The following is a 54,404-nucleotide window of genomic DNA, read 5'->3' on the forward strand; positions in this document are numbered from 1 at the left end:
GGTCCCGCGCGCAGCGGACTTTGGACCCGGCGCTGAAGTCCCCTAAGTCTATGGGATGTCGTGTTCTCTTGGTGACCGATGGACTACGCCCGGTGCGCATCCGGGGCAGTCAGTCGCCACACCACTGGCCACACGCAAGACCCCCGCAACCGCATGCACCGCGGCCCGGGGGCGTGGCCCTCAACCCACAGGAGGTTGATGAGCATGGCCCACGCTATCGCGTGGATCTTCGAAGGGCTGCTACGGCTGCTGTTGCCGCCGTCGGGCCGTCACCGCGCGGCGTCGCACCAGCACACGCCGACGATGCCGCGTCCGGCACGCCTGCCCCACGTACCCGCACAACCCACCCTCTCCGGGCCGCCGGACGGCTACAGCTCCACCATGATCCGGCCGTACCTCGTCACGCACGAGCAACGCGAGGCGCGCGCTGCGCGGCGGCTGCGGCGGCAGCGTCGGCGGACGTTGTGGCTGGCGGTGCACGGCATCGACATCGGCCCGCGCGTCATCCATGGCGTCAGGGTGGTGGCGTAGATGACCACTCCGGCAACGCCCGCGCCGCAGCAGGGGCAGGACGACGGACCGCAGGGCGGCGACGATCGCCCCACCCTTGAAGAACTGTGGCAGCAGTCCGCCGCCCTGAGCGAACAGATTGCCCAGCATCTGGGGCGGGGGCCGAAGTGACGAGAAGAACCGGCACCCCACCAAGCCTCGCGGTCGGCATGGTGGTCTACGACCGGCATTACGACATGCCCGGGACGATCAGCGACTTCGTAGGGCCGTTCGTCTGCCTCACCCGCCCGACCGGCCTCGCCTGGCGCGCGCCCCAGGCATCCGTACGCCCCGCCACCGCGTACGAGCGGCGGCAGCTACGCGCCATCGCCCGGCTGCACGCCCAGCGCCAACGAGGCCTCGCCCCCGCACAGATGCCGCCCGCTGCCGGGTGACCACCCTCTCCGTTCCCCACGACGCACCCGGGCACGGGCGCGGGTCCGGTGGCTGAGTTTGCGGTGAATATCGGACGGCGACACGCCGACGCCACGGCGTGTCTGTGTCTCATACTCACCGCAAACTCAGGGCCCCGCGCAGGCAGAACCCACCGAACACTTCGCCAGAGCGGACGATCACCGATGCCACATGGACCCTGGTACGCCGAATGGACGTTCATCAGCAAAACCGGGGTGGCCAAAGGGACCGCCCACACGCCACGGTACGTCGACCTGCGCACAGCCATACTCCAGGCCGCCGACGAATCGCTACGGGACCGGTCGCGCAAGGAAACCGCCGAGAGTGACGAGCCCTGGAAGCTTCTCGTCGGGGCCCTGTACTCCGAGGCCATGCTCTGTGCCGACGAACTCGGCACATGGCAATACCTGAGCCCGGACGGCTGGGCGAACGTAACCGTGCGCTTCACATGGTGATCCCGAACTCGCCGAGCAACGACTCGAACTCCCGCCCGCGAAGCCCTTGTCGCACATCAGCAGGGTGTAGAGATGTTCGTCGACGACGTCGGACTCCACCTCAGAACCGCGAGTGGCCGGCGCAGTAGCCGTACCCGCCCGGCCGGCCAGGCCGGAGCGCTTGACCGTGGTTCGGGTACCGGATCAGGTGATGCGGTGTCCTCCGTCGACGTGCAGCACGGTTCCGGTGATGAAGCCGTTGTGCATCACCGACGAGAATGCCTGGGCGATGTCGTCGGGGGTGCCGACACGGCGGGCTGGGAGTCGCTCGGCCAACTCGGCGAAGGCCGCCTGTTTGTCCATGCCGAGTTGGTTCCAGATGGGGGTGTCCACCCAGCCGGGGGAGATCACGTTTACTCGCACGGGCGCCAGTTCGATTGCCAGCCCGGAGGCCAGCGACGCGAGCGCGCCGTTGGCTGCGGCCATGATCGTGTTCGACCCGTTCGGCCGGTACGCGTTGATGCCCGAGGTGTACGTGATCGAGCCGGTGACTCGCCCGCCCGCGTACTTGCCGACCAACCAGGCACCGAGCAGCTTCGCATCCACGACGGACCGAGCGGTCGCGGTGGCGACGTCGGCGGTCCGGCCGTACACGCCGGTCGCATCCGCCGCGGTGACCGCCACGTGATCCACTCGCTCCACCTGGGCGAACAGTGCGGCCACGTCCTCCTCCCGCTCTATGTCGGCCGCGATGGTGCTGATCTTCCCGTGCTCGGAACGCTCCAGTTGCGCCCGGGCCGTCGCGAGCCGGTCGGCGGATCGGCCGACGATCGTCACATCCATGCCCTCGGCAAGCAGGGTCCGGGCCAGGGCAAGGCCCATACCAGAGCCGCCACCGATAATGATCGCGTCAGTCATGATTCGAGGCTGCACCGCCGGATCGGTTCCGGGGCAGGCCGCGTGATACCTAGGTGTGCCACGGCCACCCAGGAGCGGGTCGACCAGTGGGAGACTCGAGGCTGTGAACGCGATGGCAAAGTTCCTTCGGATCCGGCGCGGGCAGATCGGCCCGGCCGATGTCGGGCTGCCCACCGGACCGGGCGCCCGGCGCACACCCGGGCTGCGCCGCGAGGAGCTGGCCGCGCTGGCCGGCGTGAGTGTGGACTACTACATCCGGATCGAGCAGGGTCGGGAGACCGCGCCCAGCGACGCGGTACTGAGCGCATTGGCCCGGGCCCTGCACCTCACCGCTGACGAGCACGCCCACCTGCTTGGCCTTGCCGACCAGGTCGCCGGGCGGACACCGCGCCGCCGACCCGCCGACCCGCGGCCGACCAGCCCTGGCCTGCGGCTGCTGCTGGAGTCGGTCCGGCCCAGCCCGGCGTACGTACTCGACGAGGTCAACGACGTGCTGGCCGCCAATCCTGAGGGCCTTGCATTGATGCCCGGGCTCAGCGACTGGCCACCGGCACAGCGCAACACGATCCGGTACACCTTTTTGCACGTGGCCGCGCGGACCCTGTTCGCCGACTGGGACCGGGTGGCCCGCAACAGCGTCGCGCACCTGCACACCGCCGAGCTGAGCGCGCCAGAGCGCACCGCCGCGCTGGTCGACGAACTGTCCTCGGCCAACGGCGAGTTCGCCGCTCTGTGGCGCCGGCACGAGGTATGGGTCAAGCGCGCGGGCGAGACCGCGTTCCGGCACCCGGCAATCGGCCCGATCACCCTCGCCAACGAGGTGCTCACCCCCACTGGCGATGGTCAGCGCATGCTGATCTACCAGGCCCCGCCCGGAACGGCTGAGCATGATGCCCTGGTACTGCTGGCAATGACCACCGAGGACGTGCACATCCCGTGACCGGGTGATGTCGATCTGTCGAGACTGGTCGTGCCGTCAGCCCTTGTCGGCGGCGTGCTGGGGAAAGGCGGTCCGGCGGAAGGTCCACCAGATGATCGCGGCGCCGGCCACGGCCGCGGCGGTGCCGACGACGGCCGCGACATGCATGGCGTGGACGAAGCCCTGGTCCGCGAAGTCGGACAGCCGGGGCAGGGACAGCCGCTGGGCGAGCAGCCGGGTGGCCTCCGGGGACTCCGCGGCGGCGTCGGCCTGCTCCGGGGACAGGTCGCCCAGCTTCGGGGTGATCTCGTCCCGGTACACCCCGGCCAGGACGGAGCCGAGGACCGCGACTCCCAGGACGCCGCCGATCTGCCGCATCGAGTTGTTGACGGCGGAGCCCGCGCCGGTCCGGTCGGCGGGGAGGACGGACATGATGGCCTCGGTGGTGGGGGCGACCGCGGCGCCCATGCCCAGGCCCTGGAGGACGAGGAAGACCCAGAACAGCCCCAGGCCGCTGTGTTCGTCGAGGAAGACATAGCCGAAGAAGCCCACCGTGGCGATCAGCATGGCGCAGGTCACCACGGCCCGGACGCCGTGGAGCCGGACCAGCCGGGCCGACAGCGGGGCGCCCAGCAGCACGCCGAGGGCCACCGGGGCGATGGACAGGCCGCACTCCAGCGGCGTCTGGCCGTGCACGCCCTGTAGGTAGAAGCTGGTGTAGTACATCGAGCCGTTCACCCCGAAGAAGGTGAGCATGACCGCGACGCTCGCGCCGGTGAACCGCACGTTGCGGAACAGCCGGACGTCGAATCCGGGGCTCGACACGCGTAGTTCGACCAGGACGAAGACGGCGACCAGGACCGTGCCGCCGGCCAGCGAGCCGAGGACGGCCGGGCCGGTCCAGTCGTTGCGGTGGCCGCCTTCGATGACGCCCCAGACGATGGCGAACAGGCCGGCGGTGGAGAACAGCACGCCGAGCGGGTCGAACTTCTTGCGGACCTTCGCGACCGCGCCGGGGAGGTAGAGGAACGAGCCGATCCCGCACAGCACCACGATCGGCACATTGACCAGGAAGATCGCGCCCCACCAGAAGTGATCCAGGATCACGCCGCTGAGCATCGGGCCGGTGGCGATGGCGATGCCGCTGGAGCCGGACCAGATGGCGATGGCCATGGCGCGGTGGCGCTCGTCGAAGACCTGGGCGATGAGCGCGAGGGTCGCGGGCATGATCAGGGCGCTGCCCATGCCCATCGCGCCGCGGGCGACGATGAGTTCGTCGGCCGAGCCGGCGTAGGCGGCCCAGGTGGAGGCGGCGCCGAAGACGAGCATGCCGGTGAGCAGCAGCCGGCGGTGGCCGTACCGGTCGGCGAGGACCCCGCCGGTGAACAGCAGCACCGCGAACACCAGGGTGTACGAACTGATGCTCCACTGAAGCTCGTTGGGGCTGGCGCCGAGTCCCTCGTCCGGGTCGGCCAGGGTCTTCAGCGCGACGTTGAGCACGGTGTTGTCCAGCCACACCGCCAGTTGGGACAGGACGAGCACCGACAGAGCGAGCCATTGGCGGCCGGTCGGCGACCGGGGCGGGTCGGCCGACGCGGCGGCGGTCGTCGCGGTGTTCTGTGCAGCCATGTGTGCGGCGCCTTTCGGGACCCGGGGGTTGAGGGGTCCGCCGTCGGACGGCAAGGGACTCGTGCTGGCTCGAAGCGAAGTTATCAATGGGGGCCGTGGGCCGCAGCCTCTTGGGCACATGGACCAGGCTTATCTCGGCCTGAGTGAAGCCTGAGAATCGGCATATTCCTGCCGATGATAGGCCCTCTATACCCCGCCGGGTATGCCTTGCGGTGAGGTGCGCACCCTCGTTACTGTGCCGAAAAAGGAACCGGGGGGTGTCCTTTGAGCCAATTTCGAATTCAACCAGATGACGGTACGCCCATTGCTGGAATTGAGGGGGAAGTGGGCGTGAGGGGGGCGATTCGGGCGGAGTCGGAGACGGGGGTCGACCACCTCGAAGAGACTCTCGGGCAGGCGTTACACCTGCTCGAGTCCGCCGTACGCCACCACCGGCGCGCCACGCTCGCCTGTGTGGCGTCCGACCTGCCCGTGGAGGGCGAGGCGGTGGCCGGATGGGTGGCCCGGCTGGTGCTGCGGGCCGAACAGGACGTGATCTGGTCGCTGCCGGAGGTCGCGTCCGACGAGCACGCCAAGCTGACCGCCCAGACGCTCGCCCAGCTTCTGGACAAGAGCGTCAGGGTCAGGCTGTTGTGTCCGCAGGCGGTCATCCGGGGCGCGCGCTGGCAGCGGACCGTGGGTGAGCTGGGGCCGCGTGTGGAGGTCCGGGTGTCCGGCGCCGTGCGCCAGGAGCTGGTCGTGGTGGACGGCGCCGCGGTCATCGCCCCCGACGCGGCGCCGGGGGAGCCGGGCGGGTCCCGGGCCTCGATGATCCAGAACTCGACCGTGGCCGACATGCTGTACGGGCTGCTGAGCGGCATGTGGGACGCGGCGCAGCGCCCGACGCGGCCGCTGTCCTTCGAGGGCGGGGCGCGGGGCAGGGTGCTGCGCGAGGTCCTGATCCTGATGGCCGAGGGGTACAAGGACGACGCGGCGGCCCGGAAGCTGGGGCTTTCGGTGCGTACCTACCGGCGCTATGTGGCCGACATCATGCGGGATCTGAGGGTCGAATCGCGATTCCAGGCCGGAGTGCGGGCCGTGCGCGCGGGGCTCATGGAGCCATATCCCGACTGAGCTCCTTGACCTGCCCGACCCGATTGACCCGATTGACCCGGCTGACCCGACTGGCGGTCTGCCGGGCGGCGATTTGGCGCGATCTCGTGGGTTCCAGGGCTTCTGGTGGTCCCCCTAGAGATGCGCCGAGATGCGCCGCGGTCGTGCCCGGCCCGGCCGTCCGGCCTGGCCTGAAGCTGCCTGAGCCTGCCTGACGGCGTGTCGGGCGGGCCATCCGCGCGGCTTTGCGGGCGATACGGTGCTGTCCGTACCCCTTTTGTTGGCAACTTGCTGCAGATTAACTGCGTACAAGACCTGTGAACGGGCTATGGGCGGCAGGTATATGACAGCCGAGGTTACCAATCGGTCACCTGAGGCGAGGCGTATGACAGCTAGTGGACTCCGGGGTTGTCGCGATCTGGAACCGGCGCTTAGCGTCATGGGCACGTTCCTCGCTTTGCCCATGCCCAAAAATGGAGGTGCGCGGTAATGGCCGCCATCGTCGAAGAGCGCCAGGAAACAATCAAGGAAATCGTCACGGATATCCTTGAGATAGATCCGGACGAGGTCACCGAGACCAGCCTCTTCAAGGAAGAACACGACGCGGATTCGCTGCGGGCCATCGAGATTCTGGCGGCCCTGGAAAAGGAGTTCAACGTCGTCATCCCGCAGGCGCAGCTCAGCCGCATGATCAACCTCGAAGGTGTCTACGAGGTCGTCTCCGAAGCGGCCGGCTGGTAGCGGACACCGTGGCGGACTCAAGCGAAGGCAGGGCGATATGCAGGGTGAGCCGGCCCGCAGGGTCGTGATAACGGGTCTCGGAACGGTGTCCGGCATCGGTGTCGGCACCGCCGAGTTCCTCGCCGGACTGCGGTCCGGAAAGAGCGCCGCGAAGCCGATCACCGCTTTTGACACCGAGGGGTTCGACCACGCCACGGCGTGCGAGATCACCGACTTCGACCCCGGCGAGTGGATCCGGCACCTCGATGTCCGGACCCTCGGCCGGGCCAGCCAGTTCTCCGTATCGGCCGCGCGGATGGCGGTGGCCGACGCCGGACTGACCGAGCACGACCTGCGGGACGTCCCGACGCTGATCTCCGTCGGCACCACCGACGGGGAGTCCAGGGACCTGGATCACCTGGTCGAGGTGGAGGTCGACCAGGGGCCCGAGCAGATGGACGCCGTCGTCGCCCGCCGGGTGCCGGCCGGGCGGCTCTCCGCCGCGATAGCGCAGGAGTTCGGCCTCACCCGGGTGGAGGCGGTCACCCTCCCCACCGCCTGCGCGGCGGGGAACTACGCGATCGGCTACGGCTTCGACGCCATACGCGGCGGAGATGTGGACATCGCGCTGTGCGGTGGCGCCGACGCCCTGTGCCGCAAGACCTTCACCGGTTTCTACCGGCTGGGCACCATCGCCCCCGAGCGCTGTCAGCCATTCGACAAGGACCGCAAGGGAATCCTCACCGGCGAGGGCGCGGGCATATTGCTGCTGGAGAGCCTGGAATCGGCGCTCGCCCGTGGCGCCCGTATCTACGCGGAAGTCCTCGGATACGGCCTCAACTGCGATGCGCACCACCCCGTCGCGCCCCACCAGGACAGCGTGGCCCGCTGCATGCGGATCGCCCTGGAGAATGCCGAAGTCAAGCCGGAGGAAGTCGACTTCATCTCCGCGCACGGCACCGGCACCAAGGCCAACGACGTGACCGAGGCGCGCGCCATCCGCCAGGTCTTCGGGGAGGCGGACCCGCCCCGCACCGTGTCCGTCAAGTCGATGATCGGCCACACCATGGGGGCCGCCAGCGCGCTGGCCGCCATCGCCTGCTCCCTCGCCCTCACCGAGGGCTTCATCCCGCCGACCATCAACCACGTCGAGACCGACCCCGAGTGCGGTCTCGACGTCGTGCCGAACCGGGCCATCGACGCCGATGTGAAGATCGTGCAGAACAACGGCCTGGCCTTCGGCGGCAACAACGCCGTCGTGATCTTCGGCAAGCGCGACACGGACTGGTCATGAGTCAGCTGGTGACCGGCGCGGGCGCCGTGGCGAGCGTGGGCGAAGGCGTCGACGAGGTCTTCCGGGCGCTGTGCGCGGGCACCAGCGGACGTGGCGAACTGCGCGGCTTCGACCGGGACAGATACCGGGCGCGCCACGCGTACGAGATCGACGACCGCCCCGCCGAGGGCGGCGACATACCCGGCCGCGCCACCACGTGGCTGGTGCGCGCCGTCGCCGAGGCCGCCGCCCAGGCCGGCCTCGGCGACGATCTGAGCCGGGTGCCGGTCCTGGTCGGCACCGGCCTGCGGGAGCTGCGCTCGGCCGAGCTGGCGTGGCGTGACGGCACGCCCTTCGAACCCGACCGGCTGCACTTCGGCCCCGCGCTGCGCGGCCGCTTCGGCGCGGAGCGCAGCTACACCTTCTCGGGCGCCTGTTCGGCCTCCCTGTACGCGCTCGCCCTGGCCGCCGACCTGCTGGCCACCGGCGCCGAGGACACCGTGGTCGTGGCCGGGGTCGACACCCTCACCGAGTCCATGTTCGGGCTCCTGGACCGGGTCCACGCCGAGCCGCCCGAGCGCGTCCAGCCTTTCGACCGGGCGCGCCGCGGGGTGCTGATGGGCGACGGCGCGGCGGCGGTGGTGCTGCGGCGGGAGGAGCCACTGCGGGAGGGGGCACTGCGGGAGGAGCCGCGGCGGGAGGGGGCCGCGGGCGCTGGGGGCGAGTCGGCCGGTGCGCCGCTGGGGCGGCTGCGCGCCGTCAGCATGAACTGCGACGCGCGTCATGTCACCGCCCCCGACCCCAAGGGGATCACCGAGGCGGTGCACGAGGCGCAGTGGCGGGCCGGCGTCAAGCCGAGCGACATCGACCTGGTCCTGCTGCACGGCACCGGCACCCTGCTCAACGACGAGGCCGAGGCGACGGCCATCGCCGAGGTCTTCGGCCACGACGTCGGGGTGCCCCTGATGACCGCCATCAAGTCCATGACCGGCCACACCTCGGGCAGCTCGGGGCTGCTGAGCCTGATCGTCGCGCTCAAGGCGCTGTCCACGGGCCAGGTGCCGCCGACCCTGGGCCTGACCGACCCGGTCGCGGAGGCGGCGGACTTCCGCTTCGTACGGGAGCGGGTGGAGGGCGCCGAGCTGAACGTCGCGCAGATCGACGCCTTCGGGTTCGGGGGCGTCAACGCGGTGGCCATCGTGGAACGGGCGGGCGCGGCCGCCGGTGCGGGCGGGAGGGCCGGATCATGACCCTCCAGACCCCTCAGACCTCTCAGATCCCCCGGACCCCTCAGTCCCAGGAAATCGTTGTCACCGGCGTCGGGCTGGCCCTGCCGGGCGCCGACACGCCCCGGGAACTGCTGCGCGCCGCCGACGAGTTTGCCGCGGACCGGCCGTACGAACCGTTCGACACGGGCGCCCGCATCGGCCGCCGCGGCCACCGTTACAAGGACCGCGCGACCCAACTGGCCCTGTGCGCCGCGCTCGACGCGCTGCGCAACGCCGCCCTGATCCCCGGCGACAGCGAGGAGCTGACCGTGCCGGGCGGGACGGTGGGCGTCGTCGCCAGCTCCAACCTGGGCAACCTGGACACGGCATGCCTCACCGCCGCCGCGATCGCCGAGGACTCGGTCGCCGGCCTCAGCCCCATGGGCCTGCCGAACGCCTCCAGCAATGTGATCGCCTCCTGGGCGGCCATCCGCTTCGGTCTGCGCGGCCCCAACCTCATGCTGTGCAACGGCGCCACCTCCGGCCTGGACGCCGTCCACTGGGCCGCGACGCTGGTGGCCGCCGGGCGGGTGCGCCGCGCGCTGGTGATCGGCGTCGAGACGCGCAACGCGGTGGTGGAGGGGCTGTTGAGCGGCTCGGTCGGCGGCTCCGCCGAAGACCCGCTGCTCGACGGGGCCGCCGCCCTCGTCGTCGAGGGCGCCGCCTGGGCGCGCGACCGGGGCGCCGAGCCCGCGGCCGTCCTGGGCCGCTACGAGCGCCGGGCCGAACTCGCCGCGTGTGTACGGGCGCTGCTGCCCGAGGACGCCGCGCCCGGGGTCTGGTTCACCCCCCAGAGCTACGGCACGCCCCGCGACGCGAGCGCCGCGCCGGGCGCCACTGCTGCCTCCGCCCCCGCCCCCGTCCCCGACCGCATCCCGCGGCACGACCTCACTGCCGCCTTCGGCCGCGCCTCCGGCGCGCTGGGTGTGCTCCAGTGCGCCGCCGCCGTCGGCTGGCTGGGCGCGGCCGGGGGCGCGGCGGAGGCCGGGGACGCGCTGGTCACCAGCGGCGACGACACCACGGACGCCGTGGCCGCACTGCTGCTCAGCCCGCCCGGGCGGCTCGCCGCCACCCCCCGGCAGCAGGGCGGAGCCGCCGCGTGAACACCGCATACGCCCTGGAGGGGTTCGTGGCCGAAGGGGCGCGCCGCTGTCGAAAGGGAGAGCGCGCGGAGGCCCTGAGGAACGAAGGGCCGAGGCTGCGTTCAATATGCGGCTACCGCCGCGTGGTCGACCGTCGACAGGGGCTGAGGCGCCCCGGAGGCGAAAGGGGTCAAATGGTACGCCGGATCCGCCCGGCCCCCGCCGAGGGCGTCGCCCCCGCAGCGGCTGAGCCAAAGGGCGCGCCGCTGTCGGGAGAGGCAAGGAGAGGGGAGCGAGGGCCCGAGCGCCCGGAGGCGACGCCGCCACGAAGATTGCTGCTGCTGCACGGGCTGGCCGGCGGCGCCGCCGTATGGGACGCCTTCGGCGAACTCGCCGACCCGGCATGGGAGGTGTGGGCGGCCGACCTGCCCTGGAGCGGCTTCTCGCGGCCCGGCTGGCCGGACCGCCCGGTCGCCCACTGGGTGGCGGAGGCCGTGGCCCGGGTGCCCGGCGGCCCCGATGTGATCGCCGGTCACTCCTTCGGGGCCGCCGCGCTGCTCTCGTGGCTGGCCCGGACGAGCGACGAGGAGCCCGCGCCCGCGCAGGTCGCCGGGGTCGTTCTCGTCTCCCCGTTCTACCGGGCGCGCAAGCACGACTTCGACTGGGCGACGCTGTCGTTCTACGTCAACAACTTCGACCAGATCCTGGAAGACGGCCTGCGGGTCAGCACCGGAGACCGGCTGACCCCCGACGTACGGCACCAGATGGCGCTGAAGGTCCGCGAACAGGTCGGCCCGTACGGCTGGATGCGCTTCTTCGAGACGTATCTGGAGACCCCTCGGCTGCCGGTCGAGCGCCTGCGGACCCCGTTCCTGATCGTCAGCGGGGAGCGGGACAAGGCCGCCCCGGCCGCCGAGGCGGAGGCGCTCGGGCGGGCGCTGCCCCACGCCGACGTGCGCGTCCTCACCGACGTCGGCCACTTCCCGATGATCGAGCGCCCGGACGAGTTCTCGGAAGCGGTCAACGGCTTTCTACGCACTATCGACGCCCGGCTCCCCCGGCCGGGCGGCGAAGCCCTTTCTGTTGATGGTCCCCCTGATGGAGTACACCTGATGACAGCTGCGGTCGAGCCGACACTGACCAAGGCCCTGCTCGCCGATACCACCACCGTGCGGCTGCGCCCCCGGTACGAGGGCTCCAACATCTGCACCTGGATCGGCTTCAAGCACGTCAACTACCTCGTGGAAGAGGCCGTGCTGATCCACTTCGCGCACTGCGGGGTGCCGGCCCGGCTGCTGTACGAGGAGTACGGGCTCGGCCTGGACATCGTCGGCCTGGACAGCCGCATCCTGCACGCGTTCCATATGGACGACGAGGCAGCGGCGGAGGTGGTGCCGGACACCTCGGCCGACGACGGCACCCTCGGCTTCAGGGTGACCATCCGCGTCGACCGCGACGGCTCGACCCTCAAGGCCGTCACCTCCAAGGTGCGCGTCTCACTGCGTACGGACACCTATCTGGACCTGCCCATCGAGGCCCCCGCGGAGCTCACCCCCTTCACCGTCGGCCGGCTCGGTACGCACGAGGGGGCGGCGGAGGCTGCCGGGGACTGTGCGGCGGCGGACGCGGTGCTGGCGGCGGGCGGGGACGAGGCGGCGGTGCTGGCGGCCCTGACCGAGGGCCGCAACGCCTACGCCTGGAAGTGGAACATCACCTACCCTTACTGCCACTTCACCGAGCGCCTCCAGATGTCCGGCTATCTGCGGCTCATGGAGGAGGCCAAGGACCGCTTCGTGCTCGACCGCGGCATCTCCATCAAGTCCCTGCTGGACGACCGCAAGTGGATACCCGTCGTGCCGCACTCCGCGATCCGCGTCGTCGACGAGGCGCTGATGGAGGAGGACCTCTACACGGTCTACACCGTGGAGGAGATCTTCAAGGACTTCACCTACACCTCCCGCATGGACTGCTACGTCGTCCGCGACGGCAGGCTCACGCTCACCGCGACCGGCCGGATCGTGCACGGCTACGCGGTGATCGAGAACCGCCGCGACTGGCACCTGGTCCCCTTCGACCAGCGGGTGCTGAACGCGCTCGGCGGAAAGCCCGGAGCGCCCGCAGAGCCCGGCGGCAGCTGATGGCCGGGGACGCGGAGGACGTAGTGGTCACCGGCCTGGGCGCGCTGAGCTGTCTGGGCTCGGGCATCGACGCCCTGTGGCGGGGCATGCACACCGCGCGCAGCGCGCCGACGCGGGTGCCCGACCCGCTGGCGCACATGGACCACCCACATATGTATCTGGTGCCCGAGGCCGATCTGCCGGTCGGGCCCGAGGAGTTGGACGGGCTGCCGCTGGGGCGCGGATCCCAGTTCGCCATCGAGGCGGCGCGCGAGGCGGTCGAGAGCGCGGGGCTCACCGGACTGGCGGGGGTGGACCCGCGCCGCGTGGCCGTCGCGATCAGCAGCGGCATGGGCGACTCCGACCTGCACGAGCGGCGGCGCGCCGGGGAGCCCGCCGAGCACGACCGCTGGGCGCCCGTCTTCCCGGTCGCCTCGGCGGTCGGCGGGTGGCTCGGCGCGCAGGGTGCCAACACCAGCCTCAGCAACGCCTGCGCCGCCAGCGGCTACGCGCTGTCCGTCGCCGCCGACCTGATCCGCTCCGGCGAGGCGGACGTGGTCGTCGCCGGCGGCACCGAGGCGTACTCCCGCACCGCGCTGGCCTGCTTCAACCGGCTGGGCGCGATCGACCCGGAGCGGTGCCGCCCGTTCGCCGCCGACCGGCGCGGGACGATCTTCGGCGAGGGCGCCGCCGTGCTGGTCCTGGAGTCGGCGGCGCACGCACGCGCGCGGGGTGCGAAGACGGTCTACGCGCGCCTGGCGGGCACCGGCTGGAGCTGCGACGCCCACCACGCGACCGCGCCCGAGCCCGGCGGCGCGCAGATCGAGCGCGCGATGCGCGAGGCCCTGCGCGAGGCGGACCCGGCCCTCGGCCCAGGCCTTGACCCGGCCCTCGACCCGGTTCTTGATACGCACCCCGTTACCGCCCTCGACGCGGCTCCCGGGGCGGGGCCGGGCCGCCTCGGGTTCGTCGTGCCGCACGGCACCGGCACCGAGCTCAACGACGCCGTGGAGGCCCGGGCGCTGTCCACCGTGCTCGGCGAGGCCGCCCCGCTCACCCCGCTCTACAGCGTCAAGGCGCTCCTCGGCCACACCGGCGGCGCGGCGGGCGCCTTCGCGGCCCTGGCCGCCGTACTCGTGCTGCACCACAAGACCCTCCCGCCGAACGTGCCCGTCGGCCCGCTCGACCCCGAGTGCGAGGTGCCGCTGCCCGCCGACGCCACCCCCATGACCGCGCCCTACGGCCTGGTCAACGCCTATGCCTTCGGCGGCAACAACGTCTCGCTCGTGCTCCAGGAGGCGGGCTCATGACCGCTGACCTGATCGTGTCGGGCGTCGGGACGGTGCGCCCCGAGGGGTTCGACTTCAAGACCGCGCTCGGCCGCCGCGGCTACAAATATCTGCCCACCGCCTCGCAGTACTTCCTCGCCGCCGCCAAACGGGCCCTGGCCGACATCGGGCCGGACGACCCCCTGGAGGCGGTCGACGCCGAGCGCCGCGCCGCCGCCGTCGGCACCAACAGCGCCGCCGCCTCGCTGCACGACGCGATGGACCGTACGGTCATGGACACCGGCGCCGCCGACCTGAGCCCGGTCACCGCCCCGTACTTCTCCATCAACCTCTTCGGCAGCCGCCTGGCCATGGAGCACGGACTCAAGGGCTTCAACGTCACCTTCGTCAGCCCCCGGGTCGCCGGTCTCGAAGCCATCGAGACCGGGCAGCGCGCCCTCGCCGCCGGCCGGGCCCGCTGGCTGCTGGCCGGGGCCACCGAACAGGTGCTGGCCGAGGGCGAGCCGGGGGCGGACACCTCCGAGGCCGGGGCGGTCGCCCTGGTGCTGGAGCCGGCGGCCGCCGTCGCGGAACGCGGCGGGCGGGCGTACGGCCGGGTGGCGGTCCGCTCGTTCTTCCTGCCGCCCGCCGTGGCGGGCGCCGCGCACGGCGCGGAGCGCGCCCGGGCGCTGATCGACGGCGCGCTCGAAGCCCTCGGCCCTGTCCCTGACGGCCCGCTGCCCATCACGGCCGTACTCGACGGCTCCCCGGTGGGCGAGGCCTTCGCGGCGGCGCTGGGGGAGCGGGCCGAGTACGTGCCCGCGGGCGCCGGCTGCCTGGAGCCGGTGGCGCGGGTCGCCGCCGCCCTGGCGGGCGGGGCGGGTCCTGCGCGGCTGGTCCTCACCGCGGCGGCGGAGGGGAACGCCGCGGTGTGCCTGGTCACTCCCGGCGGACCCGAAACGCGAGCCGAACCAGTCGGAACACAAGCCGAATCGCGAGCCGAAGCACAAGCCGGAACACAAGCCGGAACACAAGCCGAAGCACGAGCGGAAGAAGGCGGAGGGTGAGCGGCTGATGATCACACCACTCGAGGGCTCCTGGTGCCTGATCCTGGGCGCATCCAGCGGCATGGGCCTGGCCACCGCCCAGGAGCTGGCGCGCGGGGGCGTCAACATCCTGGGCGTGCACTTCGACACCGCGGAGGGGCAGGAGAAGGCCTCCGTCGCGCGGGAGGAGCTGCGCGCGCACGGCGTCCAGGCGCACTTCTTCAACGCCAACGCCGCCTCCGCCAGAACCCGGGAGGAACTGCTGCCGCGGTTCGCCGAGCTGACCGGCGAGTCCGGCGTCAGGATCCTGGTGCACTCCCTCGCCTTCGGCACCCTGCTGCCCTTCGTCGCACCCGAGGGCGAGCCGGGCGTGACCTCCCGCCAGATGAACATGACGCTCGACGTCATGGCCCACTCCCTCGTCTACTGGACGCAGGACCTGTTCACCGCGGGCCTGCTGCGCGAGGGCGCGAAGGTGTACGCGATGACCAGCGCGGGCGGCGCCCGGGTCATGCCCAGCTACGGCGCCGTGTCCGCGGCCAAGTCGGCGCTGGAGTCGCATGTGCGCCAGCTCGCCATGGAGCTCGCCCCCTCCGGCATCGCCGTCAACGCGCTGCGCGCCGGGGTGACGGTGACCCCGTCCATGGAGCGCATCCCGGACAGCGACCGGCTCGCCGAGTACGCGCGCGGGCTCAATCCGCACCACAGGCTGACCCGGCCCGAGGACGTCGCCGAAGCCATCTCCCTGCTCTCCCGCACCGACTCCTCCTGGATCACCGGCAACGTGATCGGGGTCGACGGCGGCGAGCTCCTGACCTGACCTGATTCAACTCCGTAGGCCGAGGACCGACGATGACCAGTGCAGAGACCGGCGGCGCACCGCCGCGGCGGCTGGGCGGCGCCCTGCGCGCCCCCGCGGCGCCGCTGCTGGGCATCGTCGGCGCGGCCAAGCACGCGTATCAGCTCTACCACCCCCCCTCTGCCCCCGCCGGGCAGCGCACCCGCACCCCGGCGGACAAGGGGCTGCCCCTGCTCCACAAGACCGTGGTGGCCTCCTTCGACGGCGTCCCGCTGCGCGCCTGGGTGGTGCCGGGCGCCGGGCCGCACACCGTGATCGTGTGCCACGGCATGGGCCGCACCAGGTCCATGGCGCTCGGCCATATCGAGCTGCTCCACCGGGCGGGCCACCACGTCATCGCGTACGACATGCGCAACCACGGGGACAGCGGCGCGGACCGGGCGCTGGGCCGCATGGCCGAGCGGTACACCAGCGATCTGCGGGACGTGCTCCACGCCACCGCCGCCGACCCACGGCTGCGCGGCGGCGCCATCGCCCTGTACGGCTTCTCCTTCTCGACCTGGCCCGCGCTCCAGGTGGTGCGCCGCTCCCGGGTGCCGGTGGCCGCCGTGATCGCGGACAGCGGCCCGGCATTCGACGTCCCGGCCGGGCTGCGGAACTTCGCGGCGCTGCGCGGGCGGACCCTGCCGCGCCGGCTGCGCGGGCCGCTCACGCTGGCCGCCTACGAGCGCGCCTTCGAGTTCTTCGCGATGCGGATGCTGCGCCTGACCGGCTGGCCGCCGGACCTGTCGGCGTACGACACCCGGCTGATGTTCATCGGCAGCGCCGAGGACACCTTCGTCCGCCCCGACGCCGTCGAGCGGACCGCCCGCCACTACCCCCGCGCCGAGTACTGGACGGCGGCCGGGGCCCCGCATATGAGAGGGCTGCGGTTCGACGCGGCGGAGTACGAGAAGCGGGTCCTCGGCTTCCTGGCCGAGGCGTTCGACACGTCCGAGGGGGCCACGGGGGAGGGCGGCCATGACTGACCATCTGCTCGTCGAGAGCGGCGGGCCGGAGTCGGGGCCCTCCTGCGAGCGGTTCGTCGGCGACGCCGTACGGCTGCTCCAGGACGGCCACCGCGTGGTGCTGTTCCTCGTCGAGAACGGGGTCACCGCCGCGCTGCCCGGCGCCTCGCCCCGCGTCGCGACCTTCCTGGAAGGCGGCGGCGAGCTGTGGGTGGACGCCTTCTCGGCCGCCCAGCGCGCCCTCCCCGCCGAGGACCTGCTGCCCGGATCCCGCCTGGCGGACATGGACGACGTGGCGGACAAGCTGCTGGAACCCCGCTTACGGGCGGTGTGGCACTGATGGCCTGGTCGCCGCCCCCCACCGACGTACTGCTGCAGCTCCTCGGCGCCCCGCACCAGACCGAACTCGTCAGCTCCGCCCTGCGGCTGACGACCGCGCTGCTCGCCAAGGGCGCGCGGGTCCAGATCTGGGCCTGCGCCGACGCCACCCGGCTGACCTGGACGGGCCTCGGCGAGACCAAGCCGCGCAACTACGGCGACTGGGAGCGGGAGTACCCCTCCGCCCCCCGGCTCGTGCGCGAGCTGCTGACCGACCACCCGGACCGCCTCTACTGGTACATCTGCGCCTTCTGCGCCGAGGAGCGGGGCGCCGCCGACCAGATCCCGCAGGTGCGCAGGAGGCCCATGTTCAAGTACGCCGAGCACGTGGCCGTGGCCCGCACATGCCTGTCCCTGGGGGTGCACTGACCATGCCCGAGATGACGGCGCGCTGGCTGGTGATGATCGAACGGGCCTACCGGGGCGCGGTCGAGCGGCAGTTCGCCGACGTACTGTCCCTGATCACCGAGCTGCACCGGCAGAGCGGCGGTACCGATCTCGCGCTGCGCGGACTCGCCGTCGGCTACGCCCTGACCACCGACTACGAACCTGCGGTACGCATCGGCGGCCGCACCCTCGACACCCTTCCCGACCCGCGCGCCACGGTGCGGGACATCCTCGCCGCGGGGGTGGCCGTGCTGGTCGAGGAGCCCGATCTCACCGCGCTCGGCCGCACCGCCGCGGACCGGCTGCTGCCCGGCGTACGCGTCGTCGAAGGCGGCGGACTGGCGGCCCGCTGGCCCTCGTACGAACAGGTGTGGTTCCTGTGACCGGGCCCGAGAGCAAGCCTGCCGCCCACCCGCACACCTCCCCAGTCCTCTCCCGAAGGAGTGCACGGATCCATGGTCTTCGCCACCGCCACCAGCGGCCCGGTCATCTCCGCCTGGGCCGCCATATCTCCGCTGGGCCTGTACGGGGCGGACTTCGCCACCGGGCTGCGCTCCGGCCGCAGGGCCGGCAAGCCGCTGGACCCCGAGGAGTGGTCCGTGCCCTTCCACGAGGCCTGCCTCGTGCCCGACTTCCACATCAAGCAGATCCTCGGCCGCAAGGGCACCCGCTCCATGGACCGGACCACCGGCCTGGCCGTGACCGCCATCGGCCAGCTGCTCACCGACGAGCGGCCGGGGACGGCCGAGCGGCCGGGCGCGGCGGCCGCGGCCGGCGAGCGCGCGGCCGGTGAACGCCTCCCCGGCGTGGGCGAGGACACCGGCGTGGCGCTGGGCACCAGCACCGGAAGCGCCCAGTCCATCATGGACTTCACCCGCGACTCCCTGGTCGGCGAGCGCCCCTTCTTCGTGGACCCGGCCCGGTTCCCCAACACCGTCATGAACTGCGCGGCCGGGCAGACCGCCATCTGGCACGGTTTCAAAGGCCCCAACACCACCATCGCGGGCGGCCGCGCCACCGGGCTGCTCACCCTCCAGTACGCGCTGCGGCTACAGCGCGCCGGGCGGGCCACCACGGTGCTGTGCGGGGCCGTCGAGGAGTTCTCCTCCGCCCGCGCCTGGCTGGAGTGGCACTCCCGCGCCGACGGCGACACCGCGGCCGTGCTCGGCGAGGGCGCGGCGGTGTGGCTGCTGGAGCCGGACGCGACCGCGCGCGAGCACGGCCGCGGCGGCCTGGTCGAGGTCGCGGGGCTGGAGTTCGGCTTCGCCACCGACGCCGGGCGGGCCCGTACGGTGCTCGCCGACGTGGTACGGCGGCTGCTGGACCGTACGGACGCGGCGCCCGGGCAGATCTGGGCGGTCGCCGACTCGCAGGCGCCGGGCGCGGAGGGGGCGGCGGAGCGCGCCGCCCTCGCGGAGGTGCTCGACGGCCATGAGCCGCTGCGCGTATCGGCCGCCGACTCCATCGGGGACACCTACGCCGCCTCGGCGGCCTTCCAGATCACCGCCGTGCTGGCGCTCGCCGAGCGGGCGGACACCGCCCCCGGCAGCCTGGCCCTGGTCACCTCGGTCGACCGGGACGGCGTGGTCGGCGCGGCCCTGCTCGTTACCCGGCCGCAAGCGACCACGTAACACGCGGGACCACCGTGAGGAGCTGGTTGAGATGACGAACGACGACAGAGCGAGCACAGAGAACACACAGAGCACCAGCGGGGACGCGCGCACCGCCCTCGTCTTCCCGGGCCAGGGCGCCCAGAAGCAGGGCATGGGCGAGACCTGGCGGGAGTCCGAGTCCTGGCCGCTGGTCGCCGGCATCTCCGAGTACACCGGAGTGGACGTCGAGGACCTGCTGCTGAAGGCCGACGACGAGACGCTGCGCCGCACCGACCTGGCCCAGATCGCCGTGTTCACCACCGAGGTGCTCGCCCACCGCGAGGCCGCGGCGGCGGGCGTGCTGGGCGAGGTGGCCGCGTGCGCGGGGCACAGCCTGGGCGAGTACACCGCGCTGTACGCGGCGGGGGCGCTGCCGCTCGCCGACGCCGCGCGCCTGGTCGCCGCCCGCGGCCGCGCCATGCGCGTCTGCGCCGAACGGTCGCCGGGCACCATGGCCGCGGTGGTCCGCCTCGACGCGGAGACCGTGGAGGGGCTGGCCGTCCGGGTCCAGGAGTCGGGCGAGGAGCTGTGGGTCGCCAACGTCAACGCGCCCGGCGCCATCGTCGTCTCGGGCACCGCCGACGGCGTGGCGCTGCTCGGCGAGTCGGCCGTCGAGAGCGGCGGCAAGGTGATCCCGCTCAAGGTCGGCGGCGCCTTCCACAGCCCGCGCATGGCGGACGCGGCGGCCGAGCTGGAGGCGGCGCTGGCCGCCGCGGAGTTCGCCGCCGAGCACATGCCCGTCGTCGCCAACGTGGACGCCCGCGCGTACACCGGCGGCGGCCGGTGGCGGGACCTGGAGCTGCGTCAGCTCACCAGCCCGGTGCGCTGGGAGCAATGCGTCCGCACGCTCGCCGACGAGCTCGGCTGCGCCCGGTTCGTCGAGCTGGGCCCGGGCCGCCAGCTGACGGGGATGATCCGCCGCATCGCCAAGGACGCGGCGACCGTGCCGGTCGACTCGTCCGCCGCCCTCGCCAAGCTGACCGCCCCTTCCGACTGAGAAAGACCTGAGAAATAGGAGAACCCGCATGGCCGACACCGCCGCCGCCCTGGACCTGGAGGAGCTGCGCGCCTTCGTCGCCGACGTCCTCGACGTCGAGGAGGAGGACGTCACCGACGACGCCGACTTCGTGGAGGAGCTCGGCGTCGACTCCCTCATGGCCCTGGAGGTCATGGTCGTCCTGGAGAAGAAGTACTCGGTGAAGCTACAGGAGCAGGAGATGAAGGAGATCACCTGTCTGCGCAAGGTCTATGACCTGCTGGCCTCGAAGCTGGAGAAGTGAGGTGACGACGACAACCGCGTGCGGACCGGTCGACGGCACGGTCGAGGTCGTCGACCCCGGGGCCCCGGGCGGCCGCCCGGCCCGGACCAGGGTCCTCATCGACGCGACCGAGCGGGTGTTCGCCGGGCACTTCCCCGGCTTCCCCGTCTTCCCCGGCGTATGCGTGGTCGAGTACGCCCACCGCGGCGCGCTGGCCACCCTGCCCGAGCCCGGCGAGCGATGGACCCTGGTGGCCGTCGAGTCGTCCCGGTTCACCAGCCCGGTCTTCCCCGGCGACCTGCTGAGCTGCGACATCACCTGGGCACGGGACGCCGGGGCGCGGGACGCCGGGGCCTGGCGCTGCCGGGTGGCCGTGTCCACCGGGCGGGGGCCCGTCGCGCTCGTACGGCTGCGCTACGCCCGCGACGGCGGCCACCGGGAAGCCGTCGTGGCCGACCGCGCCGCCGCGGCGGCGCCCGCGGACCCGGCGCACCGGACGGTGATCACGACCAGCGAGATCAAGCGGGTGCTGCCGCACCGCTACCCCATGCTGCTGATCGACCGGGTCACCGAGCTGGTGCCGGGCGGGCGTGCGACCGGCCTCAAGGCGGTGACCTGCAACGAGCCCTGGTACGAGGGGATGCAGGACAAGGCCGCCGAGGAGGACTACCACTACCCGTGGACGGTCCTGATCGAGTCCTGGTGCCATGTCGCCGGGGTGCTGGTCGCCCACGACAAGCCGAACCCGGATGTGCTCAGCGGCCAGGTCATGCTGCTGGGCGGCATCACCGACGCCGTGCCGCTGCGCCCGGTCGTGCCCGGTGACCTCGTCGAGCACCGCGTACGGCTGACCCGCCAGGTCGGCGAGACCTTCGTGTTCGAGGGCGAGAGCCAGGTCGGGGACGAGACCGCGCTGACGGTCGGCCGGCTGGTGATGACCATGCGCCCCGCCGCGGACCTGACGGACGCGGCCCCCACGGGAGGTGAGTGACCGGATGCCCCGTACGAACGAGACGACGCCCGACACGACGACGCCCGATACGACGACGTCCGATACGGCGAGCGCGACTTCCGCGACTTCCGCGACGACCCGCGTCGCGCTGGTCTCCGGCGGCTCGCGCGGCATCGGCCGCGCCACGGTGCTGCGGCTGGCCCGGGACGGCTTCGACGTCGCGTTCTGCTACCGGTCCAGCCCGGACGCCGCCCGCACGCTGGAGAAGGAGGCCGAGCAGCTCGGCGGCGGACGGGTGATCGGCAAGCAGGCGGACGTCTCCGACGGGGACTCGGTGCGCGAGCTGGTCGCCTTCGCGCAGGAGCGGCTGGGCGCCATCGACGTCGCGGTGACCTCGGCGGGCATCACCCAGGACAATCCGCTGCTGCTGATGAAGGACGAGGAGTGGCGGCAGGTGCTGGGCGTCAACCTGGACGGCACGTACCACGTGTGCCGCTCGGTGGTCTTCGAGATGATGAAGCGCAAATCCGGCTGCATCGTCAACATCTCCTCGGTGGCCGGGGTCCACGGAAATGCCACCCAGAGCAATTACGCGGCGTCCAAGGCCGGGATCATCGGATTCACCAAGTCGCTCGCCAAAGAGGTCGGCCGCTACGGCATCCGGGCCAATGTGGTGGCGCCGGGCTTCATCGATACGGATATGACCTCCTCGCTGTCGGAAAGTACGCAGAAGGAGGCGCGCAAGAGCATCCCGCTCGGCCGCTTCGGCCGCCCGGAGGAGGTCGCCGACATGGTCGCGTACCTGATCGGGGCGGAGTATGTGACCGGCGCGGTCTTCGAGGTCGACGGCGGCATCGTCATCTGAGCCGCATGGAACGGAAAGGGGGGAACAGCGATGGCCGGAAGGCGCGGCAAGGTGCCACGCTTTTATTTCAATTTCCGCAGTCCGTACAGCTGGATCGCCTACCGTGATCTGATGGACCGCTATCCGGATGTCGCCCAGGCGGTGGAATGGCACCCGTGGTGGGAGCCGGACGCGGACAGCGAACGCCTCATGAACGAGCACGGCGAGACGTTCCCGTACACCCCGATGACCCGGGAGAAGCACCTCTACATCCTTCAGGACGTACGGCGGCTCACCCGCGCCCGCGGCCTCGACGTCAGCTGGCCGCTGGACGAGGACCCGGTGTGGGAGGTGCCGCACCTCGCGTACTTCCTGGCGCTGGAGGCCGGGCTCGGCCCGCGGTACATCGAGCGCGTCTACCGGGCGCGCTGGCAGGAGGGCCGGGACATCTGCGACCCGGCGACGGTCGCGGGTATCGCCGGGGAACTGGGGCTGCCGGCCGAGCGGCTGGCGGGGGCCGTCGAGGACCGGGCGCTGCGCGAGGGGCCGGGTCTCGCGGCGCTGCTCGCCCTGGGCCGGGACGGGGCGTTCGGCGTCCCGTTCTTCCTCCACGGCTACGACAAGTTCTGGGGGGTGGACCGGCTGCCCGCCTTCGTCGAGTCCGTCCGCGCCCGCGCCCGCCCCGGCACCGCGCCGCAGCCCGAGCCCGAGCCCGCCGAGCCTGGTGGGCCGCCGCCCGGCGCGGACTCCCCCAGCTACCGCTGGGCGGTGCCCCCTGCCGCCGCCCGGTCCGGCGACCAGGGCCACGCCGGGGGCTGCGGCTGACCGCACAGCCGACCCGCACCGCACAGCCGACCCATCCGCCCGAGACGACCGAGACGAGACCGCTCTGACTCCCGACGGACACCCCTTCCCCGCACGGAGGACGCAGATGCCCGAGCCACGGCAGAAGTCGGTACGGTATCCCGCGCTGAAGTCCCGCGTCCTGTCGGCCGCGGCGCTGCCGCTGGCCCCGCTGTACGGGGCCTCGCTGGCCTACCGGGCCTTCCATCCGCGCCGCCGGGCACAGGACGACGGGCATCCGCGGGACTACGGCCTGCCCGGCACGGAGCTGAAGATCCCCTTCGCCGCCCGGAAGTACGTCCACGCCTGGCTGTGCCCCGGATCCGAGCAGAAGGTGGTGGTCCTCGGGCACAGCATGGGGATGAGCAAGACGCGCAGCCTCGGCCACGCCAAGTTCCTGCACGACGCGGGCTACACCGTCTGTCTGTTCGACCATCGCAACCACGGGGCCAGCAGCGTCGACCGGGCGCTGCTCGGCCTCGGCGACCGGTTCGCCAGCGACGTCACCGCCGTCGTCTCCCATCTGCGCGGCAGCCAGGGCTACGGCCAGGCTCGGCTGGCCGTCTTCGGCTTCTCCTTCTCCTGCTTCTCGTCCATGTGGGCGCTGACGCACGAGGGGTTCGCCGTGGACGCGCTGGTGTGCGACAGCGGCCCCGGCCATGACGTACCGCCGCTGCTGCGCAAGTACCTGGAGGCCGGGATGTTGCCGGTGCCGGCGCTGCTGAGCGGGGAGCCGTCCCTGTCGGTGGTGACGGGGGTGCTGTGCTCGCTGGCGCCCGCCCTGGTCCGGGCGCAGTGGCCGCCGCCCGCGACGGGGAAGTTCGCCGAGATACCGCTGCTGTTCATGTCGGGGGAGCGGGACGCCATCGTGCCGCCTTCCTCAGTAGACGCGCTCGCCGAGCGTTATGCCCAGGCCGAGACGCACGTCCTGCCGAACGCCGAGCATCTGCTCGGTTTGGAGACCGATCCCGAGGCATACGCGAACGTTGTACTGGATTTCCTCAAGCGGGCCCTGGGGTAGCCACTGACCGTCCTGCACGGACGGTTCTTCTGACAGAGGGAAGAGAGAGCATGCAAAAGGTGCTCATCGCCAATCGTGGCGAAATCGCGGTCCGCGTTGCCCGTGCCTGTCGGGATGCCGGGATCGCGAGTGTTGCGGTCTACGCCGATCCGGACCGGGACGCGGTACACGTGCGCGCGGCCGACGAAGCGTACGCGCTGGGCGGTGACACCCCCGCCGCCAGCTATCTCGACCAGACCAAGGTCCTGGCCGCCGCCGCCGAGTCCGGCGCGGACGCCATCCACCCCGGCTACGGCTTCCTCTCCGAGAACGCCGAATTCGCCCAGGCCGTCCTCGACGCCGGCCTGACCTGGATCGGCCCCCCACCCGCGGCCATCCGCGACCTCGGCGACAAAGTCGCAGCCCGCCACATCGCCCAGCGAGCCGGAGCCCCCCTGGTCGCCGGCACCCCCGACCCCGTCTCCGGCGCCGACGAAGTCCTCGCCTTCGCCCAGGAACACGGCCTGCCCATCGCCATCAAAGCCGCCTTCGGCGGCGGCGGCCGCGGCCTGAAAGTCGCCCGCACCCTCGAAGAAGTCCCCGAACTCTACGACTCCGCCGTCCGCGAAGCCGTCGCCGCCTTCGGCCGCGGCGAATGCTTCGTCGAGCGCTACCTCGACAAACCCCGCCACGTCGAAACCCAGTGCCTCGCCGACACCCACGGCAACGTCGTCGTCGTCTCCACCCGCGACTGCTCCCTCCAGCGCCGCCACCAAAAACTCGTCGAAGAAGCCCCCGCCCCCTTCCTCACCGACACCCAGAACGCCGAGCTCTACCGCGCCTCCAAAGCCATCCTCAAAGAAGCCGGATACGTCGGCGCCGGCACCGTCGAATTCCTGGTCGGCACCGACGGCACCATCTCCTTCCTCGAGGTCAACACCCGCCTCCAGGTCGAACACCCGGTCACCGAAGAAGTCACCGGCATCGACCTGGTCCGCGAAATGTTCCGCATCGCCGACGGCGAACCCCTCGGCTACGACGACCCCCCACTCCGAGGCCACTCCTTCGAGTTCCGCATCAACGGCGAGGACCCCGGCCGAGGCTTCCTCCCCGCCCCCGGCACCGTCACCACCTTCACACCCCCCACCGGCCCCGGCGTCCGCCTGGACGCCGGAGTCGAATCCGGCAGCGTGATCGGCCCCGCCTGGGACTCCCTCCTCGCCAAACTCATCATCACCGGCGCCACCCGCACCCAAGCCCTCCAACGCGCCGCCCGCGCACTGGCGGAGTTCCAGGTCGAAGGCATGGCCACCGCCATCCCCTTCCACCAGGCCGTCGTCACCGACCCCGCCTTCACCGCGGATCCCTTCACCATCCACACCCGCTGGATCGAAACCGAATTCACCAACACCATCACCCCCTACACCCCCACCAGCACCAACGAAACAGAAGAAACCGCCCCCCGCGAAACCGTGGTCGTCGAGGTCGGCGGCAAACGCCTGGAAGTCTCCCTCCCCGCATCCCTGGGCCTGGCCGCCGCGACTGCCGCCGGGGAGGCGGGTGGTGCGAAGAAGCCCAAGCGCAAGGCGGTGAAGAAGTCCGGCTCGGCCGCCTCGGGTGACGCGCTGGCCTCGCCCATGCAGGGCACCATCGTCAAGGTCGCCGTCGCCGAAGGCGACACGGTCGCCGAAGGCGATCTGGTCGTGGTCCTGGAAGCGATGAAGATGGAACAGCCCCTCAACGCCCACCGCGCCGGCACCATCAAGGGCCTGTCCGCCGAAGTCGGCGCCTCCCTCACCGCCGGCGCCGTCATCTGCGAAATCAAGGACTGACAGGCGAGGCTGACAGCGGGCCACCTGCCCCCGCACGCCTGACCGTTTGGCAGCCCACCGGGCCCCCGTTTCACCGGTTACGCCGGATACGGGGGCCCGGCAATTCGTATGGCATCTTCGTGCCATGGGTCTGGGGCGCGAAGCCCACGTGACAGACCATGGAGCCGGTGATTCCGCACCATCGGCATCACCGGTGAACTTGGTCTCCCCCGCGTAACGGGGGCGGGGGAGGCCAATTTCCCGTGCCCGAATCGGCGCGGATTCGGCCTGCGGCCCGCCCGAACGGGCATCACCTCGTCACCCCTTCATCGCCCGCCCCAGGAACCCCAGGACCGTCTCGGCGTAGACCTCCGGATGCGTCTTGACGCCCTGTAGATGCTCGGTGTCCGGCAGCGTGTGCACCTCCGCCAGCGGATACCGCTCCGCCAGCGCCCGTACCCCGGCCGCCGGGATCATCGTGTCGCTCTCGCCGGTCAGAAAGAGCATCGGCGTGGATTCGTACGCCCCCTCGGCCGCGGGCGGCCACTGCACCCGCAGCATCGCCACCGCCGCCGTCGAGGCGACCTTCTCCAGGGCCTTCCGGGACGGCCCCTTCCGCAGCGGGCCGGGGATCGGCAGCCCGTCGGCCGCGAGGAAGTTACGGAACAGCGGGCGCAGCTCCAGCGCCGGGCCGCTGTCGAAGACGACCGCGTCGACCGGGCACTCCCCGTCCCTCCTGAGCATGTAGAAGGAGGGAAAGGCGGAGATGGAGAAGCCGTAGACCGCGATGCGCGCCGAGGCGTACTCCGCCATGCCGCGCAGATGCCTGACCACCGCGACCACATCGTCGGTGTGCCGCTCGCTCATGCCCCAGCAGGCCCGGTCCGCGCTGCTCTTGCCGTGGTTGCGGTGGTCGAACATCGCGACCGTATAGCCCGCCTCGTTGAGCAGCCGGGCGTGGGCCAGGCTCGCGGACTTGCTCAGGCCCAGGCCGTGCCCGAGCACCACCACCCGGTCCGGATCGCCCGGGCACAGCCACACATGCAGCCGACGCCCTCGGCCGCCCAGCGGCACCATGACGTCGGTGCTGGTCAGCCCCAGGTCCGCGGGTTTCCTGTGATACGGCCTGCGGGGCGGGTGGTAGATGAAGTACGAGAGGAAGGCGCCGTACAGCGGAGCCACCGGGAGGGCCAGCGCCGAGGCCGCCTTCGCCGAGAATCCCGTCGCCATGTCGCAAACCCCCATTACGGAAAGTGCACGGACTGTGCTTGATCGTAGTGGTGTGGGCGGGTGACCGTACCCGCCGGTAGGGGAACGTGTCCTAAGTCACCGGGTGTCGTCCGTGCGGCAACGCCACGTCGGGGCAAGGATGTTGAGTCAGTCGCAGCGTTGCGGGGAGAGAGCGGAATCGTGGCGTACACCAACCCGGGCGTCCAGCATCCCGCCGTCGACACGGCGGAGGGCACGGCGGATGATGCGGGGGACCGGGCCTGGGGCCCGGGCCGTGCCCTGCCCCGCCCCGAGGACCGGCCCTCCGGCGCCGAGGTGGCCGTATGGCTGCTGCGGATCCCGCCGTCCGCCGCTGCCGCCGCCGCGCGCGCCGGGATGCTGGACGCCCGCGAGAGCGAGCGGGCCGCCAGGTTCCGCGACGACATCCTGCGGGAGCGCTATGTCGCCTCCCATGTGGGCCTGCGCGTCCTCCTCGGCGCGTATCTCGGCATCGACCCCGCCGAGGTCGAGCTGATCCGCGAGCTGTGCGGCATGCCGGACTGCGACAAGCCGCACGGCCGCCCCGCCGTGGCGGGCGAGCCCGGGCTGCGGTTCTCCCTGTCGCACGCCGAGGACGCCGCGCTGTACGCCTTCGCCGACGCGCCCGTCGGCGCCGACATCGAGGCCAGGAACGCGCGGCGCGGCGGCAAGGTGCTGGCCGGCCTGATCCGGCAGCTCCACCCCGATGAGCGGACGGCGATCGAGGCGCTGCCCGAGGCGCTGCACGAGGAGGCGTTCCTCAGCTGCTGGGTGCGCAAGGAGGCCTACCTCAAGGGCATCGGCACCGGCCTGCCCGGCGGCCTCCGCACCCACCACGTCGGCCTCGCCGACCACCTCGCCCCGCCCGGCTCCGCCACCCCGCCCGGCTGGTCCCTCGCCGACGTACCGGCCCCGCCCGGCTACGCGGCAGCGGTCGCGCTGCGCACGGACGACACGCCGGCCGTCCGGCCGGTGGTGAGCGCCTTGCGTTTGCGGTGAGTTCCCGGCGCAGTGGCCGTCAGGCCCGCGGTCATACGTCGCGCCGCCGTACGACGAGCACGGTGATGACGACCGCGACGAGCGGCCAGAGAGCGAAGGCCAGCCATGAGCCGGCCGGCGAGGGCAGGGCCGCAAGGTCGCGGGGGTGCAGCTGGGACAGGCATTGGCGCCAGTCGTAGAGCGGGAACATGGCGTACAGGTCATTCGCCCACTGGTGGGTGCTCGGCTTGAAGAAGAGCGGCACGACGACCAGGACCGCACAGGCCGTGACGACCGCGGCCGCGGTGTGCCGCAGGACCGCGCCGATTCCCATGCCCACGAGCGCCGCCAAGGGCGCGAGCAGCGCGTTCGCCAGCAGGACGTGAGGCACGCCGGGATCGCCGAGCGACAGGCCGATGCCGCGGCCGGACAGGATGGCCTGGCTCACGGCGAACGTGCCGAGGGAGACGGCCGTACCGACGGCGAGCATGACGCCCCCGACCACGGCCGCCTTGGCCGTCATCACCCGGTGGCGGGCCGGTACCGCGGTCAGCGTGGTGCGGATCAGACCGCTGGCGTACTCACCGACGATCGCCAGGGCCCCCACACTGCCCGCACCAATCATCAGGAGGGCCACGGCGACACCGCTCAGCGCCTCGGTCATCGGATCGAAGTGGGCCCTCTCCATCGGGCCGTAGTCCGGCCAGCTGTGGTACGTGTCGAAGCTGCCCTGCGCCGCCATCGCGATGACGGCCAGGGCGCCGAGGCCGAGCACCCAGCGGGTCGAGCGCAGCGACCACAGCTTGATCCACTCGGCGGCCAGGAGATCGCGGAGCCGGACGCGCGGCTCGGCGTGTGGGACGGACGGGGCCGGGGCGGTCGGCAGGGCCGGGGCGGTCGCGGTCATCGGCGGTCCCCCGCGAGGTAGTCGGCGCGGTCGGCGGTGAGTTCCATGAACGCTTCCTCCAGCGACGCGGTGCGCGGGGCGAGTTCGCGCAGCAGGACCCGGTGCTCGAAGGCGAGCTCTCCGATGCGGGCCGCGGTCAGCCCCGTCACCGTGAGCCGCTCGCCTCCGTCGGGCCGTACGGACGCGCCCGCCCGGGTCAGTACGGCCGCGAGCGCGGTGGGGTCGGGGGTGCGCACCGCGACATCGGCGCGGGTGCCGCGCGCCGCGAACTCGGCGACGGTCTCGTCCGCGATCAGCTCGCCCCGGCCGATGACGACGAGGCGGTCCGCGGTGTGCTCCATCTCGCTCATCAGATGGCTGGAGACGAGCACCGTGCGGCCCTCGGCGGCCAGCCGCCGGAACAGGCCGCGCACCCACCGCACCCCCTCCGGGTCCAGGCCGTTGACCGGCTCGTCGAACAGCAGCACGGGAGGGTCGCCCAGCAAGGTCGTGGCGATGCCCAGCCGCTGCCGCATGCCGAGGGAGAACCCCCCGACGCGGCGGCGCGCCACCCCGGCCAGCCCCACCTCCTCCAGGACCTCCCGCACCCGGCGGCGGGGCAGGCCGTTCCCGCGGGCCAGCGCGGACAGATGCGCCGCGGCGCTGTGCCCGGGGTGGACATCGCCCGCGTCGAGCAGCGCGCCGACGTGGTGCAGCCCGGCCTCCCGGCGGGTGAACGGGCGCCCGTCGACGGTGGCGGTTCCGGCGGTGGGCCGGTTCAGGCCGAGGACCATCCGCAGGGTGGTGCTCTTGCCGGCGCCGTTCGGGCCGAGGAATCCGGTGACATGCCCGGGCCGCACCGTGAACGTGAGGTCGTTGACGGCGAGGACGTCGCCGTAACGCTTGGTCAATCCGTTGACTTCGATCACCCGGCCCACGGTGCCGCGGGCCGGGGCCGTGCGGCATCGGCCCGTCGGCAGGAATCCGCGCCGCGGCATCTGCCTTTGGGTATACGCCCGCAGGCCGATGCCCGGCAGACCCGCGCCCGCCTACGATCCGACCCGTGTCCGAGACCACGTCCCGCCTGCCCGTGCCGTCCCTGCCGCCGCCCTTGTCGAGGTGGGGGCCGGTGGCCGGGCTGAGCCTGGTGCTGTACGCGACGGCAGCGAGCGGTACGGGGCCGGGGGCCGGGGAGGGCGTGCCGGGCGCGGCCCTCGCGGGGGTGACGGTCGCGATGGCGCTGCCGCTGGGGTGGGCGCGGGCTCGGCCGTGGCCGGTCCTCGCGGCGCTGCTGGCCGAATCGGCCGGGGTGGTGGCGCTGGGGGCGCGGGCCGAGCAGATCTGGCCGCTGTTCCTGGCCGCGGACCTCCTGGTCGGCGCTCTCACGGCCACAGTCGCCCGCCGGGTCGGACCCGCCGCCGCGGCCGTCACGCTGGCCGTTCAGGAGACGGCCCTGCAGGCGGACCTCTTCCGGGACGGTGGCTGGGGCCGCGTGTTCGCCCCGGGCTTCCTGGCCCTGACCACGCTCCTCGCCGTGCTCGTCCTGTGCGCCTGGCTGGCGGGGATGTCGGTGCGTCAGCGGCGCGAGTACGGCGAGGAGTTGCGCGCGCGGACCGCGGCCGAGGCGGTGACGGCCGAGCGGCTGCGCATCGCCCGCGAACTGCACGACATGGTCGCCCACAGCATCGGCGTCATCGCGATCCAGGCCGGTGCGGGCAGCCGGGTGCTCGACAGCAGGCCGGAGCAGGCCCGCTCCACGCTGGACGCCATCGAGACCACCAGCCGGGAGACCCTCCAAGGGCTGCGGAGCATGCTCGACGTGCTCCGCCGGACGGAGCCGGAGACCGTGGAGTCCATGGCGGCGACCCCGTTCGCGGGGCTGGCCGACCTCGACCGGCTGACCGCGACGACGGCGCACACCGGTGTCCGCGTCGAGGTGCGGTGGCGGGGCGAACGGCGCCCGCTGCCCAGCGCTGTCGACCAGTCCGCCTTCCGTATCGTCCAGGAATCGGTGACCAACGTGGTACGTCACGCGGGGACCCGCCACTGCCGGGTCTCGATCGACTACCGGCATGACGAACTGCGTGTGGAGATCGTCGATGAGGGGCACGGTGGCCACGGCGGCGCGGGCGCTTCGGGCTCCGGCTATGGCATCACCGGCATGCGGGAGCGGGTCGCGCTCCTCGACGGCCGGTTCAGCGCCGGGCCGCGGCCCGAGGGCGGCTTCCGGGTCGCCGCGCGGCTGCCCCTTTCTGCCGCCCCGGCCCTCGCCGCCCCGGCCCGTCCCGCCGAGGAACGATGACCATCCGCGTCGCACTCGCCGACGACCAGCCTCTGGTCCGCGCCGGGCTGCGCATGGTCATCGACTCCACTCCGGGCATCGATGTCGTCGGCGAGGCCGGAACCGGAACCCATGTGGTGCGGCTGGTCAGAGAACTGAGGCCCGATGTGGTCGTCATGGACATCCGCATGCCCGGCATGGACGGTATCGAGGCCACCCAGATGATCACGGCCGAGTCCCCGGCGGCCCGCGTCCTCATGCTCACCACCTTCGACGACGACAGCAACGTCTACGCGTCGCTGCGCGCCGGCGCGAGCGGCTTCCTCGTCAAGGACATGGCACTCGACGACATCCTCTCGGCCATCCGGGTGGTCGCCTCCGGTGATGCGCTGATCGCCCCGAGCGTCACCCGCCGCCTCATCGAGGAATTCGCCGGCCGCCCCGAACCGGCCCCGGCGCCACCGCCCCGCGAGCTCGCCGCCATCACGGGCCGGGAGCGCGAGGTGCTCACCCTCGTCGGGCGCGGCCTGTCCAACGCGGAGCTCGCGGCCCGGCTCCACATCAGCCCGGGCACCGCCAAGGCGCACGTCGCGAGCCTGCGCTCCAAGCTCGGCGCCCGGGACCGGATCCAGCTCGTCATCATCGCGTACGAGGCGGGGCTGGTGTCACCGTGACCCACGCGGTGTCACTTCAGATACGCCAGAACGGCGAGGACCCGCCGGTTGTCGTCGTCCGAGACCGGCAGGTCCAGTTTGGCGAAGATATTGGACGTGTGTTTGATGACGGCCCGTTCGGTGATGACCAGCCGCTCGGCGATCGCGGCGTTGGAGCGGCCCTCGGCCATGATGCCGAGGACTTCGCGCTCCCGGGCGGTCAGCCGGGCCAGGGGGTCGGCGGCGGAGGACGTGGTGCTGGCGAAGAGGCGGGCGATGACGTCGGGGTCCATGGCGGTGCCCCCGGCGGCCACCCGGCGGACCGCGTCGACGAACTCGTCCGGGTCGAACACGCGGTCCTTGAGCAGATAGCCGATGCCGCCGGTGCCGTCGGCCAGCAGCTCCTTGGCGTACAGCTGCTCCACGTACTGGGACAGGACCAGCACCGGAAGGCCGGGGATCTGGCGGCGGGCCTCCAAAGCCGCCTGCAGGCCCTCATCGGTGAACGTCGGGGGGAGTCGCACATCGACGACTGCCACGTCCGGACGTTTCTCGATGAGGGCCTGCAGGAGGTCGGGGCCGGTGTCCACAGCGGCGACGATCTCGAAGTCGTATGCCTCCAGAAGCCTGACTAACCCGTCCCTCAGGAGGAAGAGGTCTTCGGCGAGGACAGCACGCACGGCAGCTCCATGGTCAGTGTCGTCGGACCGCCCTGGGGGCTGGTCACGGCAAGGACACCGTCGAAAGTAGCAAGCCGGCGCTCCATTCCGCGCAGTCCCGTGCCCCGGGAGGGGTCCGCGCCGCCCATCCCGTCGTCGGTGACCTGGCCGCGCAGCCGGCCCGTCTCGTACCAGAGGTCGACCGTGACCCGCTGGGCCTCGCCGTGCTTGGCCGCGTTGGTGAGGGCCTCGGAGATCGCGAAGTACATGGCGGACTCGACCGGGGCCTCGGGACGGCCGGGCAGCTCGGCGTTGACGTCGACCTCCAGGGGGCTGTCCATGCCCAGGGCGCGGACGGCGTCGGCCAGGCCGCGGTCGGCGAGCACCGGCGGGTGGATGCCGCGGACCAGGTCGCGCAGCTCGTTGAGGGCGTTGGCGGAGGCCTGGCGGGTGTCGGCGAGGATGGCGCGGGCCGCCTCGGGGTCCTTGGCGAGCAGCCGCTCGGCCACGCCCAGGTTCATGCCCATCGCGACCAGCCGGGCCTGGGCGCCGTCGTGCAGGTCGCGCTCGATACGGCGCAGCTCGGCGGCCGAGGTGTTGACGGCGTCGCTGCGGGTCTCGGTGAGGTGGCGCACCTGGCGGGACATCTCGGTGGGGGCCAGCAGCGACTTGGCGAACTGGGCGTGCACCCGGATCAGGTGCGGGCCCGCGGCCAGACCGGCCAGCGCGATGGGGACGCCGAGGGCGGCGGCCATCAGGGCGGAGCCGTCACTGGTCACCTTGATCATCGCGTACCAGTTGTTGCCGCCCGCGTCGGCGATGTCCTCCCAGATCAGGGGCATGATCAGCCCGAAGACGCCATAGCCGACCAGCGCCAGCGGCATGATCGCGATCACCAGGCCGACGACGGGGTTGACCAGGGTCCAGGCCAGGTCCCGCCAGGTCGCCGGGTCGGTGAGGATCCACTGGTTGCGCTGCATTAAGCCCTTGAAGCCCGGCTCGGGAGCCGGCTGCGGCCGGTACGGGTCCTCGATCTCGACCCCCGACCACTGGCCGGCCAGCCGCCGGGTGATCGCCGTGGTCCCCCGCAGGGCCACCGCCAGGGCGGGCACCAGGAACACCCCGAGGCCGACACCCAGCAAGGAGATCGCGGTCACCATCAGGGAGAAGAGCACCACCTCCCACGGGGCGAGGGCGGCCAGCGCCAGGCCACGGCCCATGGCGCGCACTCCACGGACGGGCCAGGGGCCGCTGCCGCCGACCTGACGTCCGTCGATCCTCTCGTCGGTCATGATGCTCATTTCGTAACCCCTCCTCGGGGCGGCCCTTCCGCCGCTGTGTGCCATTCAGTCTGCCCTTGGTGAGCCCGCTGGGGCACTGGACCCGGGTGGCGTTTCGGGGGGTGTAGTCAGGTCCCCCATAAGACGCCACACAGGGCCCTCGGCCTACCCGCGCTACTTGAGTTGACTTGTGGTCATACGACGCAATCCCTCTGTGCGCGAAGGAGCCGGTAAATGAGTGCTCGACGCAGCGTGACCGCGGCGGTGTCCCTGCTGCTCGCCGTCCTCATGACCGTGCTGGCGACGGCCGCCTCGGCCTCCGCCACGCCCGGCTCCCCGCGCCCGCAGAGCCTTGAGGCCCTGGTCGACGGCCTCGTCAAGAAGCAGCTGGACGAGTACCGGATCCCGGGGGCCGCGGTGGTCGTGGTCTCCGGCGGACGGCAGGTGCTGGCCAAGGGGTACGGGGTGGCCGACATCGACCGCGGCACCCGGGTGGACGCCCGCCGTACGGGTTTCTTCATGGGCTCGGACGCCAAGGTGTTCACCGCCATGGCGGTACTCCAGCAGGTCGAGCGCAAGAAGCTGGACCTACGGGCCGACGTCAACCGGTATCTCACCCGCCATAAGGCCGACTTCACCATCAAGGACAGCTATCCGGGGCGGCCGGTCACCGTCCGCGACCTGCTGATGCACACCGCCGGGTTCGACAACAGCATCATCGGCCGCGCCACCGCCCACCCCGAGGACGCCGAACGGCTCGGCGACAGCCTGGCCGAACACCAGCCGAAGCGGGTCCGCCCGCCCGGCAAGGTGTCCAGCTACGACAACTACGGCGTGGCGCTGGCCGGATACCTGGTCGAACTGGTCTCGGGCGAGCGCTTCGACGCATACGTGGGCCGCCACATCCTGCGGCCGCTCGGCATGACCCGCACCTCCTTCTCCCAGCCGCACCCCGCCGCCATCGCCACCGGACGGGCCGGCGGCTACCGCCCCGACGGCAAGGGGCAGGTGCCCGCCGAGGGCCAGTACGGCGCCTGGACCCCCACCGGCGCCGCGGCCGTCACCACCGCCACCGACATGGGGCGGCTGATGCTCGCCCAGCTCGCGGGCGGCAGCCTGGACGGCCACCGGGTGCTCGGCGAGCGGCTGACCCGGGCCATGCAGCACCGCCAGTTCGGCAATGACCCGCGGCTGCCCGGGATCGGCTACATCCTGGAGGAGCGCAGCCGTGACGGCCACCGCATGCTCGTCAAGGACGGCGACATCCCCGGCTTCCACGACAACCTCGCACTGCTGCCCGACCGGGACACCGGCGTGTACGTCGCGTACAACGGCGACGGCAAGGACGGCAGCGCCTCCTGGGCCGGCCAGGAACTCGTCAACCGCGTCGCCGACCACACCTTCGGCACCCCGCGCCGCGCCGCCACCCCCCGCATGGGCGAGACCGGCAAGTTCGCCGGCTTCTACCGCTCCACCCGCACCAGCCACTCCGACCTCACCCGCGCCGCCGCGCTGACCAGCTCGGTCCAGGTCACCACGGGACCGGACTCCACCCTCACCACCACCGGTCCGCTCAGCCGCGACCCGGGCGTCACCAAGCAGCACTGGGTACGCGTCGGCGACGGCCTCTTCCAGGAGAAGGGCGGCCAGGAGCGGCTCGCCTTCAAGGACGGCAAGCTCTTCCTCGCCTCCGACCCGACCGTCGCCTACGAGCGGCTGCCCTGGTACGAGTCCCCGGTCCTGCACCAGCAGCTCCTCCTCGGCTCCCTCGGCGTGCTGCTGCTGTCGGTCACCGCCTGGACCATCGGCGCCCTCATCGGCCGCCGCAAGGGCACCGCCACCGCCGCCCCGGCCGGCGCCCAGCTGGCCCGCCTGCTCGCCTGGACCACCGGCGTCCTCCTCACCGTGGCCACCGCCTGCTTCGCCCTCCTGGTCGCCGACCCCAACTCGCTCAACCAGACGGTCTTCCTCGGCGACTCGCCCATGCTGAAGCTGGTCCCGGTCCTGGTGAAGGCGGCGCTGGCCACCACGGCGCTGGTGCTGGTGTGCGCCGTGATCGCCTGGTGGCGCCGCTGGTGGGGCTGGGCGGCCCGGATCCACTACAGCGCGGTGGCGCTGGCCGCGGTGCTCTTCCTGGCGGTCGCGGGCAACTACCACCTGGTGGGGTGACGCCCGGTCGTCCTTCCGGTACCTCGTTCCTTCGGTACGGCCCGCCTGGGCCGCCGCTCATCGCGGCGGCCCAGGCGGGCCGTTGCCGACTCCGGCCGTCCGGCTCCCCACGGACACCGGCTCCGACTGGCCGTTTCAAGGTTTTCGCAAGCTTTTCGCACGCCCCGTTCGGCACGGTTTCCCGCAGTGTGTTCTGAATCCAACTCATGCACCACTGACAAAGGGAGAGACATCCATGAGCATGAGAGCAAAGGTCGCCGCGACTTTCGCGGGAAGCATCCTGGCCCTGAGTGCGGCGGTCGTTCCCGCCGCCGCCGCGCCATCGACGGCAGCCGCCTCGCCGACCGGAACGGCGGACGGTTCGGTGCGAGGCGCCTGGGTGCAGGGCGCCTGGGTGGCCATGCCCACCCCGCCGCCCGGCACGACAGCCAAAGCGGCCACCGACGTGCCTGCTTGCTGCTGAAGGCGCGTCGGGGATCCGGTGAGCAGCGTCCTCCGGACGCTTGGCGCAGACGGCGGTACCGGCACGTCTGCCGGTACCGCCCACCCGCACTCGGTGGCGCCTGACTGTGGCCGACCGAAGGACGGCCGGTCGGCGCGGGCGCGCCGAAGACCGTGTCAGGGCCGGACGGGCTTCCCCCTGCCCCAGGCCCAGGCGAGCCGGTCGGCGCCGGACTGGTTGGTGGTGGCCAGCCCCGGCCGGGCGGGGTCGCCGGTCAGGGTCTGCAGCGTGTAGGTGTCGTCGGTGCGCAGGCCGGGCCAGTAGACGGACCCCATCTTGAGCTCGCGGAAGGTGTCCGTGACGGCCTGGACGTAGTTGATGTAGTTGTCTGAGGGTGTCGGCTTGTTGTAGTTGAGGCCGGTGGTCATCGGGGCGCCGAACTCATCGGCGACGGTCCGGTTGGCGCAGTCGCCGATGCGTCCCTTGAGGTCGGCCACCCACTCGTCGTAGGTGGCGTAGCTCTTCCAGAAGCCGTAGTGGTGCAGCGACAGGTAGGTGCCGTCCAGGCGCGGGTCGGCGCAGACGGAGGTGACGTGATCGTTGTAGCCGGCGCCGCTGACGAACACCCGGTTGCGCGGGACCGACGGGTAGGTGGACAGCCACTTCGCGGCGATGTCGGCCCACTCGGTGTCGGTGTAGCCGTGGGGCTCGTTCATCGGCTCGAAGTAGACCCGCTTGTCGTCCTTGTACGCGTCGACCACGGTGTTCCACATGGGCCAGAAGGTGGCGGGGTCGTCGATGAAGCCGTCCTTGCGCGGGCCCGTACCCTCCCAGTAGGAGAGGATGACCTTGAAGCCCTTGTCCGAGGCCGCGTCGATGACCCCGCGGTACGACTTCCAGTAGGGGCCGTTGACCGTGTACGGGTTGATGGGCAGCCGGACGGTGTTGGCGCCGAGGTTCGCGCGGAACCCCGAGATGATCCGACTCGCCTTGGCGTAGGTCTGGGCGTAGCTGTCGGAGGTCGACAGGCCGGACAGCACGACCGGGTCGTCGGCGAAGTTGTCGCGGGGGTCGGCCCAGTTCACGCCCTTGAACTGGGTGGTGTCTCCGCTCGGCGCGGCGGAGGCGGGGCTGCCGGCGAGGGTGGTGCCGCCGGCCGCGGCGACCAGGATCGCCACGAAGGCGGCGCGCAGCCGGGGGGTGAAGCGGGCTCTGGAGGGGCTGGCGGGGGATTTGCGCATCGCTTGCTCTTTCGGGAGAGGGCGGCTCAGGGCAAGGCGGAGCCTGCGCGTGGCTGAGCGGCCGTTCGAAGATGTGCCGGGCCGGACGGGTGGTGTCGGCTCGCCGTCGGTGGGCCCGGTGGTGACCGGTGGGTACCGGTGGCCCTCAACGCTTGGCGCGAGGGGGTACGGGGTGCGGTCCTGCTGCCGTCTCCTGCCGTCCCGCTCGGGTGGCGGGACGTGCGGGCGCTGCTGGGTGGTGGGGCTCTGCTTCCGAGCCCGTGGAGGTGTGTCTGCGCACCGGCGTCGACGGTGGCGTACTCGTGGCGTAGTCGTGGCGTACTCAAGGAAGGCGTAAGACGAAGCCCACCGTTCCGCTCCTCCCTGCCCTACCAGCAAAGCGTTGGCCAGAACTCACGGCCCGGGCTGGCCCGTGGCGATGTTTACGCAAACATGGTGGCGCCCGAATCGTGACACCCGGTACAGCGGCCGTCAAGGTTTCCGGGGCGTGGGCCCATGGCTCACCCGTGAGCCCTCAGCGGGGATCCGGGTCGGGAACCCCCTCCGTAGGTGATCCTTTTCCGCGCCTACGCTATGCCGCATGTCGGAAGCCATTGACGCCCTCGTGCGGGATCTCTCGGACAAGGACCGCACCGTTCGAAGGGCGGCGGAGGACGGCCTGGTCGCGCTCGGAGCCCAGAGCGTCGATCGGCTCCTGCCGTACGTTCGCGACACGCGACGGGAGAGCCCGAGATTCAGCGCCGAGTCCGTCTTGAAACGGTTGGGTGACCAGGCGCTGCCGCGCCTTCGGGAGATCCGGCGCCATGGCCCCGGGCAACTGCGCGGCAAGGCACTGGAGGCGCTGGTCGACCTGGGCGGCGCGGAGGCGCTCGACGACGCCGACCGGCGTGCCGTGGAACGCCTCGTGCGCGTCAAGCTCCTGGACGAACTCGAGGTGAGCCTCCCCCTGGACGGCGGCCGCTGGCTGGCATTCCCGGCCGACCGGTTCGACGACGCCGTATCCGTGCTCGGTCTGCACGACCTTCGGCCGGCCACCACCGTCATGGGCGTGGAGGCCGCCACCCGGGCCACCGATTCCATGGAGTTCCAGGACTCCCAGGGTGAGAAGCGGAGGGCCTACCGGGTCTTCATCACCCCGGAGTTCGAGAACTGGCGCGAAGACCCGCCGATCAGGAACTGGCGCATGGTGTGGGGGAATTCATTCGTGGACGAACTCGATGGCTTCATGCTGGCCGACAAGCTCAGCGAGCGATGCGGGGAGGCACATTTCTACGTCCTCGACCCCTACCACTCCGGTTCGAGCTGGTATGTCGCCCACAACGGCCGAAGGGTGCGAAGCTGCCACAACTACGATGACCACCCGCAGTTCTGGGGCAAGCCACTGCTCTTCGAGATCGACTCCATCAAAGACGCCGCAGAAGGGCTCGAAGACGAGGAATACGCCAAAGGCGTGCCCCATGCGGACGTGGCGGCCGACAACCTCTCGGCCCAACCCGGCCCCATGTCCGAGGACCACACCCACGGCCACGGCTGGCTCGCCACGACCCACCCCGACCTGCCCAACTCCCGCTTCAAGGGCGCCCTGCCCATCTGACTGACCGCACTGTGCAGGGGCCAACTAAGCTCTCGCACCATGTCGTCGCCGCACATACCCTCCCCCGCGCCGAACGCCACGGTCATCCGCGCCGGCCGCCGCAGCGCCATGACCGGGCTCCCCTGCTCCATCGTCCTCATGGTGATCGGCGCCGTCGGCATCTTCGGCGTTGTCCTGGTAGCCACCGGGAAACAGAAGGGGGAGGCCACCGTCACCGGGTTCGTCGGGCTCGGGTTCGCGGTGGCCCTCGGCGTTCTCGGCATCATCCTCTTCGTCCCCTTCTGGGTGAACCGCCGCAACAGAATTCTCATCGACCACACAGGCCTGTGGCTCGAAAAGGGAGACCTTCGGAGCGTCATCCCCTGGCACACCCTCGCCGGAGTCGCCCTTTGCTGGAGCGAGTTCGGGCGCAAGGGGAAGATGTACTCCCTGGAGCTGTACCCCACCGGCCCCATCGACCGGGACGACCCGATCCTGTGGGGCCTGGTCCGCGACGAGGAGCCGTTCCACCCCGGCTTTCCCCGCCTGCGCCACCGCCTCCCCCTCGCCGCCGCCATTCAGCGGCCGGTGGTCGAGGCTGTCCAGCAGCACGTCCCGCAGATCTGGCTGGGCGAGTCCCAGCGCCCGGCGGGCCACATCGGCCGCCCCGACGTCAGGGGACACCGGGCGCGCACCCGGGGCCGCACGCCCTGAGCCGCCGGGGCGGCGCTCTACCCGCCCGACATCGGCCCCGGAACCACGGTCCGGGGCCACGGCTGGCTGGCGGTGACGGAGGAGGGCGTCGGCCACGGCCCGTTCACCGGTGTACTCCGGATCTGAGCAGCGGCCGTGAGGCAGCGGTGGTGAGTCATCGGCTATGAGTCAGCGGCCACGAGACCTCCGGCCTCAGCCGGGCAGTGAGGCATCCGGCCTCAGCCGGGAAAGGCGCGGGCGAACCCGGCCAGATTCCGCGGGCAGGTCCATATCTCCCGGGTCATCCGGCCCTCGTACCAGGACTGCGCCCCCTCCTCGTCGGGCCAGAGCTCCTCGTCGGCCAGGGCCGCCTCATGGGCGGCGTCCCGCTCCGGATGAGCCAGCATCTCCAGGACATACCGGAAGTTGTCCAGCTCCAGATCGAACGGCGCGTCGTCACACGGGTGCGCCTCATGCGCACAGGACGCCTCCCCCAGAGCCCGCTCGACCGCGCCCATCGCCTCCAGCACCCGGGCCTCGGCCGCCGCGTCCGGGCGGGCGTAGATCACATAAGGGCCTATCAGCACCAGCCCCAGCGTCCACATCGCCGTCTCCGACCCCGCCCCGCCGGCCGCCACGCTCGCCTCGAGATTCTTCGCGCACGTCAGCACCGTGGCCGGCGCATCGCCGAGGTAGTAGCCGTGGCGCATCTCGTCCCAGTCTGCGATCAGCTCGTCCCACTCGGCAGGGGTGGCCGGCCCCGGGGCAGGGGGCAACTCGTCGTCGCGCCGGTCCTTGTCCGTCTCCACATTGGTCACCATCCGAGGATGACATGAGGATCTGACCACCTGCTGATCCGGTGGGCGCCGCTCCGGCTGACCGGCCCCCATGGCACCCGCATCCGCTCAGACCATGTACTGGTCGTGGCGGCGGTAGAGGTCGGCCCACTCCTCCTCGCTGAGCTGCCGCCCGCTCGCCACGATCTCCGCCAGTTCCTCGAAGTAGGCCTCGCGCGGGGCCCCGGGGGCGAACAGGACCAGCATCGAGGCGGGCCCCTCCGGATTGTTGAACGCGTGGATTCCGCCCGGCGGGACGAACAGGAAGTCGCCCGGCGCGGCGTTGACCCAGCGTTCTCCGTCGTAGAGCCCGACCGTGCCGGACAGGACGAAGAACGACTCCGACATCGTCCGGTGGAAGTGCGCGCCCGGGCCGCCGCCGGGCTCCCCTCGCATGTCCCATCGGTAGAGCCCGTACTGCCCGCCGGTGGACTCGCCGGTGGCCAGGTAGTGCACGTGCGAGCGCTCGCCGATCACCAGGTCAGGCGCGGAGCCGCCCTTCCACAACGTGCCGCTGACCTCGCCCTTGTCCGCGTGGAAGAGCTCCTTCGGGTACGACATGCCGGTCTCCTTGTCGATCGTTCCTGCCGACTGCCGGGCCGCGTGCGCGCGACGCCGACAGCATTCTCGCCATGGCCATGAAAGCCCGTCCTCGAAGCGGGCGTTGAACCCGTCAGGTCAGGACTGCCGGATCGCGGCGACGTCGAGCTCCAGCGTCCAGTTCACGCTCCAGTCGTTGCGGTTGATCGTGACGCATGCCTGGAAGCCGACCCTGAAGCCGAAGGACCGGGGCCGGGACGCAATTCGCCTGCTGGTCAGTTCGCCATGTCGGCGAACTTGCCGGGCTCGTAGGCACCCCCCGGGTTGTGCACGATCACGCCGAGCCGGTTGGCCGCGTTGATCACAGCGACCAGGTAGACCAGCGCGGCCGTCTGGTCGTCGTCGTAGTGCTCACGCACCTGGGCCCAGGTCTGGTCGGACACGCCGAGGTGGGCGTCGGCGATCCGGGTGCCCTCCTCGGCAAGTGCCAGTGCGGCCCGCTCGGCCTCGGTGAACACCGTGCTGTGGCGCCAGGTGGCGACCAGGTTGAGCCGCACCGCGGTCTCCCCGGCAGCCGCGGCATCCTTGGTGTGGTAGTCGACACAGAAGCCACAGCCGTTGATCTGGCTGACGCGCAGCATCACCAACTCCTGGGTGGCCTGGGGCAGCGACGACTGCTGGATCGCCAGGCTCACGTTGTAGAACCGCTTGCTGATCTTGGCACCGAGCTCGTTGGCCATCAGATCGAAACGGGGTTCCATGACTTGCTCCTCACCGATTGTGTTGCGTACCGCGCGGATCGTCCGCGCGGCGTCCCGACGAACAAGAGACGCCGGCGACTCGATCCCTGTGACGCCCGCGGCTACGTGACGTGCGCCACCGGTCGGGGGTGTCACAAAGCGGTGGGGAGCGGTGTCTTGTGCGTGTGACACAGCAGAGAGCGAACAGGCAGGAGCCGGCCATGGGCGAGCGAACAAGGGACACACCCGAGCAGGCCGCTCGTGCCGACCGCATGGACTGCGCCACCGAGGCGTTCGTCGCCCACCGCAACCTGCTGTTCACCGTCGCCTACGAGATGCTCGGCTCGGCCGCCGACGCCGAGGACGTCCTCCAGGAGACCTGGCTGCGGTGGTCGGACGTCGATCTCGACACCGTGCGGGACCGGCGTGCGTACCTGGTCCGGATCACCACGCGACAGGCGCTGAGCCGACTGCGTACGCTCGGCCGGCGCAAGGAGTCCTACGTCGGCCCCTGGCTGCCCGAGCCGCTGCTGACCGCGCCCGACGTGGCCGAGGACGTCGAGTTGGCCGACAGCGTCTCGATGGCGATGCTGCTGGTACTGGAGACGCTCACCCCGACCGAGCGGGCGGTGTTCGTGCTGCGCGAGGTGTTCGACCTCGGGTACGACGAGATCGCCGAAGCCGTCGACAAGAGCCCGGCCGCGGTCCGTCAGATCGCCCACCGGGCACGGACACACGTCGCCGCGCGCCGACCGCGCGGAGTCGTGTCCCCGGCCGAGGCCCGCGACGCGCTCAAGGCGTTCCAACGGGCGGTCGAAACAGGCGATCTGCAGAGCCTGCTCGACCTGCTCGCGCCGGACGTGGTCCTCGTGGGTGACGGCGGCGGAGTCAAGGAGGCCGTGCTGCGGCCCGTCGTGGGGGTCGATCAGGTGGCTCGCCTGTTGGCGGTCGCCCTGCCCAGGATCGGCGGCGAGGGGTCGGTCGAGCCGGCGCAGATGAATGGCTGCCCGGCTCTGATCGTCCGGCTCAACGGGGAGATCGACAGCGTCGTGGCGGTGCGGATCGACGACGGCACGGTCACGGGGCTCTACATCGTGCGCAACCCCGAGAAGCTGTCGCGTGTCGAGCGGGAGACCACGGTGAGCCGCTGAGTGACGACAGTGAATTCGGCCTCGAGTTCCTGTCGGATCAACAGGCAGCCCAGTAGGCGGCGTTCAACGGGGCGCGCAGAGGGTCATAGCCGTGTGGCCGTGCGGATCAGCCCGGCGAGGGCGAGGGAGCGGCTGTGCGCGGGCCAGGCGATGTGGGTGACGACGGGGGGCGCGTCGGTCAGGGGGACGGCGGTGTGCTCGGCCCATAGCCAGGCGCGGGCGGAGTCGGGGAAGACGGCCATGGTGCGTCCGAGGGCGATCAGCTGGGCCAGCTGCGTCTGGTCGTGGATCTCGGGGCCCGGGCCGGGTGGGTACGTGCCGTGGCGGGACCAGCGGGCGAGCGGAAGATCGGGGATGTCGCTGACGTCGGCCAGGGACAACGTATTGTGCGCGGCGAGCGGGTGCCCGGCGGGCAGGATGGCGATCTGCCCCTCGGCCATCAGTTCCTCGCTGTCGAACCCGGCGAGGGAGTTGAACGGCGCGTGCATGAGCGCCACATCAGCGCGGCCATCGCGCAGCATCCCTTCCTGCTCACACGTGCCGCTCGGCAGCACCTCGATCTCGGCGGCGTCGGGCTCGGCCGCGTAGGCGTCGAGGAGCTTCTGCAGCAGTTCGTGAGACGCGCCGGCCTTCACTGCCAGCACCAGGCGGTTGCGGGGGCCACCCGGACTGTCGGCGCCACCGGCACGACGGGTACGGCGAGCGGCAGCGGTGGTTGCGTCGAGGGCTGCGCGGCCCTCGTGCAGCAGCACCTCTCCGGCGCCGGTCAGGGAGACGCCGCGGCGGTTACGTTTCAGCAGGGAGACGCCGAGGCGCCGCTCGAGCTGCTGGATCGCCCGGGAGAGCGGTGGCTGGGCAATGCCGAGGCGCTCGGCGGCGCGGCCGAAGTGCAGTTCCTCGGCGACGGCCATGAAGTACCTCAGCTCGCGGGTCTCCAAGGTGTCCATGGCCACAGCGTACCTGTGATACCTGCCGGGTATGACAGGGCACTGTATCGGTGTTGGATGCGCCGCTCGTTCGCGAGCGAGCATCGACGGCATGAGCGAAACGAAGATCGCGTTGGTGACCGGCGCGAACAAGGGAATCGGGTACGAAATTGCGACCGGGCTGGGCGCCCTCGGGTACCGCGTGGGCGTGGGGGCCCGCGACGAGGCCCGCCTTGAGGTCGCCGTTGAGAAGCTGCGCGCCGCCGGGGTGGACGCGTTCGGGGTGCCGCTGGACGTGACCGGCGACCAGAGCGTCACCGACGCCGCGGAACTGGTCGAACGGCAGGCCGGGCGCCTGGACGTCTTGGTCAACAACGCCGGCATCTCAGGAGAGACGGGGCCGGGGTGGATGCAGGACCCGACCACGCTCGACCTCGACGTGGTCCGTACGGTCGTGGAGACCAACGTCATCGGTGTCATCCGGGTGACCAACGCGATGCTTCCCCTGCTGCGGCGCTCGACGTCGCCACGCATCGTCAACGTATCCAGTGCCGTCGCCTCCCTGACCCGGCAGGCGGACCCGGACATCGAGATCGGCCCCATCATGGCGGCCTACTCGCCGTCGAAGTCGTTCCTCAACGCCGTCACCGTGCAGTACGCCCGGCAGTTCGCCGGTACGAACATCCTGATCAACGCCGCCTGCCCGGGCCTGGTCGCGACCGACTTCACCGGCTTCCACGGACCCCGCACTCCCGAGCAGGGCGCAGCCACACCGATCCGGCTCGCCACGCTGCCCGACGGCGGCCCGACCGTTCTTTGAGGACGACGGCGTCATCCCCTGGTAACCCCGAACCTGTCGTGATCATGCCGTAAGCCCTGGCGTGCTCGATGCGACCGCGGATACCGAGGCCGGTGGCGTGGGGTACTACCGCTCCCGGTCCGACAGGCCGTCCGCCGCACCGCTGACCTCCCGGTCGTGTGGTCAGCGTCGGCTGTCGCCTGGCGCGAGCAGGCTCGTGACCTCGGCGATCGCCTCTGCCGAGGGATGGAAGTACTTCCGTACGTCCTCGGGCTTCTTGTGCCGGGACTTCGCCATCGGCATCAGCAGGCTCGCCCCCGCCTCGCCGAGGTGCGTGAGCCCGGAATGCCGCCACTCGTGCAGATCCCAGCCCGTGCCGCTCTCGCCGCCGAGGGCGGTGTGCTTGTCCAGCACCATGCGGGCCTGCCCGTACGACAGCCGGACCAGCCCGGTGTCCGGGCACACGTCGCGCGGGCTGACGACCGACCTGTAGCCGACATCCGTTCGCCGAGATCACTTGCATCGCCTGACCGTTCCCGTACGCCAGCGGGCCGACAGATCCTCGTAGTGGACGGCAACAAAGGCCTTGCCGCCCGCTGCATCGGCACCGTCGAGCAACGGCTGCCCGGCCCGCCTCTGCGGAACGGCCGGATTGGACAGCCTGGCGCCCGTGACACGTCGAGTCAACGCCTCCCCAGCGCCGCTCGTGCTGCTGCGGCAAACTCGCTCAAGCGCTCTGACAGCCGACCCACCTCGACGGCGTGGCGCTCCATGAAGCTGGCGTTACCGTCCGGAGCGTTCGCCGGGGTGTCACGTAGCGCGAGAAGGGTCGTCTGCGTGGACCGAAGGGTCGTGTAGACGCCTCGAGCTGCCTGCTCCACGGTCTCTGGCCCTTCGACCGCCAGGTTGGCCCAGGCAGCCAGTGCCAAAGCCAGCTGGTCATGAGCCTGTTGCAGTCTGCGATCGATTTCTTCCCTATCCCTTTCGCCTATGAACGCGCGCCCGGCCATCTTCAGCGCGTTCTGTGACTCACTGGCTGGGGCAAGGAAGGCGCTGTACGCATCACGGCGCGTCTGCCTGCGCCAGTGGGCGTGCTCGGCTCTGGCCTGTGCTCGCACTTGCTGACGTGTTGACCAACCAGTGATCGCCGACGCGATGACGGTGCCTGCCACGCCGATCGATGCCCCGAGCAATGCTGCTATTCCCTGGTCCACGGCGACGTGTCTATCGCACCCGTCGGCGGTCGAACATGCGCGGTCACAATGGCCGGCCCCGTGCAGTAGGGGCGATGGGAGGCGGTTCAGGTGGGCAGTTGCCACCTCGGTCCGTGCGGGCCTTCGAGCCAGACGGTCTGCGTTTCGTCGGCGACGGTCATCCCCATGGCGGACTGGTCGGGCGATCCGGCCTTCTGCCATGTCCTCAGGGCCGCTTCGACCTGGTCCCACAGGCGCAGCGGGCCATGCTGGTGGACCGTCCAACCGTCCTGGTCCGCTTCCGTCCAAGCCTGGGATCCGGTAGCCACGTCGGCGAGGACCACGTCGTTGTCCCCAGTGGTCCAGAACTCGGCGGAGGGCGCGGCGAGCTGAGCGATGAAGTGCCCGGTCCAGTCCTGAAGAAGTGCGGGATCGACATGGCTGGGGCGGCTCCGACCCGGGAGCCGATGAAACACGGGCCGGGGCGGACGTTCGTGAGGGCGGGCCAGCATGTACGAGATAGTGTCCCCGGTGAAGCGACCGGTCGCGGTGCCGCCGTCGTCGAGGGTGAGGCGGATGAGGCCGGAGGCGATCACCAGCCGCTGAGGGTGGTGGTGATGCTCCCGCCGTCGCGGACTTGCCACAGCCAGGGACGGGGGATGTGCCGGACGGCGCAGGTGGCCACCACGGCGTCGTACTCGGCGCCCTCGCTGTGTCCCTGGAGCTCGTCGCCGGTGACCAGGGTGGGGGAGTAGCCGAGCGAGTGGAGGCGATCGGCGGCCCTTTTGGCCAGGCCGGGGTCGTATTCGATCGACGTGACGTTCGCATCGCCCAGGCGGTGGCAGAGGATCGCGGTCGAGTAGCCGGTGCCCGTGCCGACTTCGAGCACCTTGTCCCCCTCCCGGACCCCCGCAACTTCGAGTGTCCGTAGGACCAGAGACGGGAGGGTGGCGGAAGAGGTGGGTCTGCCGACCACTGGGCCGGGGGCGTCGGCGGCGTCGATGCCCGTTACTTGGGTGACCCACGTGATGTCGGAGTAGGCCAGGCGCAGCCACGCCTCCTGGCCGATCTCTGTGCGGTTGACGGGTTCCCACGTGGCGCCGTTGGGCCGGTAGAACTCCGTCCCCAGGAAGAGCTCTCGGGGGATGGCTTCGACGGTCGCCCGCCATGCGGGGTCGGTCGTGTGACCGCTTTCGCTGATCTGGGTGGCGAGGGCGTGGCGGAGGTGGGCTGCGTCAGCGGGCATGGGGGTGTTCTGGGTGCTCGGGGTACCGCAGCGGATTGTCCGGTGAGTCCAACCAGGCGCGCTCGCCCTCGCCGTCCACGGTCAGCCCGAAGCGGTCGAAGCCGGGCCGGCCCTGCTGCTCCCACCACCGGTGGGCCGCTTCCGCCTCGTCCCAGAGCCGACGTGGGCCCGACTGCCACACGCGTGCCGTTGCCCCGTCGCGGAACTGCACGCACGCCCAAGAGCGGTCGGTGAGGCCGTAGAACCACACCGGGCGTGCCCCGTCGTCCTTGTCGGCGACGAGGTGTCGGCAGTGGCGGACAAGGAGGCCCAGCGCAAAGCGTTGCGGGCTGAACTGGCCGGTCACGAACTGGTCTTCTGTGACCGTGGTGGACGATTCGTCACCGTCGGCCACGCTGCCCGGGACGTACGCGGCGTGCGCGACGGGCGGAAGGCGTTGCGCCCGGAGCTTCATGAACTCCACCGGTCCCGTGAACGCGCCTGACGCGCTGCGCCCGTCGCCGGCGACGATCAGGCGGACCACTGCGTCCCCGTTGCCGTAGTGCGTGCCCCAAGGGGCGACGATGATCCCGCGCGGTCTGCTTTGCCGCACCCATGCGAACGGGATCGACCGGAGCCCGCAGGTCGCGACGATCCGGTCGTACGGTGCCACCTCCGGGCAGCCCAGGAGCCCATCCCCGTGGACCACGCGCACGGGTGCGCCGAAGCGCTCAAGAGAGGCCCGCGCTGTTGCCGCCACTGACTCGTCCACTTCTACCGTGACGACGTTCTCCGCGCCGAGCCGGTGAGCCAGCAGCGCGGCGTTCCACCCGGTGCCGGTGCCGATCTCCAACGCCTTGTGACCGGTCTGTACGTCCAGGTCCCGGAGCATGGAGAACACGACGCTCGGCATGGAGGCGGAGCTGGTGGACACCTGGCCCGGCTCCGTGCCGGAGTGGTTCCCGTCGTCCCATTGCGTGACGATGGGTGCGTCGGCGTTGGCGTACCTCAGCCATTCGTGCGGATCGTCCGCTCTGCTTATGGCAACGCTCCGGGCGGTGGGCATGTCGAACGGCCACATCAGGTCGGGCAGAAACGCGGAGCGGGGGATTGCTTGGAACGCGGGTGCCCAGTCGGGGGTGAGGAATCCGGCGGACATGAGGGTGCGCCCCAGCTCTGTGCGGCTGGGGCGGTCCTGGTGCGCGTTGGTGGTCACTGGGTGATGGCCTCAAACGTCTTGGGCGGGTTGGGTACGCCGGGGCCACCGTCCGGCGTCGGTGGCTGGTGCGGACCGGGGTAGGGCTGTCCTGGCAGCTTGTCCCCGTTGCCGCCGTCGGCGGCCGTGGTGAATTGCAGCCTCATCGTTCTCTCCTTCAGTTGGTTGGATGACGCGTCACGGAACCCATTTGGGCCACTGGCCCGCTGAGCACACCATGCACGCGACCTTGGCCGTGCCCTCGCACGTCACGCATCCCGCGAGTCCGCCGCAGCCGGGACAGCTGACCTCGCCCCAGCCCGCGCAGTAGCCGCAGTACCACGTGCGGCCGTCGGCATCTGCCCAGGTCGGCATCGGCTCAGTTGGCCGCCTCCGGACTGGGCGGGTGGTCACGGGCCGGAGTTCGCCGTACCCCGGAGGCGCAGGCGCTTCCGCTTCTCCGGGCAGGGGATCCCTGTGCGCTCCTCGCAGCGGCAGGGTCGGAACCACAGGGGGTCGAGGGCGGCCCTGAGGTCCTCGGCTGTCGCCTGTGGGAGGGAAGCGCCTTGGGTGGCTCTCAGGCGGATCCCCCTCCTGACGACGGCAGCGAGAGCCCGGGCGCCCTCCGGTCCGATGCCGTGGACGTGCACCAGGCCCGTGGGCGACGCGCCACCCACCGCCGACCAGCCGATGCTCAGCGCCTCGATGCCGGCCAGGGCTAACGCGGAGCGGAGTTCGGCGGCGGCTCTTTCGGCGTCTGCCGCGGGCTCTTCGAGGCCGGTCACCGTTCCGTCGCCGCCCGTTCGCGTGTGAAGAGCGGGATGTACGGAGGTGCCGGGTCGAGGGTTCGCATGAGGGGGATGGTCCATCCCGTAGGGATCCTGGGCAGTCCGAAGCGGATCTGCTCCGCGTACGACACGAGGTGTGGCATCGGGTCGGGCGTGGTGACGGGCTTTGGGGGAGTGGTGGAAATCGAATGCCGTTCGGGGGTGTCGGTTCGGGGGCCGAACAGGGCTCTTTTCACTCGTCCGAGTGATCGTGATACGAATTGCATTGTCGGTCTGCTCCTGTCGGATCGGCCACGCCCCGGGCCGTCCCAAGCGGTGCCGGGGTCTTGGTTGTCTGGCTACTCAACCGGGCAGGCCCACTCCGCACCACTGCGAAATTCCTGCATCTCTGCTGCGCGTTGGCTGCGAGGAGTACGCTGACCAGGGGAGACGGCACCCGGACGGAGTACGGGCATGGCAGGTAAGCGGCGCAGCTTCGCGGAGCGACGAAAGGCGTGCGGCTATACGCAGGAGTCATTTGCGGAAGCCATGCGAGTGGACCGAACCACGGTGTATCGCTGGGAGCGTGGTGAGGCTGATCCGCAGCCGCATCAACGTCCGAAGATCGCCAAACTTCTGAAGACCACGGCCAACGAATTGGATCGACTTCTCGCGCCGGATTCTCGCGCGCTCGTGGTCGCTAATCCATGGAACCTCGGCCATGGTCTTGCCGACGACGACGAACAGGACGCCTGGGAACTGGCGCGGAGAGTGGAGGCGAGCGACGTAGGGGCACAGACGCTCGAGAGGCTTGAGCGCGCTTTTGACGATCTGGCCACGGCTTATCCCGTGACTCCACCGCAAGACCTCTTGCAGCGTGTGAGGCGCCATTCTTCCTACGTGGCCGGTCTGTTGGGCGGAAAGAAGACACTGTCTGAGCATCGACGACTGCTGGTCGTCGGCGGCTGGCTCTCTCTGCTCGGTGCGACGCTACACATCGACTTGAAGCAGGAACACTCGGCTACGGCGCGGCTGCAAACAGCCGTGACACTGGCGCGGGAAGCGGAGCATGCGGAGATCGAGGCATGGTGCTACGAAACGGAAGCGTGGCGCGTCCTGACCGATGGAGACTATAAGCGAGCAGCCGAGCTTTCGAGAACTGCGCAGAGTATTGCCCCCGCCGGCACCTCCGCCCTGATTCAGGCAACCGCACAGGAGGGGCGTGCGCGCGCAAGGCTCGGCCATGGGAAAGAGACATATTCGGCGATTGGCCGGGTGCAGCAGATGTCTGACGCCCTTGGGCTGCCGGGCCGTCCCATGGAGCACCACTATCAGTACGACCCGGCGAAATCTCTCGCGTATACGGCGACAACGCTCGCTTGGCTGGGGGATTCTGCTGCGGAAGGCTATGCCCGCGAAGTGATCTCCCGATTGAACCCCGGGGGTGAAACGACTAATTGGCCGCGCCGAGTGGCCTCCGCCAACATTGACTTGGCGCTGGTTCTGCTGGCGGGAAGCCGTCTCGATGAGGCGTGCGATGCCGCCCAGAAAGCAATATTGAGCGGGCGCGTCGTGCCCTCCAACCACTGGCGGGCGCTGGAGGTCGTCAAGGCCGTTGAGGCAAGGAAACTGCCCGAAGCGCCGGATCTGCGCGAAGCGTACGAGGGGCTGACGCAGGAAGGGCGCAGCCGCTGACCCGAGCCGGGCTCATCGCCCCTCCGCGCTGAGCGGGTGTCCGGCGGACGGGCTGGCGGACGGGCCGGCGGGGCCGTCGGCGAGGTTGGTGCGTTGAGTACGCCACCACGGCAGAAGCTGAACGACACCCCACGCCACCTCCACCACGAGGAAGAGCCAGAGGACCCGCGTGGCGCCGTGGGTCAGCGCGTACGCCATCCACATCGAGAACAGCGTGCGCGCGGCGCCGTCGAACAGCCCGTGGGCCGGGAGGGGCTTGACGATGCGGAGCAGCGCCCAGACGACCACAACCGAGCCCATCAGATTCGCGTACAGGGTCTGGATCGGGTCGAGGGCGGGGAAGACACCCAGCCCGAGGGTGTCACTCAGCGAGTTCAGCGTGTCGTGCACCAGCGCATAGGTCCACGGCGTCGCGAATCCCGCGGTGATGACGAGGTCGTACCAGGCGCTTGCGCGTACGACGCGGAGATAGGCGTGGCGGGAAGGGACGAAGAGACGGTTCATGGCGAGGCTCCTGCTGGTATCTCGGCAGTGACGGGCAGCGACGAGCAGCTACGGCCTCACGCTAAACAGTGGAGTACTCTCCAAGGTCAAGTCCACAGCCGGGCGGAGAGTCATGCGTATCGGAGAGCTGGCCGCGCAAGCGGGCCTGAGCAAGGACACCATTCGCTTCTACGAGAAGGTCGGCCTCGTCACCGGGCAGCGCCTGGCCAACGGCTATCGCGACTTCCCGCCGGAGACCGTGACCTGGCTGCATTACGTCCGCACCGCGCAGACCCTCGGCTTCTCGCTGGCCGAGATCGGACGACACTTCGAGGAGCTGCGCGACGCCCCGGACTCCGCTGAGGCGTTGTCGGTGTTGTTCGAGGAGAAGATCCGGGTGATCGACGAGCGGATGGCCGAGCTTGCGGCCCTGCGGGCCGACCTCGACGCGCGGGTCGGGACGGGATGTCCGTTGCGGAGGTCGGCCACGTCGGTTGGGCGCTGAGTCAGCGGACCTTGTCGAAGAAGGCGCGGATGTCGGCGGCGATATGGCCGGGCCGCTCCATGGCCACGAAGTGGTGGCTGCCGGGGTTGTCCGTGGGCCAGTGGACGATGGTGTTGTGCCGTTCGGCGAGCCGCCGGATTCCGGGGGGTCCGCTGTAGACGCCGGTCGGCACGGCCTTCTGGCCTTCCGGCCAGCCGAAGCCCGTGCTGTCGTACATGGGCCAGGAGGAGGATCCGAAGGTGTCGGTGAGCCAGTAGAGGGTCGTGTTGGTGAGGATCAGATCGCGGTCGATCAGCTCCTCGGGGAGTTTGTCGACGACGGTGAACTCCTTGAACTTCTGGGTCATCCAGGCCAGCGCGGCGACGGGGGAGTCGTGCCAGCCGTAGGCGAAGGTCTGCGGGGCGGCGCGCAGCAGGGCGTGGTGGTCGACGCCGTTCATCCAGTCCGCTTGCTGGAGCTGTTCGAAGGCCGCGCGTTCGTCGTCGGTCAGCTCGGGGAGGTCGGCTTCGGTGGGGAAGCCGAGGCCGGCGATGACGTAGACGCCGACGACGTGTTCCGGTGCCGCCTTGGCCATTTCGGGGGCGATGTACGCGCCGAGGTCCCCGCCTTGGGTGCCGTAGCGGTCGTAGCCGAGGCGGTGCATCAGTCGCACCCAGAGCCGGGCCACCCGGGCGACGTTCCAGCCGGTTTCGCGGGGCGGCGCGGAGAAGCCGTAACCGGGCACGGAGGGGACGACGACGTGGAAGGCCTGAGACGGGTCGCCGCCGTGTGAGCGGGGGTCGGTGAGGCGGTCGATGAGGTCGGTGAACTCGATGAAGGAGTTCGGCCAGCCGTGGTTGAGGATCAGGGGCAGGGCGTCGGGTTCGGGTGAGCGTACGTGCAGGAAGTGGATGTCCTGTCCGTCGATCTCGGTCATGAACTGGGGGAATTCGTTCAGGCGCGCCTCGTGCCGGCGCCAGTCGTAGCCGTCCCGCCAGTAGTCGGCCAGCTGCTTGAGGTGGGTCAGCGGCACGCCGCGGCTCCAGCCCTCGCCGGGCAACTGCCTCGGCCAGCGGGCGCGGGTGAGGCGCTCACGCAGCTCGTCCAGGTCGGACTGGGGGATGTCGATGCGGAAGGGGCGCAGTTCGTCGCTCATGGGGGCGACTGTAGGAGGCATCTAGGTCGGATCCTGGCCTAGATGGTCCGGCATCATGGACGCCATGAGCACCCCTTCGGCCCGGCTGCTGACCCTGTTGTCCCTGTTGCAGACCCCGCGCGAATGGCCCGGCAGCGAGCTGGCGGAGCGCCTGGGGGTCAGCCCGCGCACGGTCCGCCGGGATGTCGACCGGCTGCGCGAGCTGGGATATCCGGTGGAGGCGACCATGGGGGCCGCCGGGGGATACCGGCTCGCCGCGGGCAAGGCCATGCCACCGCTGCTGCTCGACGACGAGGAGGCGGTGGCCATCGCGGTCGCGCTCAGTACGGCGGTCGGCAAGCCGGTGAGCGGTATCGAGCAGGCGTCCCTGCGCGCCTTGGCCAAGTTGGAGCAGGTGTTGCCGTCCCGGCTGCGGCACCGGGTGGGGGCCTTCCGGGCCGCGACGGAGTCGCTGTTCACCGAGAGCGCCACGCCCGTGGACCCGCACGAGCTCGCGGTGGCCGCCGCGGCCGTGGCCGGCCATGAGCGGCTGCGGTTCTCCTACCAGGCGGGGGACGGCAGCCGGACCCGTCGGCTGGTCGAGCCGCACCGGCTGGTGCTGGCGGGGCGCCGCTGGTATCTGCTGGCGTACGACACCGAGCGCGACGACTGGCGGATCTTCCGCGTCGACCGGATGGCCCGCCTCCAGCCGACCGGCGTACGCGTCCCGCCCCGTGAGCTGCCCGAGAAGGACGCGGCCGCCTTCGTCACCCGCAGGATGTATTCACTCGCGCCGACCTACGAGGTGCGGGCCACCCTCCGTCTTCCGGCCGCCCAGGCAGCCGGGCGGCTCGGGGCGGCGCCGGGCGAGGTGCAGCCGATCGACGAGGACAGCTGTGAGCTGCGCGGACACGCCGACACGCTGGAGTGGCTGGCGTCCCGGCTGCTCATGCTGGGCTGCGAGTTCCAGGTGCATGAGCCCCCGGAGCTGCTGGCCCACCTGCGTACGGTCGGGGCCCGCGCCCTCCGGGCCGCGGCCGCCGGGGACCCGGCGGGCGGTCCCGGGGACGTCAGGCAGTGATCTCCCGGTACATCGCCTTGAGCTCGCGGGTCGCGGCCGAGAGATCGCCCAGGGTGGGATCGTCGGCGGCGTCCTCCCAGATGATGTAGATCTGATCGGATCGAGTCCAGGCCAGAAGGTCGGCGATCTGCGCGAACGTGGAGCGGGCAACCCGCGGGAACAGGTCCTCGCCATCGTCGAGCGAGTCGTCGGTACGCAGTTTCCGCCCCGCCAGCAGGGTCAGCCAGGCCGCCGCCGCGTAGGCCGACTGCGATATCACGTGGAGGTCCGGATCCTGATCCTCGGAATAGGACAGCCCCACGGCGGTGAGGTGTTCATGGATCGCGTCAGCGTCCACCGGCTCCCCGGCGGCTGCCCTGCGCAGCCCGAGCACCGCTTCCGGATTCGACA

56 protein-coding genes and 4 pseudogenes (1 of these 60 cut by a window edge) are annotated in these 54,404 nt (G+C 71.1%); 39 read left to right on the forward strand and 21 right to left on the reverse strand.

Features of this window, described 5'->3' with window-relative positions; all coding sequences use genetic code 11:
* Positions 1-204: 204 nt before the first annotated feature.
* The 4 genes from ACWY4P_RS33600 (at position 205) to ACWY4P_RS33615 (ending at position 1,418) form a co-directional block, all read left to right on the forward strand.
* Positions 205-531, forward strand: coding sequence for a hypothetical protein (locus tag ACWY4P_RS33600; protein WP_456204302.1), 327 nt, complete (start codon positions 205-207; stop codon positions 529-531).
* Complete coding sequence (locus ACWY4P_RS33605; RefSeq protein WP_456204303.1) at positions 532-681, forward strand: hypothetical protein; 150 nt, start codon at positions 532-534, stop codon at positions 679-681.
* Positions 678-944: a hypothetical protein gene (locus ACWY4P_RS33610; RefSeq protein ID WP_456204304.1), complete on the forward strand. Its 267-nt coding sequence runs from the start codon at positions 678-680 to the stop codon at positions 942-944. Before ACWY4P_RS33605 ends, ACWY4P_RS33610 begins: the two co-directional genes overlap by 4 nt.
* Before the next feature lie 183 nt (positions 945-1,127).
* The gene (locus tag ACWY4P_RS33615; RefSeq protein WP_456204305.1) at positions 1,128-1,418 is read left to right on the forward strand and encodes a hypothetical protein; all 291 of its coding nucleotides are present in this window, start codon (positions 1,128-1,130) and stop codon (positions 1,416-1,418) included.
* A 183-nt stretch (positions 1,419-1,601) separates the two neighbouring features.
* Here the strand turns inward: ACWY4P_RS33615 and ACWY4P_RS33620 are convergent, their stop codons facing one another.
* Complete coding sequence (locus ACWY4P_RS33620) at positions 1,602-2,315, reverse strand: SDR family oxidoreductase (protein ID WP_456204306.1); 714 nt, start codon at positions 2,313-2,315, stop codon at positions 1,602-1,604.
* Between the two features lie 112 nt (positions 2,316-2,427).
* Between ACWY4P_RS33620 and ACWY4P_RS33625 the strand changes: the two genes are divergently transcribed.
* Positions 2,428-3,255 (forward strand): helix-turn-helix domain-containing protein, encoded by an 828-nt coding sequence (locus ACWY4P_RS33625; protein WP_456213149.1) that lies wholly within the window; start codon positions 2,428-2,430, stop codon positions 3,253-3,255.
* A gap of 36 nt (positions 3,256-3,291) precedes the next feature.
* On the opposite strand, the gene ACWY4P_RS33630 is transcribed toward ACWY4P_RS33625, so the two are convergent.
* Entirely contained in the window at positions 3,292-4,863 is a 1,572-nt protein-coding gene (locus ACWY4P_RS33630) for an MFS transporter (RefSeq protein ID WP_456204307.1), read from the reverse strand.
* 330 nt (positions 4,864-5,193) lie between these two features.
* On the opposite strand from ACWY4P_RS33630, the gene ACWY4P_RS33635 reads away from it, so the two are divergent.
* The 22 genes and pseudogenes from ACWY4P_RS33635 (at position 5,194) to ACWY4P_RS33740 (ending at position 25,682) form a co-directional block, all read left to right on the forward strand.
* Positions 5,194-5,976, forward strand: a complete 783-nt coding sequence (locus ACWY4P_RS33635) for a helix-turn-helix transcriptional regulator (protein WP_456204308.1) — start codon at positions 5,194-5,196, stop codon at positions 5,974-5,976.
* A gap of 468 nt (positions 5,977-6,444) precedes the next feature.
* The gene (locus tag ACWY4P_RS33640) at positions 6,445-6,696 is read left to right on the forward strand and encodes an acyl carrier protein (RefSeq protein ID WP_358641234.1); all 252 of its coding nucleotides are present in this window, start codon (positions 6,445-6,447) and stop codon (positions 6,694-6,696) included.
* A 37-nt stretch (positions 6,697-6,733) separates the two neighbouring features.
* Positions 6,734-7,969, forward strand: a complete 1,236-nt coding sequence (locus tag ACWY4P_RS33645) for a beta-ketoacyl-[acyl-carrier-protein] synthase family protein (protein WP_456204309.1) — start codon at positions 6,734-6,736, stop codon at positions 7,967-7,969.
* On the forward strand, positions 7,966-9,198 hold the full coding sequence (locus ACWY4P_RS33650; RefSeq protein ID WP_456204310.1) for a beta-ketoacyl synthase N-terminal-like domain-containing protein: 1,233 nt from the start codon (positions 7,966-7,968) through the stop codon (positions 9,196-9,198). The genes ACWY4P_RS33645 and ACWY4P_RS33650 overlap by 4 nt, the downstream gene beginning before the upstream one ends.
* A complete protein-coding gene (locus ACWY4P_RS33655) occupies positions 9,195-10,319 on the forward strand; it encodes a beta-ketoacyl synthase N-terminal-like domain-containing protein (RefSeq protein ID WP_456204311.1) in 1,125 nt (374 codons plus the stop codon). Before ACWY4P_RS33650 ends, ACWY4P_RS33655 begins: the two co-directional genes overlap by 4 nt.
* A gap of 173 nt (positions 10,320-10,492) precedes the next feature.
* Positions 10,493-11,239 (forward strand): annotated as a pseudogene (locus ACWY4P_RS33660) (alpha/beta fold hydrolase); the annotation flags it as partial.
* Between the two features lie 171 nt (positions 11,240-11,410).
* Positions 11,411-12,436 (forward strand): thioesterase family protein, encoded by a 1,026-nt coding sequence (locus ACWY4P_RS33665; protein WP_456213150.1) that lies wholly within the window; start codon positions 11,411-11,413, stop codon positions 12,434-12,436.
* On the forward strand, positions 12,436-13,725 hold the full coding sequence (locus ACWY4P_RS33670) for a beta-ketoacyl-[acyl-carrier-protein] synthase family protein (RefSeq protein ID WP_456204312.1): 1,290 nt from the start codon (positions 12,436-12,438) through the stop codon (positions 13,723-13,725). Before ACWY4P_RS33665 ends, ACWY4P_RS33670 begins: the two co-directional genes overlap by 1 nt.
* A complete protein-coding gene (locus tag ACWY4P_RS33675; RefSeq protein WP_456204313.1) occupies positions 13,722-14,750 on the forward strand; it encodes a beta-ketoacyl synthase N-terminal-like domain-containing protein in 1,029 nt (342 codons plus the stop codon). Before ACWY4P_RS33670 ends, ACWY4P_RS33675 begins: the two co-directional genes overlap by 4 nt.
* A 7-nt stretch (positions 14,751-14,757) precedes the next feature.
* Positions 14,758-15,549: an SDR family oxidoreductase gene (locus ACWY4P_RS33680; protein WP_456204314.1), complete on the forward strand. Its 792-nt coding sequence runs from the start codon at positions 14,758-14,760 to the stop codon at positions 15,547-15,549.
* Positions 15,550-15,581: 32 nt separating this feature from the next.
* Positions 15,582-16,556, forward strand: a complete 975-nt coding sequence (locus tag ACWY4P_RS33685) for an alpha/beta hydrolase (RefSeq protein WP_456204315.1) — start codon at positions 15,582-15,584, stop codon at positions 16,554-16,556.
* On the forward strand, positions 16,549-16,875 hold the full coding sequence (locus ACWY4P_RS33690) for a hypothetical protein (RefSeq protein WP_456204316.1): 327 nt from the start codon (positions 16,549-16,551) through the stop codon (positions 16,873-16,875). The genes ACWY4P_RS33685 and ACWY4P_RS33690 overlap by 8 nt, the downstream gene beginning before the upstream one ends.
* Positions 16,875-17,282, forward strand: coding sequence for a hypothetical protein (locus tag ACWY4P_RS33695; protein ID WP_456204317.1), 408 nt, complete (start codon positions 16,875-16,877; stop codon positions 17,280-17,282). Before ACWY4P_RS33690 ends, ACWY4P_RS33695 begins: the two co-directional genes overlap by 1 nt.
* A gap of 2 nt (positions 17,283-17,284) precedes the next feature.
* A complete protein-coding gene (locus ACWY4P_RS33700; RefSeq protein WP_456204318.1) occupies positions 17,285-17,683 on the forward strand; it encodes a hypothetical protein in 399 nt (132 codons plus the stop codon).
* A 72-nt stretch (positions 17,684-17,755) separates the two neighbouring features.
* Positions 17,756-18,931 carry a beta-ketoacyl synthase N-terminal-like domain-containing protein gene (locus ACWY4P_RS33705; RefSeq protein WP_456204319.1) on the forward strand — a complete coding sequence of 392 codons (1,176 nt, stop codon included), beginning with the start codon at positions 17,756-17,758 and terminating at the stop codon, positions 18,929-18,931.
* Positions 18,932-18,962: 31 nt separating this feature from the next.
* Positions 18,963-19,949: an ACP S-malonyltransferase gene (locus ACWY4P_RS33710; protein WP_456204320.1), complete on the forward strand. Its 987-nt coding sequence runs from the start codon at positions 18,963-18,965 to the stop codon at positions 19,947-19,949.
* Positions 19,950-19,977: 28 nt separating this feature from the next.
* A complete protein-coding gene (locus tag ACWY4P_RS33715) occupies positions 19,978-20,232 on the forward strand; it encodes an acyl carrier protein (RefSeq protein WP_456204321.1) in 255 nt (84 codons plus the stop codon).
* Position 20,233: 1 nt separating this feature from the next.
* Positions 20,234-21,202, forward strand: coding sequence for a hypothetical protein (locus tag ACWY4P_RS33720; RefSeq protein ID WP_456204322.1), 969 nt, complete (start codon positions 20,234-20,236; stop codon positions 21,200-21,202).
* A gap of 4 nt (positions 21,203-21,206) precedes the next feature.
* Complete coding sequence (gene fabG, locus ACWY4P_RS33725) at positions 21,207-22,028, forward strand: 3-oxoacyl-[acyl-carrier-protein] reductase (RefSeq protein WP_456204323.1); 822 nt, start codon at positions 21,207-21,209, stop codon at positions 22,026-22,028.
* Positions 22,029-22,058: 30 nt separating this feature from the next.
* Positions 22,059-22,832, forward strand: a complete 774-nt coding sequence (locus ACWY4P_RS33730; protein ID WP_456204324.1) for a DsbA family protein — start codon at positions 22,059-22,061, stop codon at positions 22,830-22,832.
* 106 nt (positions 22,833-22,938) lie between these two features.
* On the forward strand, positions 22,939-23,871 hold the full coding sequence (locus ACWY4P_RS33735) for an alpha/beta hydrolase (RefSeq protein ID WP_456204325.1): 933 nt from the start codon (positions 22,939-22,941) through the stop codon (positions 23,869-23,871).
* Between the two features lie 50 nt (positions 23,872-23,921).
* Positions 23,922-25,682: an acetyl/propionyl/methylcrotonyl-CoA carboxylase subunit alpha gene (locus tag ACWY4P_RS33740; RefSeq protein ID WP_456204326.1), complete on the forward strand. Its 1,761-nt coding sequence runs from the start codon at positions 23,922-23,924 to the stop codon at positions 25,680-25,682.
* Positions 25,683-25,979: 297 nt separating this feature from the next.
* Here the strand turns inward: ACWY4P_RS33740 and ACWY4P_RS33745 are convergent, their stop codons facing one another.
* Positions 25,980-26,891 carry an alpha/beta hydrolase gene (locus ACWY4P_RS33745; protein WP_456204327.1) on the reverse strand — a complete coding sequence of 304 codons (912 nt, stop codon included), beginning with the start codon at positions 26,889-26,891 and terminating at the stop codon, positions 25,980-25,982.
* 180 nt (positions 26,892-27,071) lie between these two features.
* Here ACWY4P_RS33745 and ACWY4P_RS33750 point away from each other — a divergent pair, with 180 nt between their 5' ends.
* A complete protein-coding gene (locus ACWY4P_RS33750; RefSeq protein WP_456204328.1) occupies positions 27,072-27,908 on the forward strand; it encodes a 4'-phosphopantetheinyl transferase family protein in 837 nt (278 codons plus the stop codon).
* A 31-nt stretch (positions 27,909-27,939) separates the two neighbouring features.
* Here ACWY4P_RS33750 and ACWY4P_RS33755 read toward each other — a convergent pair whose 3' ends face one another.
* On the reverse strand, positions 27,940-28,794 hold the full coding sequence (locus tag ACWY4P_RS33755; RefSeq protein WP_456204329.1) for an ABC transporter permease subunit: 855 nt from the start codon (positions 28,792-28,794) through the stop codon (positions 27,940-27,942).
* Positions 28,791-29,702, reverse strand: coding sequence for an ATP-binding cassette domain-containing protein (locus ACWY4P_RS33760; protein ID WP_456213151.1), 912 nt, complete (start codon positions 29,700-29,702; stop codon positions 28,791-28,793). Before ACWY4P_RS33760 ends, ACWY4P_RS33755 begins: the two co-directional genes overlap by 4 nt.
* A gap of 134 nt (positions 29,703-29,836) precedes the next feature.
* Between ACWY4P_RS33760 and ACWY4P_RS33765 the strand changes: the two genes are divergently transcribed.
* Both ACWY4P_RS33765 and ACWY4P_RS33770 read left to right on the forward strand, forming a co-directional pair.
* Entirely contained in the window at positions 29,837-31,075 is a 1,239-nt protein-coding gene (locus ACWY4P_RS33765) for a sensor histidine kinase (protein WP_456204330.1), read from the forward strand.
* Complete coding sequence (locus tag ACWY4P_RS33770) at positions 31,072-31,728, forward strand: response regulator transcription factor (protein WP_456204331.1); 657 nt, start codon at positions 31,072-31,074, stop codon at positions 31,726-31,728. The genes ACWY4P_RS33765 and ACWY4P_RS33770 overlap by 4 nt, the downstream gene beginning before the upstream one ends.
* Before the next feature lie 11 nt (positions 31,729-31,739).
* Here the strand turns inward: ACWY4P_RS33770 and ACWY4P_RS33775 are convergent, their stop codons facing one another.
* Positions 31,740-32,387, reverse strand: coding sequence for a LuxR C-terminal-related transcriptional regulator (locus tag ACWY4P_RS33775; protein WP_456204332.1), 648 nt, complete (start codon positions 32,385-32,387; stop codon positions 31,740-31,742).
* Positions 32,351-33,667, reverse strand: coding sequence for a sensor histidine kinase (locus ACWY4P_RS33780; protein ID WP_456204333.1), 1,317 nt, complete (start codon positions 33,665-33,667; stop codon positions 32,351-32,353). The genes ACWY4P_RS33775 and ACWY4P_RS33780 overlap by 37 nt, the downstream gene beginning before the upstream one ends.
* 213 nt (positions 33,668-33,880) lie before the next feature.
* Between ACWY4P_RS33780 and ACWY4P_RS33785 the strand changes: the two genes are divergently transcribed.
* A complete protein-coding gene (locus ACWY4P_RS33785) occupies positions 33,881-35,815 on the forward strand; it encodes a serine hydrolase domain-containing protein (protein ID WP_456204334.1) in 1,935 nt (644 codons plus the stop codon).
* A gap of 235 nt (positions 35,816-36,050) precedes the next feature.
* Complete coding sequence (locus tag ACWY4P_RS33790) at positions 36,051-36,278, forward strand: hypothetical protein (protein WP_456204335.1); 228 nt, start codon at positions 36,051-36,053, stop codon at positions 36,276-36,278.
* A gap of 155 nt (positions 36,279-36,433) precedes the next feature.
* Here the strand turns inward: ACWY4P_RS33790 and ACWY4P_RS33795 are convergent, their stop codons facing one another.
* Positions 36,434-37,498 (reverse strand): glycoside hydrolase family 5 protein, encoded by a 1,065-nt coding sequence (locus ACWY4P_RS33795; protein ID WP_456204336.1) that lies wholly within the window; start codon positions 37,496-37,498, stop codon positions 36,434-36,436.
* Between the two features lie 580 nt (positions 37,499-38,078).
* Here ACWY4P_RS33795 and ACWY4P_RS33800 point away from each other — a divergent pair.
* Both ACWY4P_RS33800 and ACWY4P_RS33805 read left to right on the forward strand, forming a co-directional pair.
* Positions 38,079-39,092: a HEAT repeat domain-containing protein gene (locus tag ACWY4P_RS33800; RefSeq protein WP_456204337.1), complete on the forward strand. Its 1,014-nt coding sequence runs from the start codon at positions 38,079-38,081 to the stop codon at positions 39,090-39,092.
* A gap of 39 nt (positions 39,093-39,131) precedes the next feature.
* Positions 39,132-39,785 (forward strand): hypothetical protein, encoded by a 654-nt coding sequence (locus ACWY4P_RS33805; protein WP_456204338.1) that lies wholly within the window; start codon positions 39,132-39,134, stop codon positions 39,783-39,785.
* A 218-nt stretch (positions 39,786-40,003) separates the two neighbouring features.
* On the opposite strand, the gene ACWY4P_RS33810 is transcribed toward ACWY4P_RS33805, so the two are convergent.
* The 3 genes from ACWY4P_RS33810 to ACWY4P_RS33820 all read right to left on the reverse strand — a co-directional run bounded on the left by ACWY4P_RS33810 (position 40,004) and on the right by ACWY4P_RS33820 (position 41,901).
* A complete protein-coding gene (locus ACWY4P_RS33810; protein WP_456204339.1) occupies positions 40,004-40,585 on the reverse strand; it encodes a hypothetical protein in 582 nt (193 codons plus the stop codon).
* A gap of 84 nt (positions 40,586-40,669) precedes the next feature.
* Entirely contained in the window at positions 40,670-41,161 is a 492-nt protein-coding gene (locus tag ACWY4P_RS33815) for a cupin domain-containing protein (protein ID WP_456204340.1), read from the reverse strand.
* Between the two features lie 254 nt (positions 41,162-41,415).
* On the reverse strand, positions 41,416-41,901 hold the full coding sequence (locus ACWY4P_RS33820) for a carboxymuconolactone decarboxylase family protein (RefSeq protein ID WP_456204341.1): 486 nt from the start codon (positions 41,899-41,901) through the stop codon (positions 41,416-41,418).
* Between the two features lie 200 nt (positions 41,902-42,101).
* Here ACWY4P_RS33820 and ACWY4P_RS33825 point away from each other — a divergent pair, with 200 nt between their 5' ends.
* Positions 42,102-43,031 (forward strand): RNA polymerase sigma-70 factor, encoded by a 930-nt coding sequence (locus ACWY4P_RS33825; RefSeq protein WP_456204342.1) that lies wholly within the window; start codon positions 42,102-42,104, stop codon positions 43,029-43,031.
* Positions 43,032-43,114: 83 nt separating this feature from the next.
* Here ACWY4P_RS33825 and ACWY4P_RS33830 read toward each other — a convergent pair whose 3' ends face one another.
* A complete protein-coding gene (locus tag ACWY4P_RS33830) occupies positions 43,115-43,978 on the reverse strand; it encodes a LysR family transcriptional regulator (RefSeq protein WP_456204343.1) in 864 nt (287 codons plus the stop codon).
* A 91-nt stretch (positions 43,979-44,069) separates the two neighbouring features.
* On the opposite strand from ACWY4P_RS33830, the pseudogene ACWY4P_RS33835 reads away from it, so the two are divergent.
* A pseudogene (locus ACWY4P_RS33835) lies at positions 44,070-44,802 on the forward strand (SDR family oxidoreductase).
* Positions 44,803-44,939: 137 nt separating this feature from the next.
* On the opposite strand, the pseudogene ACWY4P_RS33840 reads toward ACWY4P_RS33835, so the two are convergent.
* From ACWY4P_RS33840 to ACWY4P_RS33865, 6 genes and pseudogenes are all read right to left on the reverse strand, one after another.
* Positions 44,940-45,239 (reverse strand): annotated as a pseudogene (locus tag ACWY4P_RS33840) (site-specific integrase); the annotation flags it as partial.
* 200 nt (positions 45,240-45,439) lie between these two features.
* Positions 45,440-45,970: a hypothetical protein gene (locus ACWY4P_RS33845; protein WP_456204344.1), complete on the reverse strand. Its 531-nt coding sequence runs from the start codon at positions 45,968-45,970 to the stop codon at positions 45,440-45,442.
* An 86-nt stretch (positions 45,971-46,056) separates the two neighbouring features.
* A pseudogene (gene tgmC, locus ACWY4P_RS33850) lies at positions 46,057-47,195 on the reverse strand (ATP-grasp peptide maturase system methyltransferase).
* On the reverse strand, positions 47,185-48,390 hold the full coding sequence (locus ACWY4P_RS33855) for a methyltransferase domain-containing protein (RefSeq protein WP_456204345.1): 1,206 nt from the start codon (positions 48,388-48,390) through the stop codon (positions 47,185-47,187). Before ACWY4P_RS33855 ends, tgmC begins: the two are co-directional and overlap by 11 nt.
* Positions 48,387-48,536: a hypothetical protein gene (locus tag ACWY4P_RS33860; RefSeq protein WP_456204346.1), complete on the reverse strand. Its 150-nt coding sequence runs from the start codon at positions 48,534-48,536 to the stop codon at positions 48,387-48,389. The genes ACWY4P_RS33855 and ACWY4P_RS33860 overlap by 4 nt, the downstream gene beginning before the upstream one ends.
* Positions 48,537-48,779: 243 nt before the next feature.
* On the reverse strand, positions 48,780-49,154 hold the full coding sequence (locus ACWY4P_RS33865) for a hypothetical protein (protein WP_456204347.1): 375 nt from the start codon (positions 49,152-49,154) through the stop codon (positions 48,780-48,782).
* Positions 49,155-49,610: 456 nt separating this feature from the next.
* Here ACWY4P_RS33865 and ACWY4P_RS33870 point away from each other — a divergent pair, with 456 nt between their 5' ends.
* Positions 49,611-50,831 (forward strand): helix-turn-helix transcriptional regulator, encoded by a 1,221-nt coding sequence (locus tag ACWY4P_RS33870; RefSeq protein ID WP_456204348.1) that lies wholly within the window; start codon positions 49,611-49,613, stop codon positions 50,829-50,831.
* A 12-nt stretch (positions 50,832-50,843) separates the two neighbouring features.
* Here ACWY4P_RS33870 and ACWY4P_RS33875 read toward each other — a convergent pair whose 3' ends face one another.
* The gene (locus ACWY4P_RS33875; RefSeq protein ID WP_456204349.1) at positions 50,844-51,335 is read right to left on the reverse strand and encodes a hypothetical protein; all 492 of its coding nucleotides are present in this window, start codon (positions 51,333-51,335) and stop codon (positions 50,844-50,846) included.
* A gap of 112 nt (positions 51,336-51,447) precedes the next feature.
* On the opposite strand from ACWY4P_RS33875, the gene ACWY4P_RS33880 reads away from it, so the two are divergent.
* Positions 51,448-51,819, forward strand: coding sequence for a MerR family transcriptional regulator (locus ACWY4P_RS33880; protein ID WP_456204350.1), 372 nt, complete (start codon positions 51,448-51,450; stop codon positions 51,817-51,819).
* A 1-nt stretch (position 51,820) separates the two neighbouring features.
* On the opposite strand, the gene ACWY4P_RS33885 is transcribed toward ACWY4P_RS33880, so the two are convergent.
* A complete protein-coding gene (locus tag ACWY4P_RS33885; protein WP_456204351.1) occupies positions 51,821-52,954 on the reverse strand; it encodes an epoxide hydrolase family protein in 1,134 nt (377 codons plus the stop codon).
* A 64-nt stretch (positions 52,955-53,018) separates the two neighbouring features.
* On the opposite strand from ACWY4P_RS33885, the gene ACWY4P_RS33890 reads away from it, so the two are divergent.
* Positions 53,019-54,014, forward strand: coding sequence for a helix-turn-helix transcriptional regulator (locus ACWY4P_RS33890; RefSeq protein ID WP_456204352.1), 996 nt, complete (start codon positions 53,019-53,021; stop codon positions 54,012-54,014).
* Here the strand turns inward: ACWY4P_RS33890 and ACWY4P_RS33895 are convergent.
* A protein-coding gene (locus tag ACWY4P_RS33895; protein WP_456204353.1) for a hypothetical protein crosses the window boundary here: on the reverse strand, positions 54,004-54,404 show its 3' portion. It continues 157 nt past the right edge of the window; only the last 401 of its 558 coding nucleotides appear in the window; the start codon falls outside the window, past its right edge — the gene reads right to left on this strand; its stop codon occupies positions 54,004-54,006. The two genes, ACWY4P_RS33890 and ACWY4P_RS33895, sit on opposite strands and share 11 nt — an antisense overlap.

This window comes from Streptomyces sp. LZ34 (genome assembly GCF_053890475.1).

Bases quoted from the DNA above. Each gene is read 5' to 3' on its own strand.
- ACWY4P_RS33620 (WP_456204306.1), bottom strand. From the start codon at position 2,315: ATGACTGACGCGATCATTATCGGTGGCGGCTCTGGTATGGGCCTTGCC.
- ACWY4P_RS33600 (WP_456204302.1), top strand. From the start codon at position 205: ATGGCCCACGCTATCGCGTGGATCTTCGAAGGGCTGCTACGGCTGCTG.
- ACWY4P_RS33890 (WP_456204352.1), top strand. From the start codon at position 53,019: ATGAGCACCCCTTCGGCCCGGCTGCTGACCCTGTTGTCCCTGTTGCAG.
- ACWY4P_RS33800 (WP_456204337.1), top strand. From the start codon at position 38,079: ATGTCGGAAGCCATTGACGCCCTCGTGCGGGATCTCTCGGACAAGGAC.
- ACWY4P_RS33730 (WP_456204324.1), top strand. From the start codon at position 22,059: ATGGCCGGAAGGCGCGGCAAGGTGCCACGCTTTTATTTCAATTTCCGC.
- ACWY4P_RS33785 (WP_456204334.1), top strand. From the start codon at position 33,881: ATGAGTGCTCGACGCAGCGTGACCGCGGCGGTGTCCCTGCTGCTCGCC.
- ACWY4P_RS33880 (WP_456204350.1), top strand. From the start codon at position 51,448: ATGCGTATCGGAGAGCTGGCCGCGCAAGCGGGCCTGAGCAAGGACACC.
- ACWY4P_RS33670 (WP_456204312.1), top strand. From the start codon at position 12,436: ATGGCCGGGGACGCGGAGGACGTAGTGGTCACCGGCCTGGGCGCGCTG.
- ACWY4P_RS33790 (WP_456204335.1), top strand. From the start codon at position 36,051: ATGAGCATGAGAGCAAAGGTCGCCGCGACTTTCGCGGGAAGCATCCTG.
- ACWY4P_RS33735 (WP_456204325.1), top strand. From the start codon at position 22,939: ATGCCCGAGCCACGGCAGAAGTCGGTACGGTATCCCGCGCTGAAGTCC.
- ACWY4P_RS33675 (WP_456204313.1), top strand. From the start codon at position 13,722: ATGACCGCTGACCTGATCGTGTCGGGCGTCGGGACGGTGCGCCCCGAG.
- ACWY4P_RS33645 (WP_456204309.1), top strand. From the start codon at position 6,734: ATGCAGGGTGAGCCGGCCCGCAGGGTCGTGATAACGGGTCTCGGAACG.
- ACWY4P_RS33810 (WP_456204339.1), bottom strand. From the start codon at position 40,585: ATGGTGACCAATGTGGAGACGGACAAGGACCGGCGCGACGACGAGTTG.
- ACWY4P_RS33885 (WP_456204351.1), bottom strand. From the start codon at position 52,954: ATGAGCGACGAACTGCGCCCCTTCCGCATCGACATCCCCCAGTCCGAC.
- ACWY4P_RS33625 (WP_456213149.1), top strand. From the start codon at position 2,428: ATGGCAAAGTTCCTTCGGATCCGGCGCGGGCAGATCGGCCCGGCCGAT.
- ACWY4P_RS33740 (WP_456204326.1), top strand. From the start codon at position 23,922: ATGCAAAAGGTGCTCATCGCCAATCGTGGCGAAATCGCGGTCCGCGTT.
- ACWY4P_RS33815 (WP_456204340.1), bottom strand. From the start codon at position 41,161: ATGTCGTACCCGAAGGAGCTCTTCCACGCGGACAAGGGCGAGGTCAGC.
- ACWY4P_RS33630 (WP_456204307.1), bottom strand. From the start codon at position 4,863: ATGGCTGCACAGAACACCGCGACGACCGCCGCCGCGTCGGCCGACCCG.
- ACWY4P_RS33805 (WP_456204338.1), top strand. From the start codon at position 39,132: ATGTCGTCGCCGCACATACCCTCCCCCGCGCCGAACGCCACGGTCATC.
- ACWY4P_RS33770 (WP_456204331.1), top strand. From the start codon at position 31,072: ATGACCATCCGCGTCGCACTCGCCGACGACCAGCCTCTGGTCCGCGCC.
- ACWY4P_RS33685 (WP_456204315.1), top strand. From the start codon at position 15,582: ATGACCAGTGCAGAGACCGGCGGCGCACCGCCGCGGCGGCTGGGCGGC.
- ACWY4P_RS33640 (WP_358641234.1), top strand. From the start codon at position 6,445: ATGGCCGCCATCGTCGAAGAGCGCCAGGAAACAATCAAGGAAATCGTC.
- ACWY4P_RS33830 (WP_456204343.1), bottom strand. From the start codon at position 43,978: ATGGACACCTTGGAGACCCGCGAGCTGAGGTACTTCATGGCCGTCGCC.
- ACWY4P_RS33615 (WP_456204305.1), top strand. From the start codon at position 1,128: ATGCCACATGGACCCTGGTACGCCGAATGGACGTTCATCAGCAAAACC.
- ACWY4P_RS33715 (WP_456204321.1), top strand. From the start codon at position 19,978: ATGGCCGACACCGCCGCCGCCCTGGACCTGGAGGAGCTGCGCGCCTTC.
- ACWY4P_RS33605 (WP_456204303.1), top strand. From the start codon at position 532: ATGACCACTCCGGCAACGCCCGCGCCGCAGCAGGGGCAGGACGACGGA.
- ACWY4P_RS33680 (WP_456204314.1), top strand. From the start codon at position 14,758: ATGATCACACCACTCGAGGGCTCCTGGTGCCTGATCCTGGGCGCATCC.
- ACWY4P_RS33690 (WP_456204316.1), top strand. From the start codon at position 16,549: ATGACTGACCATCTGCTCGTCGAGAGCGGCGGGCCGGAGTCGGGGCCC.
- ACWY4P_RS33755 (WP_456204329.1), bottom strand. From the start codon at position 28,794: ATGACCGCGACCGCCCCGGCCCTGCCGACCGCCCCGGCCCCGTCCGTC.
- ACWY4P_RS33700 (WP_456204318.1), top strand. From the start codon at position 17,285: ATGCCCGAGATGACGGCGCGCTGGCTGGTGATGATCGAACGGGCCTAC.
- ACWY4P_RS33710 (WP_456204320.1), top strand. From the start codon at position 18,963: ATGACGAACGACGACAGAGCGAGCACAGAGAACACACAGAGCACCAGC.
- fabG (WP_456204323.1), top strand. From the start codon at position 21,207: ATGCCCCGTACGAACGAGACGACGCCCGACACGACGACGCCCGATACG.
- ACWY4P_RS33695 (WP_456204317.1), top strand. From the start codon at position 16,875: ATGGCCTGGTCGCCGCCCCCCACCGACGTACTGCTGCAGCTCCTCGGC.
- ACWY4P_RS33665 (WP_456213150.1), top strand. From the start codon at position 11,411: ATGACAGCTGCGGTCGAGCCGACACTGACCAAGGCCCTGCTCGCCGAT.
- ACWY4P_RS33655 (WP_456204311.1), top strand. From the start codon at position 9,195: ATGACCCTCCAGACCCCTCAGACCTCTCAGATCCCCCGGACCCCTCAG.
- ACWY4P_RS33705 (WP_456204319.1), top strand. From the start codon at position 17,756: ATGGTCTTCGCCACCGCCACCAGCGGCCCGGTCATCTCCGCCTGGGCC.
- ACWY4P_RS33650 (WP_456204310.1), top strand. From the start codon at position 7,966: ATGAGTCAGCTGGTGACCGGCGCGGGCGCCGTGGCGAGCGTGGGCGAA.
- ACWY4P_RS33870 (WP_456204348.1), top strand. From the start codon at position 49,611: ATGGCAGGTAAGCGGCGCAGCTTCGCGGAGCGACGAAAGGCGTGCGGC.
- ACWY4P_RS33780 (WP_456204333.1), bottom strand. From the start codon at position 33,667: ATGAGCATCATGACCGACGAGAGGATCGACGGACGTCAGGTCGGCGGC.
- ACWY4P_RS33745 (WP_456204327.1), bottom strand. From the start codon at position 26,891: ATGGCGACGGGATTCTCGGCGAAGGCGGCCTCGGCGCTGGCCCTCCCG.
- ACWY4P_RS33825 (WP_456204342.1), top strand. From the start codon at position 42,102: ATGGGCGAGCGAACAAGGGACACACCCGAGCAGGCCGCTCGTGCCGAC.
- ACWY4P_RS33860 (WP_456204346.1), bottom strand. From the start codon at position 48,536: ATGAGGCTGCAATTCACCACGGCCGCCGACGGCGGCAACGGGGACAAG.
- ACWY4P_RS33820 (WP_456204341.1), bottom strand. From the start codon at position 41,901: ATGGAACCCCGTTTCGATCTGATGGCCAACGAGCTCGGTGCCAAGATC.
- ACWY4P_RS33795 (WP_456204336.1), bottom strand. From the start codon at position 37,498: ATGCGCAAATCCCCCGCCAGCCCCTCCAGAGCCCGCTTCACCCCCCGG.
- ACWY4P_RS33875 (WP_456204349.1), bottom strand. From the start codon at position 51,335: ATGAACCGTCTCTTCGTCCCTTCCCGCCACGCCTATCTCCGCGTCGTA.